Source organism: Lentimicrobium saccharophilum, from assembly GCF_001192835.1.
GTDB lineage: Bacteria > Bacteroidota > Bacteroidia > Bacteroidales > Lentimicrobiaceae > Lentimicrobium > Lentimicrobium saccharophilum.
On the sequence record NZ_DF968182.1, the window covers coordinates 194,349 to 252,019 of the forward strand.

43 protein-coding genes (1 of these 43 only partly in view) are annotated in these 57,671 nt (G+C 47.9%); 11 read left to right on the forward strand and 32 right to left on the reverse strand.

Annotated elements, in window-relative coordinates; all coding sequences use genetic code 11:
* Positions 1-8 precede the first annotated feature (8 nt).
* Both TBC1_RS00685 and TBC1_RS00690 read left to right on the forward strand, forming a co-directional pair.
* Positions 9-6,344, forward strand: a complete 6,336-nt coding sequence (locus tag TBC1_RS00685) for a T9SS type A sorting domain-containing protein (RefSeq protein WP_137305330.1) — start codon at positions 9-11, stop codon at positions 6,342-6,344.
* 87 nt (positions 6,345-6,431) lie between these two features.
* Complete coding sequence (locus TBC1_RS00690; RefSeq protein WP_137305332.1) at positions 6,432-9,128, forward strand: hypothetical protein; 2,697 nt, start codon at positions 6,432-6,434, stop codon at positions 9,126-9,128.
* Positions 9,129-9,143: 15 nt separating this feature from the next.
* On the opposite strand, the gene TBC1_RS00695 is transcribed toward TBC1_RS00690, so the two are convergent.
* From TBC1_RS00695 to TBC1_RS00725, 7 genes are all read right to left on the reverse strand, one after another.
* The gene (locus TBC1_RS00695; protein WP_062037068.1) at positions 9,144-9,704 is read right to left on the reverse strand and encodes a DNA-3-methyladenine glycosylase I; all 561 of its coding nucleotides are present in this window, start codon (positions 9,702-9,704) and stop codon (positions 9,144-9,146) included.
* A gap of 204 nt (positions 9,705-9,908) precedes the next feature.
* The gene (mtnA, locus tag TBC1_RS00700) at positions 9,909-10,901 is read right to left on the reverse strand and encodes an S-methyl-5-thioribose-1-phosphate isomerase (RefSeq protein WP_062037071.1); all 993 of its coding nucleotides are present in this window, start codon (positions 10,899-10,901) and stop codon (positions 9,909-9,911) included.
* Between the two features lie 118 nt (positions 10,902-11,019).
* Positions 11,020-11,586, reverse strand: coding sequence for an outer membrane beta-barrel protein (locus TBC1_RS00705; RefSeq protein ID WP_062037074.1), 567 nt, complete (start codon positions 11,584-11,586; stop codon positions 11,020-11,022).
* 509 nt (positions 11,587-12,095) lie between these two features.
* A complete protein-coding gene (locus tag TBC1_RS00710; protein ID WP_062037076.1) occupies positions 12,096-12,551 on the reverse strand; it encodes a cold-shock protein in 456 nt (151 codons plus the stop codon).
* Between the two features lie 163 nt (positions 12,552-12,714).
* On the reverse strand, positions 12,715-14,094 hold the full coding sequence (locus TBC1_RS00715; RefSeq protein ID WP_172668789.1) for an alpha-amylase family glycosyl hydrolase: 1,380 nt from the start codon (positions 14,092-14,094) through the stop codon (positions 12,715-12,717).
* A gap of 91 nt (positions 14,095-14,185) precedes the next feature.
* Positions 14,186-14,995: a copper resistance protein NlpE N-terminal domain-containing protein gene (locus TBC1_RS00720; RefSeq protein ID WP_137305334.1), complete on the reverse strand. Its 810-nt coding sequence runs from the start codon at positions 14,993-14,995 to the stop codon at positions 14,186-14,188.
* 298 nt (positions 14,996-15,293) lie between these two features.
* Positions 15,294-16,115, reverse strand: a complete 822-nt coding sequence (locus TBC1_RS00725; RefSeq protein ID WP_062037081.1) for an energy transducer TonB — start codon at positions 16,113-16,115, stop codon at positions 15,294-15,296.
* Positions 16,116-16,295: 180 nt separating this feature from the next.
* Here TBC1_RS00725 and TBC1_RS00730 point away from each other — a divergent pair, with 180 nt between their 5' ends.
* Positions 16,296-17,261, forward strand: coding sequence for a tRNA dihydrouridine synthase (locus TBC1_RS00730; protein ID WP_062037084.1), 966 nt, complete (start codon positions 16,296-16,298; stop codon positions 17,259-17,261).
* An 18-nt stretch (positions 17,262-17,279) separates the two neighbouring features.
* Here TBC1_RS00730 and TBC1_RS00735 read toward each other — a convergent pair whose 3' ends face one another.
* The 12 genes from TBC1_RS00735 to TBC1_RS00795 form a co-directional block, all read right to left on the reverse strand.
* Positions 17,280-17,465 carry a hypothetical protein gene (locus TBC1_RS00735; RefSeq protein WP_062037087.1) on the reverse strand — a complete coding sequence of 62 codons (186 nt, stop codon included), beginning with the start codon at positions 17,463-17,465 and terminating at the stop codon, positions 17,280-17,282.
* A 393-nt stretch (positions 17,466-17,858) separates the two neighbouring features.
* Positions 17,859-18,770, reverse strand: a complete 912-nt coding sequence (locus TBC1_RS00745; RefSeq protein WP_062037093.1) for an alpha/beta fold hydrolase — start codon at positions 18,768-18,770, stop codon at positions 17,859-17,861.
* An 81-nt stretch (positions 18,771-18,851) separates the two neighbouring features.
* Complete coding sequence (locus TBC1_RS00750; RefSeq protein WP_062037096.1) at positions 18,852-19,265, reverse strand: hypothetical protein; 414 nt, start codon at positions 19,263-19,265, stop codon at positions 18,852-18,854.
* Between the two features lie 13 nt (positions 19,266-19,278).
* Positions 19,279-20,544 (reverse strand): hypothetical protein, encoded by a 1,266-nt coding sequence (locus TBC1_RS00755; protein ID WP_062037099.1) that lies wholly within the window; start codon positions 20,542-20,544, stop codon positions 19,279-19,281.
* A gap of 65 nt (positions 20,545-20,609) precedes the next feature.
* Positions 20,610-21,248: a hypothetical protein gene (locus tag TBC1_RS00760; RefSeq protein WP_137305336.1), complete on the reverse strand. Its 639-nt coding sequence runs from the start codon at positions 21,246-21,248 to the stop codon at positions 20,610-20,612.
* A 360-nt stretch (positions 21,249-21,608) separates the two neighbouring features.
* On the reverse strand, positions 21,609-22,793 hold the full coding sequence (locus tag TBC1_RS00765; protein ID WP_062037105.1) for an outer membrane protein assembly factor BamB family protein: 1,185 nt from the start codon (positions 22,791-22,793) through the stop codon (positions 21,609-21,611).
* Positions 22,790-24,013, reverse strand: a complete 1,224-nt coding sequence (locus TBC1_RS00770; RefSeq protein ID WP_172668790.1) for a class-III pyridoxal-phosphate-dependent aminotransferase — start codon at positions 24,011-24,013, stop codon at positions 22,790-22,792. The genes TBC1_RS00765 and TBC1_RS00770 overlap by 4 nt, the downstream gene beginning before the upstream one ends.
* 235 nt (positions 24,014-24,248) lie before the next feature.
* Entirely contained in the window at positions 24,249-24,947 is a 699-nt protein-coding gene (locus TBC1_RS00775) for a hypothetical protein (RefSeq protein ID WP_062037112.1), read from the reverse strand.
* Positions 24,948-24,974: 27 nt separating this feature from the next.
* Positions 24,975-25,730, reverse strand: coding sequence for a LytR/AlgR family response regulator transcription factor (locus tag TBC1_RS00780; protein ID WP_062037115.1), 756 nt, complete (start codon positions 25,728-25,730; stop codon positions 24,975-24,977).
* Positions 25,711-26,796: a sensor histidine kinase gene (locus tag TBC1_RS00785; RefSeq protein WP_062037117.1), complete on the reverse strand. Its 1,086-nt coding sequence runs from the start codon at positions 26,794-26,796 to the stop codon at positions 25,711-25,713. Before TBC1_RS00785 ends, TBC1_RS00780 begins: the two co-directional genes overlap by 20 nt.
* A 30-nt stretch (positions 26,797-26,826) precedes the next feature.
* Positions 26,827-27,207, reverse strand: coding sequence for a hypothetical protein (locus TBC1_RS00790; protein ID WP_062037120.1), 381 nt, complete (start codon positions 27,205-27,207; stop codon positions 26,827-26,829).
* Positions 27,208-27,265: 58 nt separating this feature from the next.
* Positions 27,266-27,853, reverse strand: a complete 588-nt coding sequence (locus TBC1_RS00795) for an outer membrane beta-barrel protein (protein WP_137305338.1) — start codon at positions 27,851-27,853, stop codon at positions 27,266-27,268.
* Between the two features lie 287 nt (positions 27,854-28,140).
* Here TBC1_RS00795 and TBC1_RS00800 point away from each other — a divergent pair, with 287 nt between their 5' ends.
* The gene (locus TBC1_RS00800; RefSeq protein WP_082189425.1) at positions 28,141-29,676 is read left to right on the forward strand and encodes a T9SS type A sorting domain-containing protein; all 1,536 of its coding nucleotides are present in this window, start codon (positions 28,141-28,143) and stop codon (positions 29,674-29,676) included.
* Between the two features lie 208 nt (positions 29,677-29,884).
* The gene (locus tag TBC1_RS00805; RefSeq protein ID WP_062037129.1) at positions 29,885-31,456 is read left to right on the forward strand and encodes a T9SS type A sorting domain-containing protein; all 1,572 of its coding nucleotides are present in this window, start codon (positions 29,885-29,887) and stop codon (positions 31,454-31,456) included.
* 24 nt (positions 31,457-31,480) lie between these two features.
* Here the strand turns inward: TBC1_RS00805 and TBC1_RS00810 are convergent, their stop codons facing one another.
* Complete coding sequence (locus TBC1_RS00810) at positions 31,481-33,121, reverse strand: sodium:solute symporter family transporter (protein WP_062037132.1); 1,641 nt, start codon at positions 33,119-33,121, stop codon at positions 31,481-31,483.
* A gap of 342 nt (positions 33,122-33,463) precedes the next feature.
* On the opposite strand from TBC1_RS00810, the gene TBC1_RS00815 reads away from it, so the two are divergent.
* Together TBC1_RS00815 and glpK are read left to right on the forward strand one after the other, a co-directional pair.
* Positions 33,464-34,357 carry an alpha/beta hydrolase gene (locus tag TBC1_RS00815; RefSeq protein WP_062037135.1) on the forward strand — a complete coding sequence of 298 codons (894 nt, stop codon included), beginning with the start codon at positions 33,464-33,466 and terminating at the stop codon, positions 34,355-34,357.
* 7 nt (positions 34,358-34,364) lie between these two features.
* Positions 34,365-35,858, forward strand: coding sequence for a glycerol kinase GlpK (gene glpK / locus TBC1_RS00820; protein WP_062037138.1), 1,494 nt, complete (start codon positions 34,365-34,367; stop codon positions 35,856-35,858).
* A 20-nt stretch (positions 35,859-35,878) separates the two neighbouring features.
* On the opposite strand, the gene TBC1_RS00825 is transcribed toward glpK, so the two are convergent.
* On the reverse strand, positions 35,879-36,193 hold the full coding sequence (locus TBC1_RS00825) for a hypothetical protein (RefSeq protein WP_062037141.1): 315 nt from the start codon (positions 36,191-36,193) through the stop codon (positions 35,879-35,881).
* 555 nt (positions 36,194-36,748) lie between these two features.
* Positions 36,749-38,335 carry a T9SS type A sorting domain-containing protein gene (locus TBC1_RS00830; protein WP_062037145.1) on the reverse strand — a complete coding sequence of 529 codons (1,587 nt, stop codon included), beginning with the start codon at positions 38,333-38,335 and terminating at the stop codon, positions 36,749-36,751.
* A 195-nt stretch (positions 38,336-38,530) separates the two neighbouring features.
* Here TBC1_RS00830 and TBC1_RS00835 point away from each other — a divergent pair, with 195 nt between their 5' ends.
* Positions 38,531-39,694, forward strand: coding sequence for an IS4 family transposase (locus tag TBC1_RS00835; protein WP_062037148.1), 1,164 nt, complete (start codon positions 38,531-38,533; stop codon positions 39,692-39,694).
* 325 nt (positions 39,695-40,019) lie between these two features.
* Here TBC1_RS00835 and TBC1_RS00840 read toward each other — a convergent pair whose 3' ends face one another.
* From TBC1_RS00840 to TBC1_RS00860, 5 genes are all read right to left on the reverse strand, one after another.
* A complete protein-coding gene (locus TBC1_RS00840) occupies positions 40,020-42,308 on the reverse strand; it encodes a TonB-dependent receptor (protein ID WP_062037151.1) in 2,289 nt (762 codons plus the stop codon).
* Between the two features lie 34 nt (positions 42,309-42,342).
* Positions 42,343-43,083, reverse strand: coding sequence for a T9SS type A sorting domain-containing protein (locus TBC1_RS00845; RefSeq protein WP_062037154.1), 741 nt, complete (start codon positions 43,081-43,083; stop codon positions 42,343-42,345).
* Positions 43,084-43,435: 352 nt separating this feature from the next.
* Positions 43,436-46,807, reverse strand: a complete 3,372-nt coding sequence (locus TBC1_RS00850; RefSeq protein ID WP_062037157.1) for a glycoside hydrolase family 38 N-terminal domain-containing protein — start codon at positions 46,805-46,807, stop codon at positions 43,436-43,438.
* Positions 46,808-46,817: 10 nt separating this feature from the next.
* On the reverse strand, positions 46,818-48,584 hold the full coding sequence (locus tag TBC1_RS00855) for a class I mannose-6-phosphate isomerase (protein ID WP_062037160.1): 1,767 nt from the start codon (positions 48,582-48,584) through the stop codon (positions 46,818-46,820).
* Positions 48,584-49,078, reverse strand: a complete 495-nt coding sequence (locus TBC1_RS00860; protein WP_062037162.1) for an MFS transporter — start codon at positions 49,076-49,078, stop codon at positions 48,584-48,586. Before TBC1_RS00860 ends, TBC1_RS00855 begins: the two co-directional genes overlap by 1 nt.
* Positions 49,079-49,189: 111 nt before the next feature.
* Between TBC1_RS00860 and TBC1_RS00865 the strand changes: the two genes are divergently transcribed.
* Positions 49,190-50,635, forward strand: coding sequence for an IS1634 family transposase (locus tag TBC1_RS00865; RefSeq protein WP_062037166.1), 1,446 nt, complete (start codon positions 49,190-49,192; stop codon positions 50,633-50,635).
* Positions 50,636-50,645: 10 nt separating this feature from the next.
* Here TBC1_RS00865 and TBC1_RS00870 read toward each other — a convergent pair whose 3' ends face one another.
* Genes TBC1_RS00870 through TBC1_RS00880 form a run of 3 tightly spaced genes read right to left on the reverse strand, consistent with a single transcriptional unit; the run spans position 50,646 to position 52,975 of the window.
* Entirely contained in the window at positions 50,646-51,320 is a 675-nt protein-coding gene (locus TBC1_RS00870; protein WP_062037169.1) for an MFS transporter, read from the reverse strand.
* 40 nt (positions 51,321-51,360) lie between these two features.
* Positions 51,361-52,254 carry an ROK family protein gene (locus TBC1_RS00875; RefSeq protein ID WP_062037172.1) on the reverse strand — a complete coding sequence of 298 codons (894 nt, stop codon included), beginning with the start codon at positions 52,252-52,254 and terminating at the stop codon, positions 51,361-51,363.
* Positions 52,244-52,975: a GntR family transcriptional regulator gene (locus TBC1_RS00880; RefSeq protein ID WP_201781667.1), complete on the reverse strand. Its 732-nt coding sequence runs from the start codon at positions 52,973-52,975 to the stop codon at positions 52,244-52,246. The genes TBC1_RS00875 and TBC1_RS00880 overlap by 11 nt, the downstream gene beginning before the upstream one ends.
* A 596-nt stretch (positions 52,976-53,571) precedes the next feature.
* Between TBC1_RS00880 and TBC1_RS00890 the strand changes: the two genes are divergently transcribed.
* Positions 53,572-54,672, forward strand: coding sequence for a TlpA disulfide reductase family protein (locus tag TBC1_RS00890; protein ID WP_062037189.1), 1,101 nt, complete (start codon positions 53,572-53,574; stop codon positions 54,670-54,672).
* 189 nt (positions 54,673-54,861) lie between these two features.
* Here TBC1_RS00890 and TBC1_RS00895 read toward each other — a convergent pair whose 3' ends face one another.
* Positions 54,862-55,707, reverse strand: coding sequence for a T9SS type A sorting domain-containing protein (locus TBC1_RS00895; RefSeq protein ID WP_062037192.1), 846 nt, complete (start codon positions 55,705-55,707; stop codon positions 54,862-54,864).
* Between the two features lie 133 nt (positions 55,708-55,840).
* Entirely contained in the window at positions 55,841-56,287 is a 447-nt protein-coding gene (locus TBC1_RS00900; RefSeq protein ID WP_062037195.1) for a nucleoside deaminase, read from the reverse strand.
* A 333-nt stretch (positions 56,288-56,620) separates the two neighbouring features.
* Between TBC1_RS00900 and atpB the strand changes: the two genes are divergently transcribed.
* Positions 56,621-57,671, forward strand: partial view of a F0F1 ATP synthase subunit A gene (gene atpB, locus TBC1_RS00905; RefSeq protein WP_062037197.1) — the 5' portion only. Its footprint extends 53 nt past the window's final position; only the first 1,051 of its 1,104 coding nucleotides appear in the window; its start codon is at positions 56,621-56,623; its stop codon lies off the right edge, out of view.

Here is a 57,671-nt window from a genome sequence, read left to right on the forward strand (position 1 = left end):
TGCTTATTGTGTCAATAACCTTTGCTCAAAACGCACCTGTCAATTTTGAAACAGGTGGTTATGGAGCCGACTGGACCTGGACCGTGTTTGAGAACGGACCGAATGCCCCGCTGGGGATCATCACCAACCCTGACCAGAGTGGAATCAATACCTCTGCAACGGTAGCCTCGTTCACGGCTCTTCAAAGCGGTCAACCCTGGGCAGGATGTGAATCAGCTCATGGTGATGATGACCTTGGGCCTTTCGTGCTGGATGCAACCAACTCCATTATCAAAATCATGGTCTGGAAATCCGTGATCAGCGATGTGGGAATTAAACTGGTGGCCGCCAGCGGCTGGGCGCAGGCCGAAATCAAAGTGGCCAACACCCTGATCAATCAATGGGAGGAGCTTACGTTTGATTTTTCTGCTTATCCCAATCCTCCGGGAACAGAAGGCATGTACGATCAGATCGTGATTTTCCCCGACTTTAATCTGTCGGGAAGAACGCAGGACAATGTTATTTACTTCGACAATATCACGTTCAACGAACAAGGCACTTCGCCCGGTGAGCCAACCGTAGCAGCACCGGAACCACCGGTGCGCGAACCCGAAGATGTTGTCTCGGTATTCAGCGGTGCTTACACCAATGTGGCCGGCACTGATTTCAACCCCAACTGGGGCCAGACAACCGTTGTAACTTTCCCGCTGATCGCGGGCAACGAAACCATGAAGTATGCCAACTTCAACTACCAGGGAACGCAGTTTGCCTCGGCGCTTGACCTGAGTGGAATGGAGACCCTGCACCTGGATATGTGGACGGCTGATGCAACCGGGGTAAATATATCCCTGATAAGCACCGGTCCGGTTGAAACGCCTTATGCATTGCAGATTACACCCAACCAGTGGGTCAGCTACGACATTCCGCTAACTGCCTTTGCGGGTGTAAACCTTGCTGATGTTATCCAGCTTAAGTTTGACGGTGGAAACGGGTCACAATCCATTTATCTGGACAATATTTACTTTTACACTGAAGGCGGCGTAATCGGGGATACCCCGAGAAACCCGGTTGATTTTGAAACAGGTGGTTATGGAGCCGACTGGACCTGGACCGTGTTTGAGAACGGCCCGAATGCCCCGCTGGGGATCATTGCCAACCCTGACCAGAGCGGGATCAATACTTCTGCAACAGTAGCCGCATTTACTGCCCTTCAAAGCGGTCAACCCTGGGCAGGATGTGAATCGGCCCATGGTGATGATGACCTTGGGCCTTTCGTGCTGGACGCAACCAACTCCATTATCAAGATCATGGTCTGGAAGCCCGTGATCAGTGATGTGGGGATTAAGCTGGTGGCAAATAGCGGCTGGGCGCAGGCCGAAATCAAAGTGGCCAACACCCTGATCAATCAATGGGAGGAGCTTACGTTTGATTTTTCTGCTTATCCCAATCCTCCGGGAACAGAAGGCATGTACGATCAGATCGTGATTTTCCCCGACTTTAATCTGTCGGGAAGAACGCAGGACAATGTTATTTACTTCGACAATATCACGTTCAACGAACAAGGCACTTCGCCCGGTGAGCCAACCGTAGCAGCACCGGAGCCACCGGTGCGCGAACCCGAAGATGTTGTCTCGGTATTCAGCGGTGCTTACACCAATGTGGCCGGCACTGATTTCAACCCCAACTGGGGCCAGACAACCGTTGTAACTTTCCCGCTGATCGCGGGCAACGAAACCATGAAGTATGCCAACTTCAACTACCAGGGAACGCAGTTTGCCTCGGCGCTTGACCTGAGTGGAATGGAGACCCTGCACCTGGATATGTGGACGGCTGATGCGACAGGGGTAAATATATCCCTGATAAGCACCGGTCCGGTTGAAACGCCTTATGCATTGCAGATTACACCCAACCAGTGGGTCAGCTACGACATTCCGCTAACTGCCTTTGCGGGTGTAAACCTTGCTGATGTTATCCAGCTTAAGTTTGACGGTGGAAACGGGTCACAATCCATTTATCTGGACAATATTTACTTTTACACTGAAGGCGGCGTAATCGGGGATACCCCGAGAAACCCGGTTGACTTTGAAACAGGTGGTTATGGGGCCGACTGGACCTGGACCGTGTTTGAGAACGGCCCGAATGCCCCGCTGGGGATCATTGCCAACCCTGACCAGAGCGGGATCAATACTTCTGCAACAGTAGCCGCATTTACTGCCCTTCAAAGCGGTCAACCCTGGGCAGGATGTGAATCGGCCCATGGTGATGATGACCTTGGGCCTTTCGTGCTGGACGCAACCAACTCCATTATCAAGATCATGGTCTGGAAGCCCGTGATCAGTGATGTGGGGATTAAGCTGGTGGCAAATAGCGGCTGGGCGCAGGCCGAAATCAAAGTGGCCAACACCCTGATCAATCAATGGGAGGAGCTTACGTTTGATTTTTCTGCTTATCCCAATCCTCCGGGAACAGAAGGCATGTACGATCAGATCGTGATTTTCCCCGACTTTAATCTGTCGGGAAGAACGCAGGACAATGTTATTTACTTCGACAATATCACGTTCAACGAACAAGGCACTTCGCCCGGTGAGCCAACCGTAGCAGCACCGGAGCCACCGGTGCGCGAACCCGAAGATGTTGTCTCGGTATTCAGCGGTGCTTACACCAATGTGGCCGGCACTGATTTCAACCCCAACTGGGGCCAGACAACCGTTGTAACTTTCCCGCTGATCGCGGGCAACGAAACCATGAAGTATGCCAACTTCAACTACCAGGGAACGCAGTTTGCCTCGGCGCTTGACCTGAGTGGAATGGAGACCCTGCACCTGGATATGTGGACGGCTGATGCGACAGGGGTAAATATATCCCTGATAAGCACCGGTCCGGTTGAAACGCCTTATGCATTGCAGATTACACCCAACCAGTGGGTCAGCTACGACATTCCGCTAACTGCCTTTGCGGGTGTAAACCTTGCTGATGTTATCCAGCTTAAGTTTGACGGTGGAAACGGGTCACAATCCATTTATCTGGACAATATTTACTTTTACACTGAAGGCGGCGTAATCGGGGATACCCCGAGAAACCCGGTTGACTTTGAAACAGGTGGTTATGGGGCCGACTGGACCTGGACCGTGTTTGAGAACGGCCCGAATGCCCCGCTGGGGATCATTGCCAACCCTGACCAGAGCGGGATCAATACTTCTGCAACAGTAGCCGCATTTACTGCCCTTCAAAGCGGTCAACCCTGGGCAGGATGTGAATCGGCCCATGGTGATGATGACCTTGGGCCTTTCGTGCTGGACGCAACCAACTCCATTATCAAGATCATGGTCTGGAAGCCCGTGATCAGTGATGTGGGGATTAAGCTGGTGGCAAATAGCGGCTGGGCGCAGGCCGAAATCAAAGTGGCCAACACCCTGATCAATCAATGGGAGGAGCTTACGTTTGATTTTTCTGCTTATCCCAATCCTCCGGGAACAGAAGGCATGTACGATCAGATCGTGATCTTCCCTGACTTTGATCTGTCGGGAAGAACGCAGGACAATGTTATTTACTTCGACAATATCACGTTCAACGAACAAGGCACTTCGCCCGGTGAGCCAACCGTAGCAGCACCGGAGCCACCGGTGCGCGAACCCGAAGATGTTGTCTCGGTATTCAGCGGTGCTTACACCAATGTGGCCGGCACTGATTTCAACCCCAACTGGGGCCAGACAACCGTTGTAACTTTCCCGCTGATCGCGGGCAACGAAACCATGAAGTATGCCAACTTCAACTACCAGGGAACGCAGTTTGCCTCGGCGCTTGACCTGAGTGGAATGGAGACCCTGCACCTGGATATGTGGACGGCTGATGCGACAGGGGTAAATATATCCCTGATAAGCACCGGTCCGGTTGAAACGCCTTATGCATTGCAGATTACACCCAACCAGTGGGTCAGCTACGACATTCCGCTAACTGCCTTTGCGGGTGTAAACCTTGCTGATGTTATCCAGCTTAAGTTTGACGGTGGAAACGGGTCACAATCCATTTATCTGGACAATATTTACTTTTACACTGAAGGCGGCGTAATCGGGGATACCCCGAGAAACCCGGTTGACTTTGAAACAGGTGGTTATGGGGCCGACTGGACCTGGACCGTGTTTGAGAACGGCCCGAATGCCCCGCTGGGGATCATTGCCAACCCTGACCAGAGCGGGATCAATACTTCTGCAACAGTAGCCGCATTTACTGCCCTTCAAAGCGGTCAACCCTGGGCAGGATGTGAATCGGCCCATGGTGATGATGACCTTGGGCCTTTCGTGCTGGACGCAACCAACTCCATTATCAAGATCATGGTCTGGAAGCCCGTGATCAGTGATGTGGGGATTAAGCTGGTGGCAAATAGCGGCTGGGCGCAGGCCGAAATCAAAGTGGCCAACACCCTGATCAATCAATGGGAGGAGCTTACGTTTGATTTTTCTGCTTATCCCAATCCTCCGGGAACAGAAGGCATGTACGATCAGATCGTGATCTTCCCTGACTTTGATCTGTCCGGCAGGACCCAGGATAACACCATCTATTTCGACAACATCACGTTCAACGAGCAGGAACCTATCGTTGGTGGGCCAAATGCCCCGGTTGATTTTGAAACAGGTGGTTATGGGGCCGACTGGACCTGGACCGTGTTTGAGAACGGCCCGAATGCCCCGCTGGGGATCATCGCAAACCCTGACCAGAGTGGAATCAATTCCTCTGCAACGGTAGCTGAATTTACTGCCCTTCAAAGCGGTCAGCCCTGGGCAGGCGTTGAATCGGCACATGGTGATGATGATCTTGGACCTTTCGTGCTGGATGCAACCAACTCCCTGATCAAAATCATGGTCTGGAAGCCCGTGATCAGTGATGTGGGGATCAAACTGGTGGCCGCCAGCGGCTGGGCACAACCCGAAATCAAAGTAGCCAACACCCTGATCAATCAATGGGAAGAGCTTACGTTTGATTTCTCAGGTTATCCCAATCCTCCGGGAACAGAAGGCATGTACGATCAGATTGTGATCTTCCCTGACTTTGATCTGTCCGGCAGGACCCAGGACAACACCATCTATTTCGACAACATCACGTTCAACGAGCAGGGTACAACCCCCGGCGAACCCACGGCAGCAGCACCGGAACCACCGGTGCGCGAACCCGAAGATGTTGTCTCGGTATTCAGCGGTGCGTATACCAATGTGGCCGGCACTGATTTCAATCCCAACTGGGGCCAGTCAACCGTTGTAACTTTCCCGCTGATCGCGGGCAACGAAACCATGAAGTATGCCAATTTCAACTACCAGGGTACACAGTTTGCCTCGGCGCTTGACCTGAGTGGAATGGAGACCCTGCACCTGGATATGTGGACGGCTGATGCAAGCAGTGTTAATGTTTTTCTCATTAGCACCGGTCCGGTTGAAACGCCTTATGCATTGCAGATTACACCCAATCAGTGGGTCAGCTATGACATTCCGCTCACGGCCTTTGCCGGCGTTGATTTAACAGATGTTATTCAAATGAAGTTTGACGGCGGAAACGGGTCACAATCCATTTATCTGGACAATATTTACTTTTACACTGAAGGCGGCGTAATCGGGGATACCCCGAGAAACCCGGTTGATTTTGAAACAGGTGGTTATGGAGCCGACTGGACCTGGACCGTGTTTGAGAACGGCCCGAATGCCCCGCTGGGGATCATCGCAAACCCTGACCAGAGTGGAATCAATACCTCTGCAACGGTAGCTGAATTTACTGCCCTTCAAAGCGGTCAACCCTGGGCAGGCGTTGAATCGGCCCATGGTGATGATGATCTTGGACCTTTCGTGCTGGATGCAACCAACTCCATTATCAAAATCATGGTTTGGAAGCCCGTGATCAGTGATGTGGGCATCAAACTGGTGGCCGCCAGCGGCTGGGCACAACCCGAAATCAAAGTAGCCAACACCCTGATCAATCAATGGGAAGAGCTTACGTTTGATTTCTCAGGTTATCCCAATCCTCCGGGAACAGAAGGCATGTACGATCAGATTGTGATCTTCCCTGACTTTGATCTGTCCGGCAGGACCCAGGACAACACCATCTATTTCGACAACATCACGTTCAATCAACTGGTGACGAACAATGATCTGACTTTCCCCAAACGCATACTGATTTATCCAAACCCTGTAAAAAGGGGTAATCAAATCATACTTGTTGCAGATGTTAAGCAATTTGAATTGTTTGACATAAGCGGAAGAGTGCTGATTTCGACAAACACCTCCATTGTGGATACTGATAAGCTTAGTAAGGGGATCTATGTTTTAAGAATACACACCAGAAACGGTGATATTCAGACACAAAAGCTTATTGTGAAATAAGTCTGTAATTTTTTTTACCTTTAAGCCGTCTGTAAAAAGACGGCTTTTTTTTTCCTTGCTCAGATCATTTTTTAAATCATACTTTAATTGAAAACAAGAGCAGTTTATTTATTAATGCTTTATTGGGGAACACTTGCAACTTTCGCTCAATCGTTTTCGGAAAAAGGTGTGCCTCTGCTGCAAAACTACACCCCTTCTCAATATCAGCATAAAGGTAAGATCTGGGATATCGGGTCTGCTCCGAACGGCATTGTTTATATGGCCGCCGACGAGGGTTTGCTTGAATTCGACGGAAAAACATGGACAAGCTTCAGGGGAAGTGATGGCTTTACCCGCTCATTACTGGTTGATAACGATTCAACAATCTACACGGGATCGGATCTGGACTTTGGCGTCTGGAAAAGAAACAGTTACCGGGTTTTTGAATACACTTCATTGTATCCTTTCAAAGAAGACATTACCGGAGTTAATGAAGAATTCTGGAATGTTTTCAAACTGAACGATAATGTACTCTTTGTCTCGTCTCAGAACATTTATATCTATAAAAACCAGCACTTTACAAAAATTTCTGCACCCACTCATTTCACCGGAAGTTTTTCTGTAAATGATTCATTGTATTTCGCGGATGAAAAGGCCGGTCTTTTCCGGATGGATGGCCTTTCGCTGAAGCAGGTTTTCAAGTTTCCGGCCGGCGCGGGATTTGAGATTGCAGGCATTTACCGGCATCCGAAAGGCATTGTTCTGGTTACTAAAAACTCAGGGTTGGCGCTCTTTTCATCAGGGAAGCTGAGCATCTTAAACAATGCAGTATCTCAGCATCTGCAAACAGCAAAGGTTTTTAGTTTTACTCCCGTCGGCGATCAGTACCTGGCTTTCGGAACGATTCTGAAAGGTTTGTATATCACGGATATAAACGGGAGAATCATCCATCAGATCAACAGAAACAAAGGATTGCCGAACAATACCATTCTGAGCCTGCATTACAGTCCGTCAGGGAAACTATGGATGGGAATGGATTATGGAGTTTCAGCCATTGACCTTCACCGGAAAGTCACCACTTTTTACGATTTCAGGGGGGATTTCGGCTCAGGTTCTGCTGCCCTGATTTATAACGAAAACTTCTATCTCGGCACCAATCAGGGATTGTATCAGTCAGCATGGGATGACCTGAATAATGATTCGGATTATAACAGGTTCCGGCTGATACCCGGCTCAGAGGGGCAGGTCTGGTGTTTGGAGGAAATTGATAATAGTGTGTTATTAGGCCACGATAAGGGGTTGTTTATCCTGAACGGGAACAGCATTCAAAAGATCAGTGATGAACCCGGAGTATGGACCATAGTGCCCTATAAGGATTACCTGCTAACCGGTAATTATAACGGAATTTCAATTTTCAGGAAAGCTGGCAATACCTGGACATTCCTGAAAAAGATGGAGCTCATTCTGGGTTCATGCAATCAGCTGATAGTTGAAAAGGATAATATTTTATGGATCAATATCCCCAACTTCGGGGTGATCAGGGTGGTCTTAGACGACAATCTTTATCCAGCGGAACGGTTGATTATTAAAGACAAGGAATTTGACGGAGCGAATCCCTATCTGAAGAAAAGTGACTCAGGAATACATCTGTTAACAGATCGCTTTCAATACACATTCAGTTCAGCGGAAAGAAAATTTGTGAACAAAGTTGATGCTGAAAGTCAACCTGAAATTGATGGTCTGGTAAATGGAGCCAGTCAACCAATCGTTATTCATCAGGATTATGCCTTCTATCCTGTTTATAATGGCTTTGCGCTGAAATATCTGCGGTCCGGTGATAAAACGTCCGGACAGGCCTATTCCTTGTGTGTAAGAAAGATGGAAGCCATTGGCCGGAATCATGACAAAACAGATTTTTATCCGGAAGCAAGCATCCCTTTCAGACAAAACAGCCTGAAAATTGAATGTATTGTTCCGAATCTTGACAAGGTTCTTTATCAGTATAAGCTGGATGAATCAGGCAGATGGAGCCCCTGGGATTCAAACAATACCTTTGAGTTGTTTAACCTGAAAAGGGGGAAGCATACGCTTTTTGTCAGGGCATCAATGAATAATGAAATATTGCAAACTCTGGCAATACCTTTTCGCATCGAAGCCCCTTGGTTTCACTCATGGTTAGCATACCTTATTTACTTTGTCACAGCAGTATTGATTGTTTACGGATTGCTGAGCCTGCAGAAATTGTCATTGAAAAAGCACAGGAAGCAGCATTTGATTAAGGAACAACGATCATTGCGGGAACAGGCCGAAAAGCACAGGCAGGAAATGATGATGCTGGAACAGGACATGTTAAAGGTAGAATACAATAAACTGAAACAACAATTGAAGGCCAAAACCATAGAGCTTGCATGTAAAGCGAGGGTAGACGACGAGAAAAACCGGATGCTGCTTTCTTTGAAAGAAAAGTTTGAGCGTGTTCAGAAAGAACCGGCCCTGGCGCAGATGATATTAAAAGAAATAAACCGGATTCTGGAATCTTATATAAATACGGAGGTCAATACTTTTGAAATCCAGATAGATGAACTGCATCAGGAGTTTTATAAAAAACTGAAAGACAGGTACCCCGGACTGTCAAACAACGACCTCCGGTTATGCGCGTACCTGAAAATCGGTTTGAACTCCAGGGAAATAGCCGATATTCTGAACATTCTGCCGTCCAGTGCTTTTATAAGCCGTTCCCGGTTGAGGAAAAAGCTCGACATCGGTGCCGATGAAGACTTGTATGAATTTCTGAATTCAATCTGATTTCAGCAGCCCGTTTTATCCAGCCTGGTTTTTCCTGAAACATCCCTCCAGATGGTCATCCACCAGGCCGGCGGCCTGCATAAAAGCATAACAGATGGTGCTTCCGCAGAAGGTGAATCCGCGCTTTTTCATATCCTTTGCCATGGCATCCGATTCAGGACTGGTGGCAGGTATTTGCTTCAGCTCATCCCAATGGTTCACCATGGTTTTCCCTCCGGTAAACTGCCAGATGTAGGCATCAAATGAGCCAAACTCTTTCTGAATGTTTAGAAACACCTGCGCATTCCTGATGGTTCCCCTGATTTTGGCCCGGTTACGGATAATGCCGGAATCGCCGAGCAGGCGGTGATAATCTTCTTCGGTGTAGGCGGCAATTTTCACCGCGTCAAAATTATCGAAGGCCCTGCGGAAACCTTCCCTGCGGTGCAGTATGGTTTTCCAACTCAGGCCGGCCTGAAAGGCGTCAAGCACAAGGAACTCGAAAAGTTTGCGATCGTCATGAACGGGCACACCCCATTCGGTGTCATGGTATTCAATCATCAGCGGGTCGTTGCCCGGCCAGGTACAGGTTTTCATTGCGGATTTTGGATTTTGGATTTCGGAATTCGGTTAAAGGGACGAGGGGCGGCCCTTCGACTCCCCTTCGACTCCGCTCAGGGTGCACGCTCAGGGACCGGGACGAGGGGCGGCATCCTGTCTGAAAGGTACTGCTCACCTGAACACCCGAGCACCTGAACACCCGAACACCCGACATTTCCATATTTTTATATTTACTGATTCTTAATTAGTTACCCCTTTCTCCGTGATAAATCCGGTAATCAATGCGGCGGGGGTGATATCGAAAGCGGGGTTAAAGGCCTCTGATCCCGGATTGGTGACCCTGATGGTATGCATTTTCCCGTCACCGTCGGGCCCGGTCTGGTAGTGCACTTCATCCTGGCTGCGGTGTTCTATTTCAATGGCGCTGCCGTCGGGGGTATTGTGGTCGAAGGTTGACAAGGGGGCTGCCACGAAAAAGGGGATGCCGAAATATTCAGCGAGTATGGCTTTTTCATAGGTCCCGATTTTGTTGGCCACATCCCCGTTGGCCGCGATGCGGTCGGCGCCGGTAATAACCAGGTCGATCATACCTTCCGACATCAGAAATGCACCGGCATTATCGGGGACGATGGTGTGGTCCACGCCTTCGTTGGCTAATTCCCAGGCGGTAAGGCGGGCGCCCTGGCTTCGGGGCCGGGTTTCATCGGCATAAACGTGGATTTGCTTGCCATTCCGGTGAGCCGTGTAAACGGGAGAAAGCGCGCTACCGTAGTCGACAAACCCCAGCCAGCCGGCGTTGCAGTGGGTAAGGATGCGGGCGCCGTCTTTGATAAGCGCGTCGCCAAAGAACCCGATTTTCTTTGCCGCCTCTACATTTGCATTGGCAAGGTTCTGAGCTTCTTCGATGGCGGCCTGAACCGAAATTTTCCCGGCCTCGTAAACCCTGTCAACGGCATAAAACAGGTCGCGGGCGGTAGGGCGGGTGGCGCGGATGCGCTCGCGGGCGATATCGGGATCTTCATTGCTGATAAAGCCCTGAGCCATAGCAAAACCTGCGGCGGCACCAATGGCCCCTGCTCCGCGCACCGTCATTTTCCGGATGGCTTCGCAGGTTGCTTCACGTTGTTTAAATGCCTGCACTTTGAATTCAAATGGCAGGAGATTCTGATCTATCATATAAACCACCGTCCCCTCCATCCAGATGGTCCGGTAGTGCCTGTCGCCGACTTTCATATCCGGTTAATTATTGTCTACATACAAAGATAGCTGTTTCGGCATTCCGGCCTGAACTACCGGTAAACAAAAGAGGCTGCCCGGTAAGGGCAGCCTCCGTGATAACTATCCGGAAAAATTACAACTTCAGGGCGACACCCAGGTTGAGCCATGCAATTCCGTAACCGATTTCGGCCATTGCAGCAAATTTTTCGGTGAAATAATAACGGCCACCGGCATACCATGACCAGATCAGGCCGCTGCTGGAAGCACTGTAGTTGTATAAAGGATCAATATCGCCGAATTCTTTGGCTGATACAACATTAAAACCAAGCATCAGGCCTGTATAGGTATCCAGTTTATCAACCAGCGGATAATGAAATGAGCCGCGAGCACCAATTATAAAGTTGGTGTATTTGTATCCCCAGTTGCCGCCGAAATAGGTGTATTCCCATTTGCTGGAAGCATAACCCAGATAACCACCTACACCAATCGAACCAACATCAAGTACATCGTCTTTAATACCTACCTCAAACGATGCTGAGATTGGTGGAATTGAAGATGTGTAACCGCTTCCGGTGTAGAGTGTGCTTCCAAGACCGATTCCCAGATTCAGGACCTTTTCTCCCTTGGTAAGCATGTTGTCCTGGGCAGACAGACTGAATGCCAGAAATGCAGCAAAAAGGGTAATGACTACTTTTTTCATGTTTGTTTGGTTTTAGTTGAACATTGGATTGTTTCGGTTAACTTAAAAATTGTTTAATACTACTCTATTGATTTGTATGTTGCGCCTGTTGCAGGTCTGTTCAGGTGTTTTTGTGATTCATTAACGACAAAGGTAAGGCAATACAAGAAAATCCGGCTAAGTAATTGTAGGTATTTTGGTCATTGCAGTGTTTTGCCCTGGATTTGAGGATTTTTCTCCCCTTTTTTATAACAAATCTGATAAAAATAAGTTCCAATCTATGGCAAAGATAGTATGCTTTTATAAAACTTCATGCTTTCGCCTGCACTAATTCCGGATTTTGTTTAAAAAGAATCTCTGAAAAATCATTTATTTTCCCATTATATGATCTGGTCAGGTTTCATGGCTGAAAGCACTTTTCCTGCGTACTGCACTGATCAGTAAACAACTTCAGCCCGGGCTTGAACAGGCCCGGGCTTTAAAGCACAAACGCAAAGGGAATGCGGGTTAACCAGGGGGGAAAAAGCGCGTTATATAACAAGCTTTACTTCTATGGCATTAAGCCCTTTAGGTCCTTTTTCGACCTTGAAACTTACTTTGTTGTTTTCTTTGATAGGCTCAGTCAGCTGGTTGATATGTACAAAAATACTTTCGCCTGACCTGAGATCCCTGATAAAACCAAATCCTTTGGAATCATTAAAGAAAGTAACTATTCCGGTACGGAATTCTTCTTCAGGGCTGACATCTTCTTTTTTCCGGACACCGATCTCGATCTCTTCGGCTTTGATGACACTTTTGGTTGCAGGATCGGGTGGCGTATCACTGATGCGGCCATATTCATCAACATAGGCAATCATGCTGTCGGGGTTGTTGCCATCGGCAGTGTTTGACGCCCTTTCAAGTTTGCGGGCCGCTTTGTCTTTCTTCTTTTTCTGCTTTTTCTTTTCGTTTTCGATTTTGTTCCAGGATTGCTGTGATCTTGCCATGAATGGGTTTTGGGTTGGTTTTCCTGCGGTGAGGGATGAATAAAAGGCCTTGCAGGAAAAAGCTGAAAATGAGGGTCAGACAGTCCGGCAAAACGTAACGTTTGCAAAGATAGGTAAAATTTCCCGTCTTTCGTTCAATAGCTTAAAAGGGCTTTGTCCGGGATTACCGGTTCAGAATCAGATACTGATATGGTTCCAGACCGATGGAGGTGCCTGATGGTTTAAATGGCGTGCCATCCGGGAATTTCCAGGCTGCGGCAAGCACCGTGCCGGGAACCTCAAATATGCTTTCGCGGTTCCGGACATTGACGATGATCAGCAGGCCCGCATCTTCAGATGAGCGTTCAAAGGCACAAACATCCGCCGTGGAGAAGTCACTGGTAGTTCCTTGCCTGGCGGCGGGAGCTTCGTTATAGATGGCCATCATTTCCTGATATGCTTTCACCATATCAGGATTGGCGGTCCAGTCGATGGGCGCATTGGAAAAGAAGGGCAAAGCAGGGATTCTGCCTACCTCCTGACTACCGTAAATCAGCGGTACTCCGCCCATAAAAACCGCGATGGCAGAGGCAGCCAGTGCTCCCTGTTTACCATTGAACAGGGTCATGGGGGTGGCATCCCAGGCCGATTCGTCGTGGTTGGTGGTGAAGCGGAGCCGGGTTTTCCCTGTTGGCGTGGAAAGTTGTTCCTGCCGGTGGGTAGCATACAGTCCGTCTGCTGCCTGTCCGCTCCATACGGACTTAAGTTTCCCGTAGAAGTCCCATCCATAATTCAGCTGGAAGCCTGCGTTAAAGTGGTCGGAGCGTCCGCCCTCCGCCAGCAGAATGATTTTTCTTCCGGCAAGGGCATTTATGGAATCAATGGCTTGTTTCCAGAAATCGTAAGGGACCATATCCGCGGCATCGCAGCGGAAGCCATCCGCATTGGCCGCCAGCAACCAGTATTTCATGGCGCTGATCATGGCTTTGCGCATATCCTTATTGTCAAAATTCAGGTCGGCCACATCCTGCCAGTTGGTCCCCTCCGGATGAATCACCTCGCCATTTACCCTTGTGTACCATGAAGGATATTTCATCCACGGATTGTCCCAGGCGGTATGATTGGCCACCCAGTCGAGGATTACCGCCATGCCGCGCTGATGGGCCTGATCGGTCAGACGCCTCAGGTCGTCCAGCGTCCCGTATTCGGGATTTACTTCCCGGTAGTTTTTTACGCTATAGGGAGAATTCACTGAATTGACCGTGCCGATGGGATGTATGGGCATCAGCCAGATCACATTCACGCCCAGCGACCGGATGTGGTCCAGTTTTTGGGTTACTCCCGAAAGATTACCGGCAGTACTGAAAGCCCTCAGGTTGACTTCATACATTACTATATCTGATGTGGCCGGTACCGCTCCGAAAGGTACTCCGTACTGCGGGGGATCAGGCAGAATAAATTCATTGGCGGGAGGTGACGGGGCGGGTTTTTCTTCCTTATCCGAACAGGTTGTGACCAGGAATGCCATCAAGATAAACAGGACTGTTGCCGGGAGTTTTTTCATATTGAGCATCAGTTTTGGGGTCCGCCTCACGATAGAAGCCGACTGGTTAATAAATTGAAATACATTCCCGGCAACAGTATGTCCGGATTTTTTACTCTGCTACTGGTTCAAAACGGGCGAGTGGGGCCATACGGGCTTTGTTCAGCTGAAGGGATGTTTCACTGACATTATAATTGTCAGCTGTTTCAAGCACTTTCAGCAGTGCCCGCTCGGTTTCCATGTTGAGGCACGACATCATGGTTGATCCCATTTTAGAAAAGGTCACCCTGTTGCCTTCCCGCAGTTCATAACTCCCGAAAAAGGTATTGCAGCTTCCGAATCCGTTGATCCGTTGCTCCGCTTCATCAAAGTAAATGAATGCATCAGGCATCTTTCCTTTGAAATCAACGGGCTTGCCGTTTATTTCAACCAGTTTCCATTTTTTGCCTTCAAGAACAGGATCTTTTACCGGAGGCAGCATTTTCTGAAGTACATACATATCTGCCAGTTCACCCCTGATGACTTTGCCTTCAAGGTCAAGCTGAACAAGTTTGTTTTCACCCACAAGGTAACGGTCCGGCGCATTTGAAATCCCTTCAAGTTTAATGCTGCTGCCGGATTTATCCCAGGTAAACCTGCCTGATTCTTCGAAGGCTTTTTCATCCTTTCCTTTGTAAATGGTTGATCGTTGAAAGGAAAGATCACTTCCTAATGTAATGGTGGTGAGCAGTCCTTCGCAATCCGCACAGGGGAGAACACCCGTGTAAGTACCATGCCAGTCAAGGGAATTCCGGCTGTTGTCGCCGATAATGATATTTCCGGCCGCCTGCCGCCCGCCGGTGGTTGTCTTTTCTTTTGTTTTGCAGCCGGGCATCTGAAATGAGATGATGGCTGCCAGTGAAATCATCAATAGCTTTTTCATACAGCGGTTCTTTATTGGTTTGGGTTCAAATGACTGAATATTACAGGTATAAAGATACTTAAATTCATGAAACCGGCAGTTACATACTTGTTCTCACAACCTAAAACATATTGCTGATTGCAAAAACCGGGCAAACTTTGGCAACCCGTCTCAGAATAGTCCGGCAAATGGACTGTTTTCCAACCGCCGGTATCCGTTTCAATCATTGAACGCGTAAATAACAAAATTCATACGGTTCAGTTTATCTTCGCCCGGCAAGGCAGACTTGATTGAATTTCTGTGCCAGGAAAGAGAAATATTATCCTGCCAGGGTAAATTTGATGGGCATATTGAATCTGGTGTTCATGGGTTTTCCATCCTGCTTGCCGGGTTTCCAGGGGGGCATTTTTTTTACTACACGTATGGCTTCCTCATCCAGCAGGGGATGGACCCCTCTGAGGACTTCAACGTCGGTGACTTTACCGTTGACACGGACAAGAAACGTTAAATATACTATCCCCGAAATATTCATTTCCCGGGCTTTGCGCGGATAATTTATATTGTTTATCAGATAACGGATCCTCCGTTGCTCGCCTCCTTTGAATCTGGGATGCTCGTAAAAGGGGTAGTAGGTCGTATCCTTTCCCTCAATGGAATAGCAATTCCCGTAAATCAGTTTGTCATTTTCGAAGGTCTCTTTCCGTTTCAGGCTCCCGTCTTTGTAATACACAATGCGTTCGCCATGCTGTTTCTGATCCATATAATTCTCAACATAATAAAGAGCACCGGAGTCGTAGTATTTTTTCTGTTCCCCTTCGTAAGCCCCTTTAAGAAAGTTATTTGTCCCTATAATCCTTCCGTCTTCTGAATAGGTGATGGTGTGGCCCTCCAGAAGCGGGGTGTCTGTGCCAATATATATTTCTTCAGTTTTAAGCTGGCCGTTTGCATAATATGTTCTGAGGATAAAGCCATCATCCGTCATGGTTTTTACCTGCATGTAGTAATGGTTTCCGCGCGTGGCTTCATTGTAAAATTCATCATAAAATGTGGTATCCTGAATTTCCTGGCTTTTCAGGCCGGGGCTGAGCAAGATAAAGCAGAGCATTGTAATGATGGCTGTATTCAAATAAGTTTTTTTCATATAAGTATTATTTGTGTGGGCTATTTTATAATCTTAATGAGGATATTGATAAGCGGAGTAAAAATATCAAAATTTATCCTGCGATGGATATATCGGGCAATTTCAGGGTTTTTACTGATTTCAGGAGGTTTCCGGGATCTGAGGCCGTGCCGTGTCAATCTTGCGTATTTTTGTGCTCCGATGAATTTACAAACTGCCATTTTTTTTGCCCCTTTTCAGGGGATTACGACCAAAGCCTTCAGGTTGGTGTATGCCCGGCATTTCGCGGGGGTGGATAAGTTGTTTACCCCCTATTTTGCCAATATCGCGGTGGATTATCCCCTGCCTGCGCTGAAAATGAAAGCCCTGCAACATCAGTCTGAAAGCGGAATTTCTGTAGTTCCGCAGATTCTCAGCAAAAGCGCCCCGGAAATCCTCTCTTTTGCCCGGAGTTGTGCAGCGCTTGGCTTCGGTGAACTGAACTGGAACCTGGGCTGCCCTTATCCTCAGGTTGCCCGGAAGAAAAGGGGCTCGGGCATGCTGCCTTTTCCGGAGATGGTGGATGAAATCCTGGATCAGGTAATGCCGCACATGCCCCTTTCTTTTTCCGTGAAGTGCAGGCTTGGCTATGCAAAGGCTGCGGAAATAATGGACCTGGTACCGGTTTTTAACCGTTATCCCGTCGCTGAACTGACGATTCATGCGCGTACCGGTAAACAGTTATATTCCGGTAAGACCGACCCGGACGCTTTTGGAGCGGCGCTTGAAGGGCTTCAGGTGCCGGTGGTTTATAACGGGGATATTTTCACCACGGAGGATTTCGGCCATATCAGCGGGCTTTTCCCCGGAATTTCACGGTTTATGATCGGCCGCGGGATTTTGAAGGACCCCTTTCTGCCGGCCCGCATCAAGGGACTGCCGCAACCCGGCGATAGCAGGGCTGTTTTGCGCGGATTTCTTGATGACCTCTATTTTGAGACGCGCAGGGAGAAGAAAGATAGCCCCTCAGCCCTGAATGCCATGAAGGAGTGTTGGACTTACCTGATGTTTGCATTCGAAGAGCCGGTGGTTGTTTTCCGCAGGCTGAAAAAGGCCGGAAACTTTGATGATTATGAAGATGCGATCAAAGAGGTGTTTGCCAATGACAGGTTAAAGATTCAGGAGTAAATTGACCGGAACAGAAACCTACTGTTTTATAATTGCTTCGTGACTGAGCTTTTCAATGGTTGAAGATCCGTATTGTCCCGGGTTGTCATAGTGGCTGATTACATTGAAACGGGTTTTATCAAGCCATTGTTCGATAAAAGGGAGGGAAGGGGCATAGTAAAAACGGCTGCCGGGGCGGAGAGAGGCCAGGATTTTCATGAACATTTCATCGGTTCACAGCATCCCCCAAAAAAACCGGTCTCAGGCGGGATGCATTTGCCTGAATTCCGATAAATCGTGACATTTCTGATTTTCCGGAATTTTTCTCATTTGCGGGTGCGCGTTTAAGATGGTATGGATGTATACAGTTACTCATATAACAAAATGGATTTTTTTTGGTTCCGGAATCTGTTTTTCTGATTGCATCGCTGATGGGGGTTCCATCAAGCAGACAATCATCGCCGCGAACCATGAAACTGATGATGGTTGGTATTCCGGTTTCAATCTCACAGCCAGCGCCCCTTCCGTGAGAACAGTTTTTGATTCCCGGAATATCTTCTCAAATTTTGTTGTTCTGACAATCATTGGATGAAGTGTGAAGATCAATATAATATTTGGTCAGAACCTGTATTTATCCCGGTAGCTTTTAATTGCCTGAAACAAATCACTGCTGTTTTCAAGGAAAGGCATATGCCCTACATCGCTTCCCCAGAGTATCATGTCAGGGAAACAGACATCTTTAAAATGTTCCGGACCTATTACCCAGTCAGATTTTCCATAGAAAAATAATACCGGTATGTTGATTTCCGGAGTATATTTCCTGAAATTTTCATGATAATCGGTAGTATATACGATATACTCTTCACTTCCCCAGTTCCAGTCTGGTACTTCGCCGAAGGTTTGGCCCATTCTTAAATAATTTTCGTACGAATCGTAACCTGGTTTCCACATCAGATTTTTTTGGCTGAGTTCACCAATCAGCGCTCCGAATCTGTCGACAAAGAACGAAGAATCATCGTTGCACCATTTTGAATCTGCCATTTCAGGTAATGAACATGCTTTAGGGTAGAATCCGTTTTCAAAGGAATCTTTCCAATCAAGGGTACAGTTGATCATAAGCATTCCTTTAATAGCCTCCGGATGACTTATAGCATATCCCATCTGCAGAAGACCGCCAAAAGAATGACCCATTACAAGCCATTCGCTGATTCCCAGTGCCATTCTGACCTCTTCAAAATCAGCTACCATTCTGCTCATCGAATAATTGTTATCCTTTGGCCCTGAAGACCGGCCACAACCCCGCTGATCGAGATAAATCATCTGAAAGAACTGCTCCAGAGAGTCGCCGGCAAACTTTTCAGCCCAATAGCTGCCGCTGCCCGGTCCTCCATGCAAATAGAGACATGGGGTACCCTTACCTTTAACTGTAACAAATAATTCAACATTATCGGTTGTTTTAACAAGCATATCCTGAGCCTGAATTCCCGATATCAAAATGGAAAACAGCAAAAGAAGCGATACTTTTTTCATGATTGAATCATTTTTTTTTTGAATTATTCCCGGGATTGGTTTTATTGTTCATGCTGCTATCGCGAAAGATATGGATTATGATCATTTAACCTCAGGAAGGAATAAATTCCTCACTCCTAAACCACCCCTCAAAGCAAATATTATGTAACTTATTGTCAGCAATCCGTCGATGATTCCGGTGAACCAGAATGTATCGGGGAAACCCGGAACAAAAACCATATATGAGTAGAGCAGCAGAATATAGAAAGCCCTTCCGGTAATCAGACACCCTACATTCAGGGCATAGCGCCGGATGTTCAATGCCGACATAAACTGCAGGTAGGCAAAGCAGAGAAAGAAAGATCCCAGAAATATCGCATAAAAAGGGTCCATTGGCGGATTGTCGATGTTACGCCCTGAACCGATCGCGAAAATGTAAAGAATTCCTGCAATGGTATCCCATACACCTCCCAGGGCAAATACCGCTGACAATGGTTTGAGTTTATCAGTATTCATGGTTGTGCCTGATTTATTCTGAAACTATATTGGTTTTCACCTCTTCGATCAGTTTCTCCCAGGTATAACCGTATTCCTGAATAAATTCATCCATACAATGCCCGGCATACGCTCTCTTAAAAGCTTCAGGGCCGGTAATCCGGATAAGCGCATGAATAAAAATTCCGGATATGCTGTAATTTTCCATTGCCCTGAAAAACTCAACCGGTTCACCGGTAATCAATGCAGGAGTCAGGTATTGATGGTGGGTTCTGAAAACTTCAAAATCGTGCTGATAAGTTTCGGGACTGAAATAATAATCGGTAGCCTGACGGAACCCCTCATCGAAAAAGGCTGACGGCGCCTTTCCGATCGTTGCACCAATAATGGTATGTCCTGCTTCATGCCGGCAGATGGTCATACTCAGGCCCGTAACGTGATTTATGTTTCCGGTTGATTTTCCATACACGGTTTGCCAGAGCGGAGCGGCAATGAAATACTGTAATTCTTCCCGGGTGTTGTAAAAGTAAGTTACAAAGCGGGGAACATCCGCCGGTTCAACGGACAGGTATTGGCACATGCCATCCACATACCGGTCAAATTCAGGCAGAGCGCTGCCAAGTCCCGTTGTATCGGTGATTGAAGCGGCAACATAGAAATCGGCATATTTTGTCCGGATCAGTTTGCCGAAATAGCTTTTCCTGAGATCATCCAAATTGTTCATCTGTTCAGTTTTCCCCCTTCCGGGATGAAAACCGCTATAAATGATCCGGTCTCCCCTGAGTATGTAAAACTGATAGGCACTGGTCAGGTAACCAAGGTAGGAAAGCGGCGCATCTTCACCGTTCCGGCAGATATAGAGCCGGTCGGCATTGTGGCTGATGTAATAAAAACCATCTCCGGGTTCGCAGAATTGCTCCCCTTTGTAAGAGAATCCGTATTTCAGGGGTGTTACCGGAAGGTCAGCCGCGGAAATATGCCTGAAAGCATGTACCGGTCCGCTGAAAAGCAGGTGTTTACCTGAATCCGTTGTGCTCAGTTGCGTTTCATGCCGGAATTCATAAAATGGCTTCTCTTTCCAGAAAACAAAATCTCTGATCAATGTTGCATCTTCATGATTTAAATCATATCCATCCGGTAAAACGACCACTACCGTATCGGTATCATAGAATTTTTGCATCAGTTTTACGCTGTCATCCATTGCAATGAAACCGGCTGGTTGTGAGAACCCGGCACTGATGAAAATACCATTCAGCAAAAGGTTCATGACAATGCAAAATGATTTAACGGTTTTTGCCATTTTTGTAACGTTTAAACAGTATTGGGATTCAAGAATTTAACTAATGCAACTGTTGTCTGTCAGATCTAGTCTGTCTGGTTCTTTGGGTTCTGCGATGCGATACGGCCGGTATGAAACCATACCATTGAGGCGATGCGGTGTTCCGTTTCCTGAGGCAGCGCCGGCACAACAATTCGCTCCCCGCTGAAAATATAAAGCTGATAGGCGCCAGCCATATATCGCGTATAAGACAAAGGGGTGTTCTCGCCATTCCGGCAGGTATAAAGTCTGTTTCCGGAGGAATTCATAAAGTAGAAAGCGTCCTCCGGCTGAGTGAAACCGGTTCCCCCGAAAGTGAAGCCTTTTTCGCTGACAGCGAAAGGAGTACCTGAAAAGTGAGCGCCGGAAAACCTGCAGCAGGGCCCGAAAAAGTGGAGGTTAAACCTGAGATCGGAATCGTTCAGCTCAGATTCGCATTTAACAATGTACTCAGGCTTTTGCTTCCAGAAGACGAAATTCCTGATTTCATTCATATCGTTTTCGCTGATCCGGTAATGATCAGGAATAACCAGTATAATGGTATCTGAATCATAAAAGCTGATCATCTGCCGGATATTTTTATCCATTGTGACAAATCCGTCAGGATTATTCGTGGCTTTTGAGGATAAGCTGAGCAGCAATAGCATGCCGGAAGCCAGGAAGAGCGGTCTGATAAATCTTTTCATTTTCATTTCTTTAATAGATTTGTAATTCGTTGGATACAAAACTACTGCATGATTTGCGGGCCATAAACCGAAATATGCTGAACCTGCAGAAAAGGCAGGTGAAGGGGGATATGATGGTGATGAACGTATCCGGGCATTCCTGTGTTTCTCCGTAATTTTCAGCAAAGTATGATATTTAAAATGAAGCTGTTAATAAGAGGAGCAGTTTTCCCCATTGATTAATCCGGGTTTAAATGGCATATCACCCGCTTCCTGCCATAGGATCAGCTGAAATGCCCCGTCAGGAGTTTTAAACAAAAGCCCCCGGTAAGGCTGACCTGTCCGGGGGCTGTGTTTTAGTGAATGGGATTCTCAACGGGATTATCTGGCTTCAACGGCATAAAGATTTCCGTCGGAACTTCCGAAATAGAGCACACCGGCATCAGCAACAGGGGTGGAAAGAATGGCCCCGAGCGTGTGGATAATTCTTTCAGATTCCATATAATCCCTGCCATATAATTCGAAGTTGCTTCTGAAACTGCCGTCATCATTGAATACCTTCTGATAATTATCCTTACAGCCCTGTGTGAGAAATTCGGATACCGGGGTGCCTGTAAGCGGATCTACCCCTCTCAGCTTTCCGTCGAAACAACCGAAGTAAACCACATCATTGTAAACAAGTGCGGAGCCATACACCCGCATGGGCAGCCGGATTTTCCAGATTACCTCACCGTCTGATTTTCTGAGGCAATAGAAGGAATGTGTATCCGAGGTGCCGAAGTAAATATGCTCCCCGTACATTACCGGGGTTGCAACCACCCAGCTTCCCCGTTCTTTCATGTTCCATTTGCCCCTTCCTGTTTTTGTGTTCAGGGCATAGACGTTGAAGTCGCGGCTGCCGAAATATACGGTTTCCCCGCCGATGGTTCCCCCTTTCTGAACTTCACCATTGGGGAAATAGAGGTCACCTACGGTTTTGAATTGCCATAATAAGCTGCCATCAGTGGCGTTCAAGGCATAAAAATTGCCGGCAAAATCACCGAACATCACCGCACCTTTTTCAATAACCGGGCTTGCATGGATCATCCCCCCGGCCCTGAATTTCCACTTCAGTTTACCTGTTCCGGCTTCCAGGGCATAAAGGCAACTGTCACTGCTTCCCCGGAATACCAATCCTCCGGAAACGACGGGAGAGGAGAGGTAATAATCCCACAGATCGAGCATTTTCTCTTTTCCGGTGGCTGACTTCCAGTTCAGCCTGCCCGTGTTCACGTCCAGTGAATAAAGATAACCGTCGGCACTTGCAAAAAGTACGGCGGAATTACAGATAGCCGCATCGCAATGCACAGCCCCGCCGGTTTTAAAGCGCCATACCTCATTGCCAACAGACTTATTCAGGGCATAAAAGCAGCTGTCGCCGCTGCCGAACAGGATCAGGTCACCCGCGATCAAAGGCGAACTGTAAATTCTGCCCCCGGTTTTAAAATGCCATTTTTGCGCTGTTTGGCCGGCTGCTGATGTAACGGAGAGTGTAATTAATAATGTAAACAGGATTATTTTTTTCATGCCTGTATTTTATCTGTTTGTTTGTACATAATATCCTGGGGTGATGCTTCACCGCCTGTTCCGGAGAGAATCTCCCGCAACGCGGTCACAAAATGGTCGATGGTCGCCTTTTCTATGGTGAGGGCGGGATCCAGGCGCAGGACTTCGGCATTTGGCCGGCGGCCTGTGATAAATCCTCTTTTCAGCAGTTCACTGTTGATAATGTCTGTACTGTGTTTGAACTCAATGGCCAGCATCAGTCCCCGGCCACGCACGTCGCTGATAAGCGGCATCTCCTCCTTTAGTCCCCGGAGGCACTCCAGAAGGTATTCGCCCTTGAATGCGGCGCCCCAGATCAGATCGCTTTCCTGAATGATATCGATAACCTCTCCGGCAACAACGGCTCCAAGCGGGTCGTTCTGGTGTGACTGTGAATAATGAAAACTGCCGGATGCAAGCTCCTTCATAATTCTCTCGGAAACGGCTACCGCGCTTACCGGGTAGCCATTGCCCAGACCTTTGCCCATGGCTATGATATCGGGCTGTATGTTGTAATGCTGGTATCCGAACCATTTCCCGGTACGCCCGATACCTGTGGTGACTTCATTCGAGATGACGATGCCGCCGTTAGCCTGAACGATGCCTGCAATTTTTTCAACAAGGCTCTGCTCCGGGAAACGAACCAGCCCCATGGAGCTGCCCGGTTCAAGGATAAAAATCCCGATATTCTCAAAGGGGATCTCCTCAAACCTGCTGCAATCACCTGAGCAACCATTTCCGGTTTTGCTGCACGAGCAATCAAACCTGTCGTAAACAAACCAGTTTCTGCTGTCTTTGAGCGCCGCATCTCCGTAAGTGCCGAAATAAGCATCTGTATAAGACAGGGCCAATGGCTTCCGGCTCAGCGCCCGTGCGATGCGCATCCCGTATTCCACCGCTTCGCTTCCCGAAGACAGGAATTCACAGCCACCATCAGGCATATTGGTAATGCTCAGAATCTTCTCAGCCGTTTCAGCAACTGCCGGATGGCAGTAACAAAATCCGGTATGGCTGATCCTGTTGATCTGTTCAGTGATGACGGTATTGATGCGTTTGTTGTTGTGACCCAGACAGGTACACCATACGCCGGATTCCAGGTCAATCATCCGCTGACCGTTCCGGTCGTACACGTAACAATTGTCGGCATCGACAATGTCGTTGTATCTCAGCATGTGTCCCGTTGACCAGATGATATTTTTCATAAAATACTTGGAGAACTTTGGTTGATCAATAAAAAGCAGCATCACTTCCCGTGGGCTGAAGCGGCAAAGCTAAGCTGCCTTTATCCGGAATTGTAATTTATTACCATGAAACGTTTCGGGGTGCTGATGAAAGGGGATTTTTCATTTGTGAACTGTGACGGCCTGGAAACCGGTTTCTTTAGCAGAATTGTGCTTTCACAGGTATGTTATATTGCCGGAATATGTCCACAAGTATTCAGAGTCCGGCAATTCTTGCTTCAACCCATGCCTTGTCCATTTTCAGCAACCGGTTTTTTTTGAGATTTTCTTTTACAATATGGCGGATATGGGGGTTATCCATCCCGGCAAGTTGCTCAAATATCTTTTTTCCCGCGATGGGATGGTGAACGATGGCGACACTCCAGCCGTATCCCAGGGCTTGCCGGAGTGTTTTGGCTGCATCGCTGATTTTTCCGGGGGAAGCACTGAATCCGAGGGTAATATCCCATAAGATCTGGAGCACTTCGTTTACAGTTTCTTTGTCAATGAGCAGTCTGGGTTCACACAGGCCGGCGACCACGGCGCGTTTTTCAAGTTCATTTCCATCAAGCCAGGATTTGAGGTGCAGGATAAGCAAATCCATGTTTCCGGCACCGGTCTCCTGAATCCCCATAGCCACGGCCTCGCGGATACGCCAGCTGCCGTGAGAGGCAAAGCGCCGCAAAAAAGCAAGACATCCGGGCAGGTTTTGCCTGTTAAGCACAGCGTAACCCACAAGTCCGCACATAACTACAAACTCTTCCGGTGAATTTCTCAGATCATCCCTGAGGTAACTCATGCATTCGGATATTTCCATGGCATTGGCCGAATGCGCGAAAGAATACATGAGTTCCAGATTGCCTCTGGGACCGGGAAGATTCGAGTTTTTCAGCAGGTTTTCAATGGAGGCGGTCATAATGGTTCGGTTAAATACCCGGAATGATCAGGAATTAAGCCATTTTTTGAAGGCGGCGGCGCGGTCCACGCTCACAATGGCATCATATTCTTCGTCGGCTTTGGGCTTGAGTTCCAGTTTGACGCGTCCGCGGGAATAGGCAACCATGTTTGAAATGGCGTCCATATTTACAATATACTTCCGGTTTATCCTGAAAAACTTTTCGGGGTTCAGCAGGGTTTCCAGGCGGTCGAGGGCATAATCCACAGGATAGGAGATTCCCTGCAGGGTCTTCAGATACACCCCTTTTTCAAGTACATAGAAGTACGCGATCTCCGAAATTTCAATTTTTCTGATCCTTTCCCCGATCTGGATAAGGAAGCGTTTTTTATAATCCGGTTTTCTTCCCTGTATGTTGGCCATCAGCAAATCGAAATCGATACTGAAAGCCGACCGCAGCGAATGATATTTTCTGAGGCTCTCTGCCAGGTCGCTTTTTCTGATGGGTTTGAGCAGGTATGCAATGCTGTTTAGCTGAAAGGCCTTGATGGCATACTGGTCGTAGGCGGTGGTGAAAATCACCGGGATATTCACGGGGATTTGTTCAAAGATGGTGAAACTGATGCCATCCGAAAGTTGTATATCGAGGAAAATCAGATCGGCCGTGTGATCCATCAGCCATTTTACCGAGTCTTTTATAGAACCTGTTTTCGCAAGTATCCTGATGTCCGGGTCAACCTCCAGGAGCATCTGCTCCAGCTTGTCGGCAGCGAAACTTTCATCTTCAACGATCAGTATGTTCATCACTTTCGGGATTAATAAGGGGAATGCGTGCAATATAATGGCCGGTCTCAATTTTGAACGAGGGTTCCTCTCCGGTAATCAGGGCATAACGCTTCACCAGATTTTTCAGCCCCAGGCCGGTTGAGGCTGCCGAGGAAATTTTCGGCTGCAGGTTGTTTTTTACCACCAGGTTGTATCCATCGCTGTAAACCTCGATCCTGAGCGGCTTTGACTCGTTTACGATGTTGTGTTTGATGGCATTTTCGAGCAACACCTGCAGCGAGAGTGGTGGAAGTACGCAATTCAGCAATGCGGCGGGAACATCTACAGAGAAACCCAGGTTCCGGCCATACCTGATCTGCTGAAGGAAAAGATAGGAATGCATAAAATCCAGTTCCCTTCCCAGGGTGGTCACCGGCTGTTCAATAGTTTCGAGCACGTAGCGGTAAACCTGTGAAAATTCGTCGATAAACTGCTGGGCTTTCACCGTATCCCGGTTAATCAGCCCCGAGAGTACGTTCAGACTGTTGAACATGAAGTGCGGGTTGATCTGACTTTTCAGTACTTCAAACCTGATCTGCGAAAGCTCCTTTTCAAGGGTTTCTGCCTTGAGCGTTGCCTTTTTACTTTCGATGTAGTAGATCCAGCCTTCAAGAACAGCCATCATCAAAAGGTTGGCTACGGCAATAATAAGGGCATTGGTGATCAATACGCCTGAAAGATCTTCGGAATAAGGATTTATCCGGTTTGCGGTAAAGGTAACGGCCAGGGCAATAATCACGGCAATCGTAACCGCAAATCCCATCTGGAGGAGTATCCGCAGGGCTGTTTGCTTTCCCCAGGGTATACTTTTGTTAAAGTACCTGATGATAAAAAGATCCGGGTAGGCAATCAGAAAGGCAGCGGAAAGGCTGAGGATGATCCCCCTGGCCAGTCTGAGAAAGAAATGCAGATAACCCGATAAAACATAATAACCGCTCAGGTGATTGTAGGTGATAACTGCCAGCTGAACGCCGACGGATAACCCCAGCAATAGCAGAAGCAGGCGCCAGAAGGGGAAATAGCCGTGTATCTGTCTGAAAAACATGTCAGCATGAAATGATTGTCAAATATAGTTTCAATTTTGATTGGCCCCCCGGTACTTAAGGTGAAGTTCCAGGTTGCCGTTCCCTTTGGTGCTTTTGTATTTCAGTTGCCAGAATCCTGTCCGGGCCGGGAATGATTCATTAACCGTTACATGACCGGGTGCTTCAACCGATATTTTATAGATCTCCTCTTTGCCGGGTCCGAGAAGGATTATTTCAACGCTTCCTTCTGAAACTGAGACGGAACCTTCGAGTTGCACCGATTCAGCCTGACTGGTGACCGCCATCACGGTGTAACCGTTTGAATTATCCTGAATGGGACAATGAAAACCGTAGCTGACAGGCTTTTCTTTTTCACAGGAAACTGTCAGCAGCAAAAGCAGGGTAAAGAATGGGATAAGTTGTGCTTTCATTTTTTCATTTGCGTTAAGTAACCGGGCGGGCCATTGCTGACCCGCCGGTTTCAGGGTTTCAGAATTTTTTCAGGATCCCGACACGGGCCGAGAGGTAGTTTAAGCTGAGTCCGGTTACATTGCCTTCCACTTCAATTTCACGGTTCAGTGAATTGAATTTGAGGCCCGGGGTGAGGCTCCAGTTGCGGCCCAGATCAATGTCAATTCCTCCGGCCACCTGCCAGCCCAATCCATGGCCACTGTCGTAAATAATTTCTCCGGCAGTGTTTTCCACTTCAATATGGTTGTAAAGCCCGGCAGCCCTGGCATACCACGAAACCGGTGAGCTTCCGATGGCATGTTTGAACTGAAGTCCGAATACATAACCGGTTTCCTCGAAGTCTGCATCCTTTCCGGCAAAAGATTCCGGGGCCTGATTCCGGTTCCATCCCCAGCCTGCATAAAGCCCCAGATGAGGCATAAACTGATAATGGAAGATTCCTTCAAATCCAAAACCGGTTTTCAGGTCGGCTCCACCAGGGTTTGAAACGGGAAATGCAACGCCGCTGCTCAGTTCGAAACCGGATTTCTTTGCATTGTCCTGGGCCATGCCGCTGAATGCAAGAACAGCGAAAAGTAAAAGTGTAAGTGCGGGTTTTGTTTTCATCTCTTTGATTATTTGATTTGTTCCTGTGTTGATGAGGCAAAAGTATTTTGAAGGACAGGCCCGGGAAAACAAAAGTGGTTAAACGCGCATACGGGCAGGTTGAAAGCGTAAAATTGCCGTGCGACCCGATCACCTTCCTGAAAAAATCTGATTAATACTTATCAGACTTTTAATTTGCTGATCCGGGCAATGAATTCAGTATATTTGTGGATTAGCTATGTTAATTTCCCTTATTTGTCGATGGACGCATCTTAACAGGTATCCCTAACTTCCTAATAAAAGCAATCATGCAAACGAAACAGAATCTGAGAATGGTGTTGGCAGCATCAATGATATTCCTGCCAATACTTCTGTCGGGCCAGGCCCTGCAATGGTCTTTTAATTACGGCGGAAGCCAGAACGATTACTTAACCCGTATCATAAGCAGTAATTCAGGAGGATTTCTTGCAGGTGGAAACTCGTATTCCGCTGACATTGACCTGCCATCCAATGCCGGGAGTTCCGATGCCTGGGTGATTAAAGTCAACGCCCCGGGCGAAAAGGAGTTTGTCAGTGTTTTTGGGGGCAGTTCCGATGATATTTTTAAAGATGCCGTTGAGGTTGACAACGCCTACTTTATGATGTTATTCAACTCCTATTCTGCAAATGGCGATTTCCCGGCCAATTCAGGAGACCTCGATATCTGGCTGAAAAGTATAACTTTTGACGGACAGGCTGGTGGCTCGCTGCATTTCGGCGGCAGCGGAAAAGATGACGCCGTTAAACTTGCGCAGGCTCCTGCCGGAAGTCACCTTATCGTCGGGCAGACCAACAGCAACGACGGAACTTTTGGAAGCGGACTGGGTGGTAAAGATGCGTTTTGTATAAGATTGTCTTCAACTTCGCAGATTACCTGGGTGAGGAAATTCGGAACCAAAGACGAAGATGGTTTTGTGGATGCACTGGCCCTGCCCGATGGCAATCTTCTGTTCTATGGCAGTAAGTTTCAGTCGAATCTCAATACCGGCTGGTTGCTGAAAACCAACTCTTTGGGTGAATTTTTGGATGAAGTAAACTTCGAAAAAGTCACCGGTGTATTTCCCGTGTGTATGATGCACCATGCCGGTCATATTTATGTTGCCGCCAATACCAATAACGTGGTCTCCAAAGTCACCAACCGGCATATGATGATCTATAAATTTGATGAAAACCTGGATTATGTTTCCATGAACGAAACCGGCGGAGGTGACGGCAACGATATTATTCTGGATATGAAACCTTACGACGACCAGCATATCCTTTGTCTGGTAGCTTCGAATACCAACCAATGGCCATTTCACGGCAATCACGGAGAATATGACCTTTTTTATGTACTCTTTTCCAATGATTTCGGCCTTATTCACAGCAGGCCTTTTGGCGGATCAAGCTATGACGGGTCACATGAAAATGGTGGCAATTTCATTATGGATGGTGCAATGGCTATTTGCGCCAGCAGGTCTTATTCCGGCGATGGCGACGTTCCGGGAAACTATGGCTCTTACGATGGCTGGATTTTCAAAGCGGACCCTTTATATTCCCTTGGTTTGCCGGATGAAGGGTTTGCTGCGGTTGCCGGAATACATGTATCCCCCAACCCGGCTGAGGATGAAATCCTTGTTTCGGGGATCCCGGATGACGCGGCTTTCATCACCATCACCGACCTCGCCGGCCGGCAGGTGTTCCATACAGGCGTTGACAAATCATCGGTAAATATTCCGCTCTCCGGCCTTCCGTCCGGGATGTATCTGGTAAGGGCCGCAACAAAAGGCAGGGTTCTGCCGCCGGTGAAGTTTTTCAGGCGCTGATTATAGTGTTGTATTATGCCTAAGCACTCCCGGATGCGTCAGTATCCGGGTAATCCTGAATCAGATCCGCTTGCGGCTATACCCTTATTTTGGTTTGTCCGATGAAAAGCGAGATCTGACGGCAGATTCTGTATATTTGTTGTTTATTGTTCATGCTGTCCGGACAATTATAATATGATTCCCTCTATACATTTAAAATGGAATTTGTATGCTCGCTATCCCAAATTTAAAAAGAATATTGCTGGCTTGGTATGTGATTTCTTTGCCGGTGATTGCATCCGGTCAGGCAGTGCAATGGTCGTTTAATTATGGCGGAAGTAATACGGATTATCTTACGCGCGTTGTTAAAGGCCGCGAGGGAGGCTTTCTTGCTGCAGGACACACCTTTTCATCAGATACAGACATTCCCTTCAATACTGGTTTATCCGACGCCTGGATGATCAGCACGGATGATGAAGGCAATAAAGACTATGTTGCAGTGCTTGGCGGCTCAAGTGATGAACTTGTAAAGGATCTCATTCAGCGGGAGGATTCGGTATATCTGGTACTCATCAATTCTAATTCATCCGACGGGGACTTTCCGGTAAACAACGGATCGTTTGATGTCTGGGTTAAGTGCATGACTTCCGGTGGAGTGAGCATTGAAGGATTTCATTTCGGAGGCAGCAGTAACGATGAGGCTTTTCGCATAGTCCCCACCCATGACAACGGTTACCTTATTGTCGGGCGAACCGGCAGTTTCGACGGCACTTTCTCAAATTCAATCTCAATGGGAGGCGACGACGCTTTTTGCATCAGGCTGGACGCTCAGTTTCAGGTAATCTGGGCCAGGAAATACGGCAGTGAAGACAACGATGGCTTTGTGCATGCGGTGGTGCTTCCTGACAGCAACCTGATGTTCTATGGGAGTAAGCATATCGGAATAACAGATAAGCTGTGGCTCATGAAAACAAATCCGGAGGGGGAAGTGATTGATGAAGAATGCCCGTCGCATTTAACCGGTACCTATCCGGTATGCATGTTGTATCATGCTGACAGTTATTATCTGGCTCGAAATACCGATAACACTATCAATAATACTCCGGGGCAACATGCTGATATTATTGTTTTTGATGAATTTGTTGGTGATACACTTGAACAACGGATGGGAATCACAATGGGAGGGATCACAGGATCTGATATTATTGCGGACATGAAAATTTATAATGATGAATATCTGCTTTGCCTGATTGTTTCCAATTCCAATTCAGGAATGTTCCCGGCCAATCACGGGGGTTATGATATTTACACTTTATTGATGACAAGCGGTTTTGTTAATTGGGGGGAAATTTTGAGTACGTGGCCCCTGGGAGGTTCTGACAATGAAGGTTGGGCATTGAAATCAGCAAGCCTCTGTGTTGATGAGGATATGGCTGTAATAGCCAGTAACTCCTATTCGTCCGATTGGGACCTGCCTGCACATTATGGGCAGGGCGATGGATGGATGCTAAGGACAAATCCGCTCCTGGGTGTTGGCCTGAAGGGTAGTTGTTTTCCGGATGCGCGGCCGGCAATGGTTGTATCCCCCAACCCGGCAGAGGATGAAATCCTTGTTTCGGGTATCCCGGATGAAGCGGCTTTCATCACCATCACCGACCTCGCCGGCCGTCAGGTATCCCGGACTGTCGTTGACGGGTCATCGGTAAATATTCCGCTCTCCGGCCTTCCGTCAGGGATGTATCTGGTAAGGGCGGAAGCAAAAGACAGGGTTCTGCCGCCGGTGAAGTTTGTCAGGCGCTGAGAAAGACCGCGGCAAAACGCAGCTTTACCAGAGCGCGGCATAAAGCACGGTCAGTATCAGCATAATCACATAAGCCGCGATGTTGAAGTTCCTGCCGGTTTTAAAGGTTTCGCGCGGCAGGGGAATGGCTTTCGGATCCTCGTCGGTTTTTGCCGTACTCAGGCTTACCATCACGATAATGGCAATGGTAATCAGACAGGTGTACATCATCTGATCGAGGAAGGGCATCTCAAGCGGCAGCAACTTCAGCAGCAGCGCAACCGGAATGGAGCTTAAAACGCCTGTTATGGCAGCCCGCGTGGTTGCCCGTTTCCAGAATAATCCCATCAGGAAAACGGCCAGGATGCCCGGACTCACCACCCCGGTATATTCCTGGATGTACTGAAACATCTGGGGCATGGTATTCAGCGCCGGAGCTACAAAAACCGCGATGGCCAGGGCTGCGATAACGGCGATGCGGCCTGTAAGAACAAGGTCGGAGCCGTCGGTCCGCTTGGAGAAGTAAGGTTTGTAAATGTCCATGGTAAAGATGGTGGCCGTGGAATTCAGCATGGAAGCCAGCGAAGAAACGATGGCGGCAGCCAGCGCCGCGACCACCAGTCCCTTGATTCCTGCCGGGATAAAGGTTTTGATCAGCCAGGGATAGGAGATATCGTAATTGATGCCGCCACCGGGCCGGTTAAAAACCGTTTTCACCCCGTCAATCACAACGGTGCCTTCCGGCTGCATGTACATAACATAGGCGATGATACCCGGAATAACCACCAGCAAAGGCAGCAGCAGTTTCAGGAAAGCGGCAAACGCAAGCCCTTTCTGCGCTTCGCGCAGCGACTTCGCGGCCAGCGCCCGCTGAATGATGTACTGGTTAAACCCGAAGTAGTAGAGATTGGCCACCCACATGCCGCCGATAATCACACCGATGCCCGGCAGGTTCAGAAATTCGGGGTGGTCCCTGCGAAGGATCATGTGGAATTTATCCCCTGCCACCTGGTAAACATGGTCCAGCCCGGCCAGCACACCGCCGGCAGGTGTTACCTGATCGAGGGCGATAAAGGTGGTGATCAGCCCGCCGGCTACCAGCAATATAACCTGAATTACGTCAGTCCATGCTACGGCCGACAAGCCTCCCCAGATGGAATACGCGGCGGCAAAAAGTGCCAGTCCCAGTATCAGCGGAAATATCATACTCCCGTCGCCGGTACCTGCAATGGTATCCAGGGCCTTTGCCCCGAGAAACAAGACCGAGGTAAGGTTGACAAAAATAAACAGCGCCACCCAGAAAACGGCCAGGATGGTTTTCAGGTTGGTATTAAACCTTTTTTCGATGAATTCGGGAATGGTAAACAGCTCCTGCCGGATAAAAACAGGCAGAAAATACTTGGCCACCACAATCAGGGTAATGGCGCCCATCCACTCGTAACTGGCAATGGCCAGGCCAATGGCAAACCCCGAACCCGACATGCCGATAAACTGCTCGGCGGAGATGTTGGCCGCGATGAGCGAAGCGCCTATGGCCCAGAAGGGAAGGCTCTTCTTTGCCAGAAAGTAGTCCTCGGCACTCTTTTTCTCCCCTTTTTTGCTGCGCGACACCCAGAGCCCTACCGATAGTATTAAAATGCCGTAGGCTGCAAAGATCAGGTAATCAATCAGTTGAAAATTTTCCATAATGGCTGTTTTAAAGTGGGGGACTGAATATTTCAGGGACTGGCCAAACGCTTACCGGAAACAAATATATAAAGTCACCGGTCATCTTCAAAATCAAATCAGCGCATCCTCCCGGCAACCGTTTATGCTTTTATAAAGGACGGCAGCAATAAATATTTCCGGCCTGCGGACATTGGCAGGTAATTGTGGATCAGCAGCTAAACCCATATAGGTCAGAGTCATTCTGATCCCGCATTTTGCGGGAGAAGAATCTCGTAATTTACCGGACAGCAGTGATTGGAAATTAATCCTGCCCTTCTTTCAACGGATACCCCGGATATTTAACGATCAACCCGTATCTTTGTGATTGGCGCTGCCTTTGCAGCGTATAATCCATTTCCCAAACAGGTGATTTATATGCAGCATTCTACCACCTCCTGGAAAACCGGCGACGGGCTGACCATTTTTGCCCAATACTGGCAACCGGCCGGACCTGTGCCCAAAGCGGTTGTCTGTTTTGTGCACGGCATCGGCGACCACTCTTCACGCCATGTACATGTTGCCCGGGCTTTTACAGATGCCGGATTTGTCTTTTTCACCGCCGACCAGCGCGGGCACGGGCAATCGCAGGGGCAGCGCGGCCATTTCCCTTCGCGGGAGGCAATCCTGCACGACACCGATCTGTTGCTGCAACATGCTTCTGAATTGTTTCCGTGTCTTCCGGTGATACTTTTCGGGCACAGCATGGGAGGGATACTCGTCCTGTTTTATGCCCTGGAAAGCAATCCCGACATCGCCGGGGTTATTTCCAACAGCCCGGGACTGCACAATGCCCTGAAAAAGAAACCCCTGCTGATTTTTGCCGCTCGTGTGCTCGGCAGCATATTTCCCCGCATGTCTATTTCCAACGGGCTGGACCTCAATGGTATTTCGCGCGACCCGCTGATGGTTCAGGCTTACAAAAGCGACCCGTTGATCCACGACTGCATCACCATGGGCCTCGGAAAAGTAATGCTTAAAGTAACCAGCCAAACCCTCGCACGGGCAGCTTCGTTTCCTTTGCCCCTGCTGCTGATGCATGGCAAAGCAGATATCATCACCTATGCCTCGGGCAGCGAAGCCTTTGCTGCCGTCAATCCGGGCAAATGCAAACTGATTCTTTGGGAAAAAGCCTTTCATGAAATTCACAATGAGCCTGAACAGCAGGAAGTGATGTCGGCAATGACCTCATGGGTGCAGGATCTGATCAGCAGGTAAGCGGCATATGGAAAAGTATATATTAGCCCTCGATCAGGGCACCACCAGCTCAAGGGCCCTGATTTTCGACCGGCAGGGAAACATTTGTTCCATTGCCCGGAAGGAGTTGCGGCAGCATTACCCGCAGCCGGGATGGGTTGAGCACGACCCCGCCGAAATCTGGGCATCCCAGGTGTCGGTCGCGGTGGAAGCGATGTCGAAGATCAGCATCAGCGGCAGGCAGCTGGCGGGGGCGGGCATCACCAACCAGCGCGAAACCACGGTAGTGTGGGACAGAAACACGGGCGAGCCTGTGTACAATGCCATTGTATGGCAGGACCGCCGCACTGCTGCCTACTGCGATGAGCTGAAGAACCTCGGCCTTTCTGCGTTGCTGCGCGGGAAAACAGGGCTTGAATCCGACGCCTACTTCAGCGGGCCGAAGATCCGCTGGATACTCGATCATGTTCCGGGGGCCAGGCTGAAGGCTGAACGGGGGCAACTCGCGTTCGGCACCATTGATTCATGGCTTGTGTGGAAACTTACCGGCGGACGGGTGCATGTGACCGATGTGAGTAATGCCTCGCGCACCCTGCTTTTCAATATCCATGACCTCTGCTGGGACGAAGAGTTGCTGGAGCTGATGCATATCCCCGCTTCACTGATGCCCGTGGTGGCCTCCAGCAGCGAAGTTTACGGGTTTGTGACGGATGCTTTCGGCGGCGCGGAGGTGCCCGTTGCCGGAATCGCCGGTGACCAGCAGGCGGCACTGTTCGGGCAGATGTGCCTTGAAAAAGGGATGGTGAAAAATACTTACGGCACCGGTTGTTTTATGCTGATGAACACAGGGGGGGAGCCGTTTATATCGGAGAACCGCCTGCTTACCACCGTGGCCTGGCAGATGAACGGACAAACCACCTACGCCCTTGAAGGCAGCATATTTATGGCGGGCGCTGTGCTGCAATGGCTGCGCGACGGGCTTGGCATTATACAATCATCGGCGGAAGCCGATGCCCTGGCCCGGCAGGTAAGCGATACCGGCGGACTGTATTTTGTCCCTGCATTTACAGGCCTGGGCGCCCCGCACTGGGACCAGTATGCCCGCGGACTGATGATAGGGCTGAACCGGGGCACCACCCCTGCGCACATTGCCAGGGCCGCGCTTGAGAGCATCGCTTTTCAAACCCTTGATGTGCTGCAGGTGATGGAACAGGATACAAACCTTAAGATTCATGAACTGCGTGTGGATGGAGGCGCCTCGGCAAGCAACCTGCTGATGCAGATACAGGCCGACCTGCTGGGCATTCCCGTGGTGCGCCCGCGGATAACGGAATCCACGGCAGCCGGGGCTGCCTGCCTTGCCGGACTGGCCACCGGATTCTGGAAAGATATCAATGAAATTGCCGGTCAATGGCAACGCGAGCTTGTATTCAGTCCATCAGCCGACCCCAACCAGGCCCGGATTAAGAAACTGCGATGGGCCGATGCGGTGAAAAGATCCGGAAGATGGGAGCGGGAATGAACAGGAGAGCTGCCTTATGATTATTCGTATTTGAGCATCAACCATTGTTCAATATATCCTATTTCTGTTATAAGCGGCCCAGCCGTGGGCATCTGCTTCCAGTCCTCCAGAATTTTTCTCATTTCAGATAGAAATACCTGATCTCTTTCCTGATTAAAATAAAGATACAACGCCATTACCCGCAGCCAGTCCAGGCGCTGGTAATTATCGGCAGGATCGGTGGATTTGGTCAGGTAGTTATGAAAGGTTTGCAGCAGTAGGTCTTTTTGAGGTAAAGGCGGAACCAGAATGTTCAGTTTGCGCACTGCAACGAAGCCCGGTAGTTTGGGTACCACTGTGCGAAGGGTAAAATAGTCTTTTGGAATGTCGATGACTATTGTTTCTTTCTGAAAATTTACTCAGAGGTACAGTGAATCAATGGGTTGCTGGGCGCGGGAGATGCCGCTGATGGCGATAAAGAAAAGGAGTATGATTGTTTTTTTCATGGGACAGGTTTTGTAGTTTTTTTTTGACAGGATTGACAGGATTTACAGGTTTTTTTCTCAGTTCTAATTATTTCGGCTTGTCTACCGGTGGTCCCGACTCCGCGAAACCCGGATGGTCCCGGCTTCGCTCGACCACCGGTTTTACAGTTGTTGATTGATTCTTTCGTTGCATGAGTGATAGCTGGTGGGCGCAATCGAACCAAGCTACCGGATGGTCTCGGCTTCGCTCGACCACCGGTTTTACAGTTGTTGCTTTTATTAACGGTTGGTGGTTGAGCGAAGCCGAAACCACCAAAAAAAAGCGAAGCCATTAGTGGCAAAACGGTGGTTGGTGAGCTTTCGTCGAACCAAGCCGTTGGTGGTCGGGCGGTACCGATAGCAATCGGTACGAGACCACCAATAACCTCACTCCACTACAAACCTCGCCTTGCCCATTTGTTTATTACCTGCATACACCACCGCCATATACATGCCCGGCCGCCAGCGCGAAACATCCAGCCCGGTTTCGTGTATGCCTGAGTTTACGGGCAACTCAGCCAGTTGCCGGCCTTGTATATCGTAACACACCACCCGTATTTTGCTGTGATACTCTGTGTTTTCAAGCAAAAAGCGCACATAATCGCCGGCAGGGTTGGGTGCAGGCGTAATGGGTATTAAACTGACGCGGGCTTCGTACTCTTTACGGGTGGGTATATCCTTTACATCAACAATTACCTCGCAACTGCTTAAATCTATGGTTTTTGAAACAATAGGCTCGGGGCAGAGGTAATCGTGATCTAGTGCGAATGGATACTGAGTATCATATTTTAAAGAATCTGTAAGCTTAATAAGAATAATGTCTTGGTATTCGAGAGAAGTTGCACCTATTAAAAATCTGTCATCTGAGGTTTTTACAAATGCGAATGGCCATGTAGCTTCAGTCTCAATAAATGAATTTACCCAGCCACCTAAAGTATCCAACTCATGAATTGCAATACAACCTGTAATCCCGAAAGGATGATCACTCATTTGAGTCATAGTAAATAGGCGGTCGTCATTAAAGAATGTCAGACCAAATAAGTTATTTGATGGCACGTATTCACCAAAATCCGGAATTAATGGAATACTGTCTAATAAAATCACACCTAAACTATCAGCAATAAGAAGTGTTGGGTTAGTATTTCCATTGGTATAGCCCGAGCCCAGATAAAAATTTCCGGTATTTTTCTCAACCAGTGAAGCAATAGAAATGTAGCCTTCAAACTCTTCGCCAGTTAGAATACTTATCCATTTTTCGTTTCTTAAGCTATCAGCCCCTATTATAATCCCTTTGGTAATTGATGCTCCGGAAACAGTATCAATCCAACCACAAGAACCCACAATGTAATAATCGCCGTCAGATGTTATTATAAAATCATTTCCATGGCTATCCGATATTAATGGATGAATAATACGTTCTGCATATGGTTGTATCCATAAAATGTTGCCATTAGCGTCTAATCGGAACAAACTGAGATCAGATTTTGTAATACTTGGATATCTCTCAAATCCATGAGCGAGCATTGTGTATCCTCCATCAGGTGTTTGAATAATTTTTTGCCCCCATGCAATATCCGGATTTGCAAAATGAAGACACCATTCCAGATTTCCACATGGATCAAATTTCATTATTCCAATATCTGTACTACCGGTATTGGTGAAACTTCCACTAACTATAAATCCACCATCCTGTGTTGAAAGAAGGCATTCCGGGATGTTTCGTTGACTGACACCCATACCTGTTCCTAAAATGAAATCATAGAGAATATTTCCATTAATATCAGTTTTTACAATCCATGATCTTGAATCAGGATAATCGTTCAATCTGCCTAAAATCAGGTAACCCCTGTCATACGATTCTGCTATATGGCTGAACACCTCTTGTCTGTTACTGAGGCCCAAAACTCGTTCCCAATTCTGTGAAAAACAAAATTGATTGAGTATTAAAAGAAGTAATAAAAGTATCTTTCTCATAATAATTTGGTATTAATCAGTAAATCAATGATAATCGCTGGTTATATTATTTTGTTATATTATTGATTAACACATTACTGTCCCATTAAAATATTAAAAAGTTCTTTGAAATATTTGAAATTTAGTTAGTTACATGCGTTTTTCGATTAAACGGATTTCAATTTGCACATTTGCAGTTCTTAGAAAAAATTGCAAATGCATAAGGATAAATACGTTTTCGCCCAGCTAACATCTTTCTTGGATAGGAATAAGTTCAACTATATTGTCCGCAAATATGACGGGGACAGATATGTTAAACACTTCACTTGTTGGAACCAACTTCTTTCCCTGATGTTCGGACAATTGTCAAACCGTGAAAGTCTCAGGGATTTGGTTGTCGCGCTTGACGCCCATCACTCCAAAGCTTATCATTTGGGTTTGGGCAAGAACGTATCAAAATCATCTCTGGCCAGAGCCAATCAAGACAGGGACTACCGCATCTTTGAAGAGTACGCTTATTATCTGGTAAACGAGGCCAGACATAAACGGGCTTCTGACATCTTCAAACTTGGGGGCAATGTCTACGCTTTTGATTCAACGACGGTTGACTTGTGCCTTTCCGTGTTCTGGTGGGCAAAGTTTCGCAAGAAAAAAGGCGGGATCAAAGTGCATACATTATATGATGTGGAGACAAAGATACCGGCGTTTTTCCATATCACCGAAGCTTCGGCGCACGACTCTACCGCGATGAAAGAAATCCCCTATGAACCAGGATCATATTACATATTTGACCGTGCGTACAACCACTTCAAGATGTTGTACAAGATTCATCGGATAGAAGCTTTCTTCGTTGTCAGGGCAAAGAATAACCTCCAATACAAGACAATCAAATGGAAAAGAAGGTTGCCCAAGAACGTGCTTTCAGATTTAACTGTTGAATTGACGGGGTTTTATCCCAAACGATATTATCCAGAGCAACTTCGATTGGTCAAATATTGGGATGAAGAACAAAAACGCGAGCTGGTATTCTTGACCAACGCCACGCACGTTTCAGCGCTTCAAGTCGCCGAACTTTACAAGAACCGCTGGCAAGTCGAGCTTTTCTTCAAATGGCTGAAGCAACACCTGAAAATCAAGAAATTTTGGGGAACTACAGCAAATGCAGTTCGGATCCAAATCTACGTCGCTATGTGCACGTACTGCCTAGTAGCGATCGTCCAAAAAGACATGCGACTCGACAGAAGTACATACGAGGTCTTGCAGATCTTGGGCATATCATTAACAGATAAAACCAATCTTCTGGATCTGTTCGATAGAACTAAATTTCAAAATGACAAAGAACGTTTTAGGCTTAATGAGCCAAATTTGTTTAATTTTTAATAACGTCCCAGTTTTAATGGGACACTAGTGTGATTAACAATAGTCTAAATCGTAAATAATTATTAAAATAATATTCAACAAAACAAAAGTATGCCATTGCTTCGGATTTTGCAATCATATCTAATAAATAATTTTTATCCGGATAACAGTATGGAATCAGTCGTTCAGCCCCAAAAAGCTTAATATTGAATAATCCCGATTAAGTATGCCTGAATCAGTTTGCCCGTATCGCCCGGTTATCAGCGGCTGAAATGATCAAACGTTTATTATTGTGAAATTTTTTATCACAGGTTATGTCAGGGAGGCTGAATTATTATAAACCCGTTTAAATTTTAATCCCGGCCTGCACCGCAAAGGTCCTCGGTGGTCCTACATCGGCGGGCCGGGTCATATATTCGCGGTTGAAGAGGTTGTTGATGATAAAGGAAACCTTTAAGCGTTCGGCGGGCTGCCAGGCAAAGCGCCAGTTGACCAGTACATCGCCGGTGTTGTGTTTTTGCCTGTATTCGTATAGTCCGGGCAAAATAAAGATGGGCACCGCCACGCCGTTTACCCTGAGAGAATCCTCAAAAGCGCGGTCGATGTTGATGATGTGGCTGTGATAATCCAGGTTAAGGCCGGTGGAAAATTCTTTTACGGAGACGTCGAACGCCACTTTCACATTGTGGTAAAACCGGTATTTAAGGATGTTTTTATTGGTGGAGGCGGTATTTTCGCGTTTGCCGAAATCCTTGTCAACAGGGTTGGTATAGGTATACCCGGCGCTGAAGGTGAACTTCGCGATGCCGGCACTGCCCCTGCCTGTGAAATTGACTTCCATACCGGCAATGCGGGCGTTGGTGATGTTGAATGCCCTGAAACCGGTGTAACTGAAAAAATCAATCAGGGTGGGATTGGTCAGTCCGGGCGGGTAATGCTGACCGAAGGTAAATTCAATCATATCCCTGTATTCGGTCCAGAACAGGGCGGCATCGGCATATCCCTGCACATTCCCCAGCGAAAAGCCCTGCTTGATGCCCATCTCCGCATTCCAGCCGTATTCCGGCATCAGGGTGTCGTTGGGGAAAATTTTCAACGCCCCCACCGCGGTGGCTGCATACTTTTCGGCGATGGCCGGATAGCGGAATCCCTGCCCGAAACTGCCGCGCAGAAAGGTGTATTTCCCCGCCTGGTAATTTACCCCCGCCCTGAAGAGGGGCTTCGACGCCTGGCGCTCACGGTTGATGCGGTGCCATTCATAGCGGCTCCCGAATGAAAACCGCCATTCCCTGTATTGCTTTTCTGCCTGTATGTAAACCGACTGATTGGATGCGGTATGCCTTGCGCTCCCGAAAAGGTTGGAGACGGTTTCAACACTTGTTGCGCTTGCCCCGGCCGTTATTGAAAACTTGTTTTCCCATTTCTTCAGGTACTGATACTCCCCGAAAAAGGTATTGTCGTAGTTGTGCAGCGAGTCGCTGTCGTAGGTCACTTTGTAAAATCTGCCTTTCAGCGTATGCCGGCTGTCATCGTTTCTGTGCCATGTAAGATGGGGATCGAGGTTGAAGCGGGTATTTTTAAAATGCTGGTCAAAATCGGGGGACGCCCTGTAAACGCCGGTGTCGCCGTTGAGCCAGAGCAGAAAGTTGCCGCCTTCGTTAAACATGGCGTTGGCATTGAGCCCGGCAGCCATTCCTTTAATTTTCATGAACCTGTACCGGGTATTCAGGTTGGCACGGATGTATTTTTCGTTTTCGTTTTCACGATAACCTTTGTCGGTGTGCACATTGGCCCCGCCGACGAGGTCGAGGTTACCTATCCTCCGGCTGTGCGAGAAACGTGCCCCGGAATAGAAGGGCTGCGCATCCCACCAGGCAATTTCACGGCGCCGGGGATTCCCGTAGATTCCGCTGTAAAGCGTGAATGCTGTTTCGGGTTTTTCGCCGGGGTAGGCGGTGCGGATGTTGATCACCCCGTTCAGCGCGGATGATCCGTACAATGCAGAGGAGGCCCCCTTGAGGATTTCTATCTGGCTGAGGTTTTCGAGCGGCACAAAGTCCCACTTGGCCTCACCGCCACCGCCGGTGAGCATGGGCAGGTCGTCGAGCAGCAGCAATACCCTTGACCCCACGCCGTAGCTGTAACCGTTGCCGCCTCTGATGCTTACCTGGTCGTCGAGAAACATCACCCCGGGTACCTGTTGCAGGGCGGTCTCCACCATAATGGTATGGGTGCTCTCAATGCGCTCAGCGCCCAGCACATCCATGGAGACAATCACATCTGAAATCTTTTGTTCATAACGCGCGGCGCTCACCACCACCTCGTCGAGCATACCGGCCTGCACCTGCATGCCTACATCAAGCGTGACGCGCTGCCCATCGCCGGCTTCAATGGTTTTCTCGACAGGCATGTATCCGATAAAACGAAACCGGATGGTGTTTTTCCCCGGCGGAACCGATAAGGTATACCTGCCTTCGGCATCCGTCGCCACCCCGTGGCTGCTGTTCAGGAAAACATTTACCCCGGCAAGGGCTTCACCGGTTACCGCGTCGGTTACGCTGCCCGTAACCATCGGATTCTGTGCGTTTGCCAGGCTGATGAAAGAGAGGAAAATCAGGACCCAACGCGCAATCATGGAATATAGGCCATTGGTTAATGGTTATTTAAGCTCAGGGTTTAATCAGCCTGATAATGGAAAAGTCTTTCCCGTCTTTCCTGCTTAACGCGCAGAAATAGATGCCCGGAGCCAGGGCACTTCCGTCAACCAGCCCGGTATTTTCACCGGGGATGACGTCAAGGGTCTGCGTTTGCAGCAATCTGCCCGTTGCATCCACTATCCTGCACGAATAAATTCCTTTTTCCCGGGCATAAAAAGCGAGGCTGATCATGCCGGTAAACGGATTTGGGAATGCCTGTAACCGGAGTGCATTGACTTTTTCATCAATCCCGTAGGCGGAAGCAGGCAATATGGTCAGGCTGTAATACGTAATTTCATAGGGGAACGGCAGCCCCAGTCCGCCCATATAGCCTACAACGGTAATGCTGAGCGGATAAACGCCCGTCTGGCTTTCGGTGGGATTACCGGCAATCAGCATACATCCCGAGGTGCCTCCAAGCCAGTATCCTGACGGGCGGTTGGGTATCGCCTGAAAGCCTTCAGGCAAACCCGTGATCTGGGCAACACCGATGGAGTCAATGTTCATTCTCGGGAAGGGCGAAACAATGGTATCGGCCGGAATTACAGCCGTAAATACCGCATTGTATTCATAGGTGGCAACAGCCGGTGGCAGTCCGGTGGCGCTGTCGGGATAGATGCCCGGCTGGGTGTATTTCGGGTCGGGTATGCATTGTCCGTAAGAAAGGCTGGTATATATCAGGCTGAAGATAATCAGGGTCACACAAGTTCTCATGGTTAATGGGTTTTGAGTGATTTGAATATCAAAGATACGGAATTTCCCTTAAATATGCCAGTATTTCAATATGAGGTGAATGCAGAAGTGATGTTGTGCCTGATGATGGGGCTATTCAGTTTGACCTGACAGGTGCTGTCATGGTGAAGTATTTCGGCTGACTCCTGTTGAACTGAGCTTAAATCCGGTTTATCTGACACGGATGAGTTTTACCTGATCCAAAAGGTTAATATAGAAGTGTACTTATTGTGGTAAAACCATGGAAATCTTCTTCCTGATTATACATTTTCTCAATAATAATCAGGTAGGAACAAAGCCGGAAGTCACTGCTAATCATACTTGCAGTTTTCTCTTATCTGACAATCACGCTGAAAAACGCCGACTCCAGTGCCTTGATCTCATTGCTGTTGCCTGCAAGCGGAGTGCCGTTTACATCGGTTCTTACGCAGGGCAGCAATTCGCGCTGCGAGGCATATTGCGGGGCAATGGTTCCGGTTTTGCCCGCTGTTTCACGCAGGTGCAGCAAAATGGATCTGCCGTCGGCAGCCGGCATGGCGCTGATAAGCATCACATGGTCGGGTAGTCCGGTGAGCAATGAGTTTTCCCATTGCGCTTCACCATTTCCGCCACCGGGCAGCACACGGGCGGGCATGGGGGTGCGGTGTCCGCGGCCAAAACGGGCTGCATCCTGCATCGAATTGCCTTTAAGCGATGTGATGGAATACAACCACTCGTGCCCGCCATGCTGATCGGCATTAAAATTGGTTACCCAGTAGTTGTTCATCGGCCAGCCAAACATATGGGTGGTTTCGGGGAGCGCCCCGGCTTTAAACCGGCCTGTGTTGATATTTCCGAACTGCATCAGCGGAACTTCAACCGAAGAAACCACCAACTGCGCCTGTTCATTGTAAAGCCGGGCGTAAGTCTGAAGGGTGTTCCAGTCGTTGCTCGAGCCGGGAATCTGATCAATGCCGGCGCGCATTTCGCCACCGGGAACATCCAGCGCAAGCTGTCCGCCGTCCAGCGCAAAAGGCAGGGCTATGTAAATACCCTCGGGATCGGTAACCAATTTCTTTTCAATGGCATAAAACAAATCAATGCGCTTGGCAGTGTTAAACAGCCTGATTTCAAAAACATACGTCTGATCGCGTTGGGCAGCGGGGGTGTTTCCTCTGAATTTCAGAGTATTCCAAACCTCGCCGGTTTCGTACCCATCATACCACACCGAATCGAGGCCCTCACGCGTAAAATTGGTAAGCTTGTACGATTCCATTTGTGTGCGGTTGTTGAGCAACTCGTATATAAACTCTCCGAAACTGTACTTTGCCTTTGAATCAACCAATTGCAGGTTTAATTCTTTGTCGGTAATGCTGCTGATGGCGCCCCTGGCCACATCAAGATCAATGTGGTACCATTTGTTTTCGAGGCTGCTGATGGCTTTGCGGGCTTCGGGGACTGTGGCAATTTTTGCAGATTTATCTACTTTGATGATGTACTTTTTATATCCGAAAGCAGGGACATCGTCAACCCATATGGCATAATAGGTTCCATCGGAATGTTGCTCAACCGGCTGAGCTTTGGCTTCATTTCCCTGCTGGTCAGTAATTGCAAAAGGAGTGTAGCGGGGCAGAATCTGATGGTCAATATATACTCTGAGCAATCCGCTGCGCTTCCAGTTGAGGGTATTGTACACGATGAGCGAAGGTTCTTTTTCTCTTTCAACAAAATGCTGAAGCAGCCCCATGGTTTCTTCGCCCAGCATTCTGGCTCGGCGGGCAGCCTCCCAGGCATAGGATTCTTTGATACGCCGCTGCTCCAGAGTATATTTGTGATAAGGTTCGCGAACGCTGTTGTGATAACCCACAGTATGTTCCGTGTAAAACAGCAGTGCGGAGTTGGTGGCATCTATGCGGTCGGTGATTTTTTCGGGAAGTGCGGCACCTTGCAGCAAGGCCATGCTGAGTCCGGCGGAGTTGGCAATCAAATCGCCCTGTGCCTGCCTGCTGGCTGCCACTTCGCGTGCCGATGCACCAAATCCATCGGTCCACCAATCGGGCCATGCTCCGCGGATTACCTGAAACTCATGGCCATGTTTCTGCTCCATTTCTTCAAAAAATGAGGTAGCAGTGGCTGTTTGCAGCTTAGGCCAGGTGTACTTTTCGTTCCACTGACGAATCATCTCACTGGCGTGGGTCGAAGGGGGTGAATTGTCAACCAGAAAGCCTGAATGCTGTATGGAAATCAGGTCGTAGGCATATCCTTTGGCTTCCAGCTCGGTGAGATAGGTGAGCAGTTTGTCTTCAAACACATTAAAATCGCCGGCATGAATTTTAAACACCGTATTGCCGGTCATATAATGCTCAGCACGGAAAGCCAGCATACGGTTGCCAGAGGGCGACTCCCACCAGAACAGGGTGGGCTTGTCGAAACAGATGAGTGCCCGGTGCCCGTGGGTGCCCATATTCAGGTATTTAATGCCCAGATCGTGGTAATAATCGCAAAAGTTCCAGCCAATGCCGTTTACATCGTTCTGCATGGCTGTTTTTACTTCCATTCCTTTCGACTTTATCAGCGAAACGGGCCTGAGCGAGGCTGCCAGGGTTTGTTCGTCGGGAAGCTCATCGAAATTGAAATACATGCCGGTGAGTTCAATTCTGCCTTCGGCAACTCTTTGTTTCAGGCGTTCGGTTTGTGCAGCGGGACGGCTTTTCAGGTACTCGTCCACGGCCCAGGATGCTTCGCAGGTCCAGCGGAATTTTGCCTCTTCAGGATAAAGATCGGTGTTGTCGCAATAGTCAAGGGCATAGTCAATGTAGCGCAGATGCTCGGCCAGAATATCGGTTTGTGAGCGGGTATAACCTATGTCGGTATGTGAATGCTGCACAAAGTTGACGCGCCATTTTTTTACCGGCTTGAGTTCCAGAACTCCTTTCCAGGTATCGGCTTCGGTTTCAACCCTGTAGTTCACTTTTTTAGCCTTGTTTACCGCGGGAAGGTCAAGTTTAATGTAATTGTAACCAAAATTCAGTGTGGTTTCCTGAATGAGCTTACCATCCATAAAGAAACGGACGGGGCTTTCTTTTCCCAGGTGCAATATCACTGCAACACCAAGCTGATATTGTTTTCCATCCTTTTCCTTTAATGCCGGAAGGGCTTTCAGCAGTATTCCGTTTTCAACCTTAAACCTGAAAGTCATCAGCCAGGTGGTTTTGTTTAGCCCGGCACCGGTGGCCTTTATGCTGAGTTTTTCTCCGGCTTTCAGATTTTTGGCAGGCACGGTAAGATACACAAACCCGAATCTGTCGCCATGCTGATCAACCATATCCTTGCTGAAATACAAGGATGAACCATCGGAAGCATGATGTGTCCATTCATCGGAACCATCGGCAATAATGGTAAAAGCCGGTTTGCCGTTGACTTCAATGCTGAAATCGCCTATCCCCGGCGAAGAGCCGATACCGGCCAGCCAGACAAAAGAAATGTTTTCTGTGTTCACACCGGCAGGCACAGGGTCGGTGAGCCATTCCATGGAGTCGCTGCCATCGGTGGTGCGTATAATCATACACGATTCGGCTATGGGAATGGAGGAATGGTAATCAAAATCGGGGCCATATACCTCTGATCCGTAACCATTTATAATGGTGGTGTTGCCGGTAAGCGGGTTTTGCCCGAACACGGCAGCGCTCAGCAGCGCAAATACAAACAGCAGGACTTTTGTTTTCATTTTTTTGTGTTTACTTGACAAATGCTTTTACAAGAATGGCAGTGCCCCCGCCTTCATTGACAAGGGTAATAAAACCGGCAGCGGCCGGAACCACAAAGGTTTCGGCATAATTAAAATGCATGGTAATTCCGTTGTGCGAGGTGAGCGAAACCCGGCTGCCTTCCACCAGGCTGAAGACCATGAACTTTCCTTCGGTGGGTATTACAACCGTGGATTTCAGATGAATGCGGTGCACATCGTACAAGTGGTCGGGATGTGTTTTCAGATGAAACAGACTGTGTGCTTTGTCTTCGCGGATGAGTGCAGGCCGGCACACCAGTTCCTGCTCCACTTTTGCTCCCCGGCGGTCGAAACATAGGTTCTCCATGGCCCGTTTGATGTTGAGCGGACGGGGTTTCCCATCGAGGTCGGGGCGAACCCAGTCGTACATTTTGAAAGTAAAGATATAGGGTGTGGAGCTGATTTCAAGCACCATATTGTTTTTTCCCGAGGCATGCACAGTTCCGGGAGGAATAAGAAAAAGATCGTGTTTGCTTGCAGGCAGCTTTTTTACGTACTTTTCTATGTCTAATTCGCGGTTTTCCTGATAACTTTCACTGAGCGCCAGTTCAAAGGCCTCAGGATTAATATCTTCCTGAAAGCCAAGATACACCGTTGCATCTTCAGCAGCATCCAGAATGTAATAGGTTTCTTCCTGTGTAAAGTTTTCGTTGAAATGTTTTTTGGTATACTCCTTATGCGGATGGCACTGCACCGACAGGTTTCCCCCACTGAAGGTGTCGAGGAAATCAAAACGTATGGGGAAATCGGTTCCAAATTCCTGGTATGCATCGCCCAGAACGGCTTCAGCTTCGAGAAACATCAGGGTGTCAAAGGATACCTCAAGCAGGGAGTTGTTGTGGGAGAGCAGCAAACCGTTTTCGGGAACAATCAGCTCGAAGGACCAGGCATAATTAGGCACTTCCCGATTAAGACCATCAATATTTCGCAACATCCAGTCGCCTCCCCATGTGCCGGGCTCAAACCACGGCCTCACCCTGAAAACATTCTTACTCAGGCTTTTTATGGCTTTGCGGAGATGTGTGCCTTTGATCCAGGTAATCTCATCCGGGCGCTGGGCATCAATAACTATGTCAACCGAAGGCAACAGCGACTGCTTGTGGCGGTTGAGTACCACCCAATCCACAAAATAGAACTGTTTATACATCGCTTTGGGGTCAACCGGATTTTGCCGGCCCAGGTTGGAGACTGCTCCTGCCCTTGCCCTGAACTGAAGTTCGTTTTTGGGAAGGTCGGCGTACACAGTAAAACCCTTCAATCCGCAAAGGCTGGCACCACAGCCATACACAACGGTAATGGCTGCTAAATCATCGTTATTAATTGCAGTGAGTTTTCGGGCATCGAAAAAATCGCTCAGCGCTAAGGTAGTCCGGGTTCCGAACAGCGGGTCGTCACCTCCCAGAAAAGGAGCTGTAAGGTTGCTGATTTCCGTTTCCGGAAGCATAGCTTCATAAATATCAATCCAGGAGGAGCTTATATTCTGCTCTTCAAAAAGCCGGATGAGTTGTTTTTTGATATCCTTAAAAAACACGCCAATGTAGCCATCGAGCAGAACCACCCGGTGTTTCATCAGTTCGGCGGCAAGTGTTGTAAAACCTGTACAAATTTCGCCTTCAGGCAATGGGTGGGCAGGGTAAATGTCATAGCTGCCCGGTGTTGTTCCCGGATGCTGAAGGGGAAGAAGGTACTGAGCGGTTCTTCTATGGGAGCCGGCCATTATCGGGTATTTTTCTTTGTGAATTCATAAAATGCGAGAAAAACGAGGAAAGCAGCACATGCCGCCAGCACCATCATGCCGCCCGAAACCCCTGAAACATCGGTAAACCAGCCAGCCAGCGGAGGCACAAACGCACCCCCCGAAACAGCCATAATCATCAGCCCTGAGATTTCGTTGTTGCGTCCGGAGTAACGGGCAACTGTACCTGCAAATATGAGCGGGAAGATATTGGCGGCTGCCAGGCCAATGGCAAACATCAGCGAAAGGGCAACTGCGGCGGTGGGTGCAAATATCAGTGAAACGATAAGCACGAGGGTAAGTACAGCAGACGACAGCAGAAATTTTCCCGGATTGAAGCGGGTAAGCAGCATGGCGCCGGCAAATGTCCCTAACATTTTACCAAAGAAATAGAGGCTGCGCCCTTGTTTGGCTGGTTCGGGGTCCATGCCCAGCTTTTCCATCAAAAACTGGCCTGAAGTGGAGTTAATTCCCACATCAATCCGTAACTTTTCAACAATACGTAATATTTATTAACAAAAGGCCTGATTTGCTTGACATTTCAGGTTTTTTAGTGTTACTTTGATATTACGTAAATACGTTACATTATGGTTTTACATCCAGAGTGGGCAACCCGCCACAAACGTAAAGGAACTGAGCTTAGACTGCTCAACGGTCATTACTACCTCTATGAGGTTAGCAGTAAATGGAACCCGGAGAAAAAGAGACCCCAAAAGATTACTGGAAAACTCCTGGGAAAGATTACTGAGGAAGACGGTTTTGTTATGTCCGATAAAGACCGGCTTCGAACAAAAGAACCCATGATTTCTCACCTCTCGGTTAAGGAATATGGAGTTACTCATTTTATTACAGAGATATTGGAGCAATATCCAAAACTTCTGCAAAAACACTTCCCCTTACATTGGCAAACGATCATGGCTCTTGCCTATGGCCGGATACTTCACCAGGCGCCATTAAAAAACATGGCATTTCATTTTCAACACAGCTTTTTATCCGAGCTATATACAGATACAACTCTGTCAGCCAAAGAACTTGGATGGGTTTTGCGTGAACTTGGCAATAGCCGAAGCGATATTGTGGCGTTTTTCAGAGAATTTAGCAAAGCCAACGACTGTATTCTGTTTGATGGCACCGACATTAATTCGTGCTCGGAAAAGATTGGCATAAATAAGAATGGAAAGAGCAAAAAAGGGACTTACGACAAACTTATCAACCTGATGTTTGTCTTCTCAGTTGGACAGCAGTTGCCAATATATTACCGGATCACACCAGGAAACATAAAAGATGTGAAGTCCTTCAAACTCTGCCTGAAGGAGAGTGGGGTAAAAGATGCCGTGATAATTGCTGATAAAGGGTTTTATTCCGAGAACAACGTTAATCAGTTGTATGGCGAAGGGCTAAAATTTATAATCCCCCTCAAACGTGATAGTTTGCGGATTGATTATTCAAAGATCAAGCAGACAGATAAACAGATTTTTGACAACTATTTCAAATTCGAAGACAGGTTTATCTGGCATTACACCATTCAATCAGGGCAATTCAATACAGTTGTTTATTTGGATCCGGAGTTGAAAACGAGAGAAGAACGTGATTTTCTTGACCGCATAGAAACATGCCCTAAAAAATTTACCATTGAGAAATTCCATCAAAAACAACACACTTTTGGTACCATCTCCTTACTGAACAACCTGGAGAAAACCCCTAAAGAAATTTATGAAGACTATAAGAGCCGCGACCAAATCGAACTGATGATAGATACATTGAAAAATGTTGTCGAAGCAGATAGAAGTTATATGCAGGACGAGCAAGCCCTTGAAGGCTGGATGTTTATCAACTACATCAGTTTGCACTGGTACTACAAGTTATTCCACCTGCTCATCAAGAACAATCTCAACAAAGTGTATTCCCCGGCTGACTTTCTGAAAATACTAACCGAAGTGCGCAAAGTAAAAATCAACGAATCGTGGCATAATGCCGAGATCACACGGAAAACCGCTGACCTGATCGGAAAAATTGGTGTGCATATTACGTAACTAAGAAAAGTTACGGATCAATACCAACTACAAAAAAGATTCCGAGCACCATAAGGAGTATATAGGGAATGCTGAGCAACTGAAAAGCCGACCTGAAAGTAGCCCGTTCGGCGTTGGCCTGTATTTCAGCAACCGGTGTAAGATGCAGCCAGACAGCCGAGAGCAGCGAAATGGCACCAAAAACCAGAAACACTATTTTCCAGTTTCCGGTCTGCAAAGCGAAATAGCTGGCCACAAAGGGTGCAATCATGGAACCCAGCGCTTTTACAAACTGCGAAAAACTCAGGAAACTGGCACTGCGGCTTGCAGGAACTACTTCAATAAGCAAGGGGTTGGCAGACACCTGAAGTATGGTGTTGCCGATGCCCAGCAATACAAATCCAAGCAGCAGGGTGAGGAAAGTATAGTACAAAAACGGCAGCAGTAAACCGGCTGCAGTAACCAGCATCCCGATGTTTACCATATTGCGTTTGCCAATGCGCTCCTGCAGCAGACCCACCGGCAACGACAATGCAAAAAACCACACAAACACAGCCATGGGAATCAGCTGAGCCAGGGTGTTGCTCACATTAAAGTCGTTGCGGGCATTGTCAACGCCTATGCCTACCAGATCGCAGAAACTCATTACGAAGAATGAGAAAAGCACCGGTATTACTGCTTTGTAGGAAATGTGTTGTTTTTCCATTTTCAGGGATTTGTTTTCGGTATTTATCAGTTATTGTCAATCAAAGGCACAGGCAGGCACTTCCGCTCAGGGCTGAATCTTCCTGATGCTGAGAAATATAAGTCTGTGTATTTACATTATGAAGTGTAAAGACATGCTGCATCTGTTCTCCGAAAAGGGGAAAAGCAGCGGAGATATTGCCACCAATCACCAGCCCTCCTGCATCAAAACCGAGCAGCCAGGGTGCCAGAAATTCGCCCAGCGCTTTGCCGAAATCCATAAAGATGCCGGCAACAAGTTCATTATGCTCTGCTTGTTGTGCCAGTTCTTTCACCCCGGCAATGGTGTTGCCTGTAAGCCTGAGGTATTCCTTTAAAAACCAGCGGGTGGAAAACTGATCGTCGGCAATGCTGTTGCCTGCTGCGATATGGTACAGAAAACCATCATCCGGAATACCATATTTCCCGGCCACGGGCAAATGGTCTTTAATAAAGGTAGTGCCGAAGCCTGTGCCCAGGGTAATGGCCAGCAGGCGGCGGTGCGCAGCCACTTGTCCGGTATATGACTCACCTATGGCAAAACAGGCGGCATCGTTCTGAAACCGGATTCTGAAATCCTTCGGCAGCTGAAAGCGGGCAAGCAGTTCCTCACGGATATTGACACCATAGAGTTGTTCAAATTTCCCGACATTTTCGAACCAGGCCACTCCACTTTCGTAGTCGAAAGGACCGGGCATAGCCATACCAATCCCGGCAAGCGAAGAAAGCGGAATCTCACCGGCTGCCTGAATAACGGACGATGCCCATTTATCCAGAATTTCGCCGGCAGGGGCATGGCAGTCAACCGCACTTCTAACGATTCTGCTTCCATCAAAGGAGTTGGTATGCAGGTCGAACAGTCTGCAGGTGATGTGTGTACCCCCGATATCGGAGCCAATGGCTGGTTTAATCATCATGCCGGTGGATTTCGATGGTATAGGTGAATTTATCGGCGATATAAAACCCTAAGTTGTATTCCACGGGCCTGTCGCCGGGGTCGGAAACAAAACGTTTCCTGAGCAATACCGGGTCTCCGGGATTGATTTTTAATCTTTTGGCAGTGATGCTGCTTGCCCTGCGGGCGCTGATTTGTTCGCGCGATATTTTTACTACTGTGCTGAATTCCTTTTCGAGAAGTTCGTAAAGGGGCCGCGTAAAATCTGCTTCAGGGGTAATTCCGGTGCGGGGGTGAAAGTAGCTTTCAAAATACACAAACGGACCATCGGCATCACCACGGAGACGGCTGAGTTTCACTACCGGCGTATCCGGCGAAATTCCGAAGAACTCTGACACTTTTTCACCGGCTTCAGTCCATACAGCTTCAACCTGATAATTAGTAAAAGCTATTCCCCTTTCATTCATTTCCTGTGTGAAGGAGTGCCAGCTGCTCAGGCGGGTGGTCATGGTTTTGGCAACTACTTTGGTACCAATGCCCTTTTTACGGACAATCAGCCCTTCGTACTCCAGTTTGTTGGTGGCCTGCCTTACGGTATTCCGGCTGATGCCCAGTTGCTTGGCAAGATCAACCTCTCGCGGAAGATATTCCCCGGCAATATACCGGGGCTGTTCAATCAGCCGGCGGAGTAAGGCTTCCACCTGCACATGCATGGGTATGGGGCTGTTGTGGTCAATCTGAATTTTTTCCATTGTTCATATGTTCAGACATATTGCAAAAGTAAGTGATAATTTTCAATTTTAACGGGTTGCTGAATTTATTTTTTTTGACGGATTTTATATCAGGGATAGAGGACAAGGGTGTGTGACAGGGTTGCTGGAAAATATGGTTTCATGCTGTTGATAAGGAATAGACTGCGGCTGAAGCGAACGAGCGCGAAACAAAAATGGAGTTGATTAAGACTCAAGGTTCTGTTTTTCAGTTCCGTAACATAAGTTAAAATAATAATCAATAACTACCTTTTAAATTCAGGAATACGGAACTTTTTTCAAAATTATCGGAAATACAGGCGCCATTTCATAGTTCCCGCTTCTCCTGAAAGATAGTTTTCATGGACGGAATAACCATTTTATCAATCTGGAAGCACTTTTCATAGCAAACTTATGTTTAACCCGGATACCAAGATGGAATTGACAGGATATAATATGCAGATGCCGATCCCGTTGATTATCTGGCTAAGCTATCCTGCTGATCTCATTTCTGATGGAAATACTGGACTTTCTTCATCACTCAGTAAAAAAAGGTTATTTTTGAAACCTAAAACAAAGTATTTATGCATATGAAAAACCTGCTGCTTGTTGTACTTGCTGCTGTAGCGATGGCGGCCTGCAATAACCGTAAAAGTGATGAATTTATAATTAACGGCCTGGTTCAGGGTGAACAGCCCGGAGAGGTTTATCTCCAGAAGAGCAAGGACGGCCGTTTTGAAATTCTTGATACCGCCAAAGTCGAAAACGGCAGATTCACTTTCAGGGGAACCGTTTCAACTCCGGATATTTATTATATCGCGCTTGACGAAAACAAATACATATCTTTCTTTAACGAACCGGCTAAAGTAAATGTAACCTTTCATACCGACAGCCTGATGTCGCCAAAGGTGAGCGGATCAGCCTCAGATGTGCAATACCGGGAGTATTTGAAAATGCAGGAAGAGCAGCGTTCGGCCAAGATCGGGCTGTTCTCCGGATATAACGAAGCCAGCCGCAGCAACGATACGGCAAGAATGAAGGCCCTCGAAAAAGAGCTGGAGGCAATGGAGAAGGATCAGCTGGCGGTTGTCATCGATTACATCGGCAAAAACAGCAAATCATTCGTTACGCCTTATATCGCGATGCGTCATTCTCATTATATGGAGCTGGAAGATATGGAAAAGGTACTTGCTACATTCGATAAAAGCATACTCCAATCGCCTTTTGCCGTGATGTTTGCCGACAGGATTGCCATTCTTCAGAATGTTGCCGTTGGTAAAACCGCTCCGGAGTTTACCATGAACAATCCCGACGGCCAGCCGGTTGCCCTCAGCCAGTTCAGGGGGAAGGTGGTACTGGTTGACTTCTGGGCCGCCTGGTGTGGTCCCTGCAGGGCCGAGAACCCCAATGTGGTGGCCGCCTATAAAAAGTTCAACAGTAAAGGATTTGATGTGCTGGGCGTGTCGCTCGACCGCGATAAAGAGTCGTGGCTCAAGGCCATTTCGGATGACAATCTCACCTGGACACATGTGTCGGATCTGCAATACTGGCAGAATGCGGCTGCCAGGCTCTACGGGGTGAACTCCATCCCCTCCAATGTGCTGCTCGATCAGAATGGGGTGATCATTGCCCGGAACCTCAGGGGTGAAGATCTGCATAAGAAACTCGAAGAGTTGCTTGGCGCCGTCTGAGAAGGTTTCTTTGCAGTGAAACTGACTTTTTCAGGTTTCTGAAATTCTATTGGCGACTGTAAAACGGTTTTCTGAGTTTCATTCTCTTTTAATAATTCTTGCATCCGGCAACAACCGGTTGGGTTGCTCCGCCTTGGGCTGATGTTGTCTTAGAATGTCTGTAAGATTATTGAAAATGTTTTCACGGATTTACAGGATGACGACCCGCTGAACTGACCGGATGCTGCCATCTGAGATTACCAGAAGATAAATGCCTTTATTCCTGCTGAAGATCTGAAATCTGTTATCGGTTGATTTCCATGTGCCTGTTAATCTTCCATCGGTGGTGAGCATTGTAACAGTAACCGGTAATGAGAACCCGGAAAGGTCGATTCCGATATGACCGGCAGAGGGGTTAGGATAAACCCGCGGTGCAGGATTTGAATAGCTGATCCCCGTGGTACATTCGCCGTAAATATTTGTACCGTTTGAATTGAAGCAGAGCAGGGTGGTAGTATTTGCATACCAGGCAACATAGGAATAATTGAGTTCTATACCTCCGAAATGCACATCGCCTATCCCCTCTATCAAAAGCGGGCCTGATCCGTAGCATTCAAAATTCTGGAAGTGTATTCTTTTTCGCATGACTCCGCCGATCATTACCGAATCAACCATGTTTACCGTTTGATTCAGTGTCCCGTAAGGGTAATCGGGGCCATAGAACTCAAAACTATCGCCGGTTTCCAGTCCGTAGTCAAACAGCACACGGAGGTTGCCGGGGTCTTCGCCGCAGTAAACTTTCAGGCTGTCGGTAGTGATATAGACAGCGAAAGCATTGCCGTCGTATAATTTATAGAAGGTATTTCCGTTGATCAGGGTATCTCCGTTGATCCAGTAAGTATTGTAAGTGGTGATATCCCAGAGCACTTCACCGCCATGTCCCCAGGCGATGGAGTGATATTTGCGGTACCAGGAACCGTTATCTGGAAATACTCCCTGTGCCTGCGCTGTTGTTGTGAAAGCAATCAACATCAGCATGACGTTCAGGATTTTCATCGGGAAATCTGCCGGGATTTGATGTTGCAGGCCTGTTCCGGCAGAAGCATCAAATATACGGAAATATCAGTAATTAATCAAGTATATAGCGCTGTTAAATAGTCTGTTCCGGTTGAAGTATTTAAATTTTCTGTTATCTCTTCTTTTTAAAAAATGAGGTGATTATTTCACTGCATTCTGCGGCCAGAATCCCGCTTCTGACTTTGGTTTTCGGATGCAGCAGGTTCGCGTGCAAGGTGGTATAACCCCGTTTGGGGTCGGAGGTGCCGTAAACAATTTCGCCCAGCTGCACCCACAGGGAAGCAGCCGCGCACATGGGGCAGGGTTCCAGGGTAACGTACAGGGTGCAATCGTTCAGGTATTTTCCGCCGATATGGTTGGCTGCCGCAGTAAAAGCCTGCATTTCGGCATGGGCGGTGGCATCGTTCAGGGTTTCGGCGAGGTTATGACCGCGGGCTATAATTCGTCCGTGACTCACAATAACCGCACCAACCGGCACCTCATCCCGCTCCCCTGCCTTCTTTGCTTCCTGCAGGGCTTCCCTCATAAAATGCTCATCAGTTTTAACTAAATCAATCATGGCAGCAGTTCGTTTCTGAGTTGCTCAATGGCTTTATTTCCTCTTACAAAGATAGTGAATCCGCTGTCAGAAAAGGGCCGCTCAGGCAAGAGCTTCCACAGGTGTTACCTGCACACGGATGCGGGGCTGAATGGTTTAATTCAATCTGGTCAAACATTTTGTACCTCAGCTTGTTTATTGCAGTGCCCGGAATAAAAATATTGCAACAGAGCCGTATAAGTCATGCAGTAATATTTTTAACAGCCGGTGAGTTGCAGATTAATTTTTCCTATAATTGCATGCCTGTATTACGATCAGGGAGATTTTAGGTACCAGGGATTACAGAACTTCGGAATGAAAAAAGGATTACTCTTTATCTTCTTATTGCTGAGTGGATTGCTTGCATATCCGGCACCGGCAGCGGCCGGCACTGGTTCGGGCGAATCTCACGATGAAGCGTTCAACGCCGGCCACCTGATTATTGATCATATCGTTGACAGTCATGAGTGGCATATAGCCACCATCGGTCATACACACATTACAATCCCCCTTCCGGTTATCCTTATCGATCAGGGGAAACTGCATGTTTTCAGCTCTTCAAAATTTCATCACGGACACGATGCTTATAAGGGGTTTAAAATTGAAACCGAAAGGAATGCAAATAAGGGGAAAATCGTTAAAGTGATTCCCGGCACCATGGAGACCGATACTTCGGCATCCAAACCCATTGACCTGAGCATTACAAAAAATGTGGTCGGCATTTTCGTTAGTTTTCTGGTACTGTTGTTGATATTTTTCTCTGTAGCCAGGGCGTACAAACGTAATCCCGGGCATGCACCCAGAGGCATACAATCGTTACTCGAACCACTGATTCTGTTTATCCGCGATGAAGTCGCAAAGCCTTCGATTGGTAAGCATTATGAAAAGTTTATGCCTTTTCTCCTTACCATGTTCTTCTTTATCTTTTTCACCAACCTGATCGGTCTGATTCCGGTTTTTCCCGGGGGGGCTAATGTAACGGGTAACATAGGAGTTACCCTGGTGCTGGCTTTGTTTACTTTTATGATGACTTCTTTCAGCGGGAATAAATCCTACTGGCAGCATATTTTCAACGCCCCCGGCGTCCCCTGGTGGCTGAAATTTCCCATTCCCCTTTTTCCGATTATCGAAATCATCGGCGTGGTTGTAAAACCTTTTGTACTGATGATCCGTCTCTTTGCCAACATCACGGCGGGGCATATCATTGTGCTGGGTTTTATCAGTCTGATTTTTGTGTTTTCGCAGATCAGTCCTTTGCTGGGCTACGGGGTTTCAGTGGTTTCGGTATTTTTTGCCATTTTCATCAGTGTGCTTGAGTTGCTGGTCGCCTTTATTCAGGCTTATGTGTTCACGCTTTTGTCAGCCC

Bases quoted from the DNA above. Each gene is read 5' to 3' on its own strand.
- TBC1_RS00745 (WP_062037093.1), bottom strand. From the start codon at position 18,770: ATGAAAAAAGTATCGCTTCTTTTGCTGTTTTCCATTTTGATATCGGGA.
- TBC1_RS00840 (WP_062037151.1), bottom strand. From the start codon at position 42,308: ATGATTGCGCGTTGGGTCCTGATTTTCCTCTCTTTCATCAGCCTGGCA.
- TBC1_RS00695 (WP_062037068.1), bottom strand. From the start codon at position 9,704: ATGAAAACCTGTACCTGGCCGGGCAACGACCCGCTGATGATTGAATAC.
- TBC1_RS00775 (WP_062037112.1), bottom strand. From the start codon at position 24,947: ATGACCGCCTCCATTGAAAACCTGCTGAAAAACTCGAATCTTCCCGGT.
- TBC1_RS00865 (WP_062037166.1), top strand. From the start codon at position 49,190: ATGGTTTTACATCCAGAGTGGGCAACCCGCCACAAACGTAAAGGAACT.
- TBC1_RS00780 (WP_062037115.1), bottom strand. From the start codon at position 25,730: ATGAACATACTGATCGTTGAAGATGAAAGTTTCGCTGCCGACAAGCTG.
- TBC1_RS00800 (WP_082189425.1), top strand. From the start codon at position 28,141: ATGCAAACGAAACAGAATCTGAGAATGGTGTTGGCAGCATCAATGATA.
- TBC1_RS00810 (WP_062037132.1), bottom strand. From the start codon at position 33,121: ATGGAAAATTTTCAACTGATTGATTACCTGATCTTTGCAGCCTACGGC.
- TBC1_RS00735 (WP_062037087.1), bottom strand. From the start codon at position 17,465: ATGTTCATGAAAATCCTGGCCTCTCTCCGCCCCGGCAGCCGTTTTTAC.
- TBC1_RS00760 (WP_137305336.1), bottom strand. From the start codon at position 21,248: ATGAAAAGATTTATCAGACCGCTCTTCCTGGCTTCCGGCATGCTATTG.
- TBC1_RS00855 (WP_062037160.1), bottom strand. From the start codon at position 48,584: ATGGCCGGCTCCCATAGAAGAACCGCTCAGTACCTTCTTCCCCTTCAG.
- TBC1_RS00715 (WP_172668789.1), bottom strand. From the start codon at position 14,094: ATGAAAAAACTCCCGGCAACAGTCCTGTTTATCTTGATGGCATTCCTG.
- TBC1_RS00830 (WP_062037145.1), bottom strand. From the start codon at position 38,335: ATGAGAAAGATACTTTTATTACTTCTTTTAATACTCAATCAATTTTGT.
- TBC1_RS00875 (WP_062037172.1), bottom strand. From the start codon at position 52,254: ATGATGATTAAACCAGCCATTGGCTCCGATATCGGGGGTACACACATC.
- mtnA (WP_062037071.1), bottom strand. From the start codon at position 10,901: ATGAAAGTCGGCGACAGGCACTACCGGACCATCTGGATGGAGGGGACG.
- TBC1_RS00720 (WP_137305334.1), bottom strand. From the start codon at position 14,995: ATGAAAAAGCTATTGATGATTTCACTGGCAGCCATCATCTCATTTCAG.
- TBC1_RS00785 (WP_062037117.1), bottom strand. From the start codon at position 26,796: ATGTTTTTCAGACAGATACACGGCTATTTCCCCTTCTGGCGCCTGCTT.
- TBC1_RS00725 (WP_062037081.1), bottom strand. From the start codon at position 16,115: ATGAAAAAAACTTATTTGAATACAGCCATCATTACAATGCTCTGCTTT.
- TBC1_RS00730 (WP_062037084.1), top strand. From the start codon at position 16,296: ATGAATTTACAAACTGCCATTTTTTTTGCCCCTTTTCAGGGGATTACG.
- TBC1_RS00705 (WP_062037074.1), bottom strand. From the start codon at position 11,586: ATGAAAAAAGTAGTCATTACCCTTTTTGCTGCATTTCTGGCATTCAGT.
- TBC1_RS00805 (WP_062037129.1), top strand. From the start codon at position 29,885: ATGCTCGCTATCCCAAATTTAAAAAGAATATTGCTGGCTTGGTATGTG.
- TBC1_RS00790 (WP_062037120.1), bottom strand. From the start codon at position 27,207: ATGAAAGCACAACTTATCCCATTCTTTACCCTGCTTTTGCTGCTGACA.
- TBC1_RS00750 (WP_062037096.1), bottom strand. From the start codon at position 19,265: ATGAATACTGATAAACTCAAACCATTGTCAGCGGTATTTGCCCTGGGA.
- TBC1_RS00710 (WP_062037076.1), bottom strand. From the start codon at position 12,551: ATGGCAAGATCACAGCAATCCTGGAACAAAATCGAAAACGAAAAGAAA.
- TBC1_RS00895 (WP_062037192.1), bottom strand. From the start codon at position 55,707: ATGAAAATCCTGAACGTCATGCTGATGTTGATTGCTTTCACAACAACA.
- TBC1_RS00845 (WP_062037154.1), bottom strand. From the start codon at position 43,083: ATGAGAACTTGTGTGACCCTGATTATCTTCAGCCTGATATATACCAGC.
- TBC1_RS00835 (WP_062037148.1), top strand. From the start codon at position 38,531: ATGCATAAGGATAAATACGTTTTCGCCCAGCTAACATCTTTCTTGGAT.
- TBC1_RS00770 (WP_172668790.1), bottom strand. From the start codon at position 24,013: ATGAAAAATATCATCTGGTCAACGGGACACATGCTGAGATACAACGAC.
- TBC1_RS00890 (WP_062037189.1), top strand. From the start codon at position 53,572: ATGAAAAACCTGCTGCTTGTTGTACTTGCTGCTGTAGCGATGGCGGCC.
- TBC1_RS00900 (WP_062037195.1), bottom strand. From the start codon at position 56,287: ATGATTGATTTAGTTAAAACTGATGAGCATTTTATGAGGGAAGCCCTG.
- TBC1_RS00870 (WP_062037169.1), bottom strand. From the start codon at position 51,320: ATGGAAAAACAACACATTTCCTACAAAGCAGTAATACCGGTGCTTTTC.
- TBC1_RS00850 (WP_062037157.1), bottom strand. From the start codon at position 46,807: ATGAAAACAAAAGTCCTGCTGTTTGTATTTGCGCTGCTGAGCGCTGCC.
- glpK (WP_062037138.1), top strand. From the start codon at position 34,365: ATGGAAAAGTATATATTAGCCCTCGATCAGGGCACCACCAGCTCAAGG.
- TBC1_RS00755 (WP_062037099.1), bottom strand. From the start codon at position 20,544: ATGGCAAAAACCGTTAAATCATTTTGCATTGTCATGAACCTTTTGCTG.
- TBC1_RS00765 (WP_062037105.1), bottom strand. From the start codon at position 22,793: ATGAAAAAAATAATCCTGTTTACATTATTAATTACACTCTCCGTTACA.
- TBC1_RS00795 (WP_137305338.1), bottom strand. From the start codon at position 27,853: ATGAAAACAAAACCCGCACTTACACTTTTACTTTTCGCTGTTCTTGCA.